Genomic DNA, 56,442 nt, shown 5'->3' with positions numbered 1-56,442 from the left:
GGTATCAACATATCTGGCGTTGACTTTTGGCACGCTGTTGAGTTCTCAAGGAACGGACGCTTCCTTTGAAACCGTATCACCGGTTTCTCCGGGCTCTTCCCTCCGACCTTTCAGCCTTTCGGCTTTCCGGCCTTTCGTGTTTCCAACCTTACCAGATCCGTTTTCCGTTCCGTTTCCGGTCCGAATTCCGCTTCCGGTGGCCGTTGGAGGGCCTTCCCTTTCGGTGTCTCCGACTTTATCAGAATTCTCTGAGCCGGATTCCCACCCCCGCCTTCGGGCTCCTCCGAAGCGGTATGAGTGCTCCGGGTTCCCCTCTGGCGGAGCCGTAAACGTACTGGAGCGGGGCTCCTCGATGCAAATCGAGGAGCCCCGCCCGGGGTTCAGTGCTCTCCTGGGAGCTGAGGTCGCGTCAGACCTCGACCACCACGGGGAGGATCATCGGGCGCCGGCGGTAGCTGTCGGACACCCACTTGCCCACGGCGCGGCGCACGAGCTGCTGGATCTGGTGCGAGTCCGCGACGCCGTCGGAGGCCGCCTTGGCCAGGGAGTCCTCGATCTTCGGAAGGACCGCGGCGAAAGCACCGTCCTCGATGCCGGAGCCTCGTGCCTGGATGTGCGGACCACCCACGATCTTGCCGGTCGTGCTGTCGACGACGACGAAGACCGAGATGATGCCCTCCTCGCCCAGGATGCGGCGATCCTTGAGCGAGCTTTCGGTGACATCGCCGACCGAGAGGCCGTCCACGTACACGTAGCCCGCCTGCACCTTGCCGGTGATCTTCGCGATGCCGTCGACGAGGTCGACCACCACTCCGTCCTCGGCGATGACGCAGCGGTTCTTCGGGACCCCCGTGAGGGCGCCCAGTTCGGCGTTGGCGCGCAGATGGCGCCATTCGCCGTGGACCGGCATCAGGTTCCTGGGCTTGCAGATGTTGTAGAAGTACAGCAACTCACCGGCCGAGGCGTGGCCGGAGACGTGCACCTTGGCGTTGCCCTTGTGGACGACGTTCGCGCCCCAGCGGGTGAGCCCGTTGATGACCCGGTAGACCGCGTTCTCGTTGCCCGGGATGAGCGACGACGCCAGGATCACCGTGTCGCCCGGGACGATGCGGATCTGGTGATCGCGGTTGGCCATCCGGGACAGCGCGGCCATCGGCTCGCCCTGGGAGCCGGTGCAGACGAGCACCACCTCGTCGTCCGGGAGGTCGTCGAGGGTCTTCACGTCCACCACGAGGCCCGCCGGGACCCGCAGATAGCCCAGGTCACGGGCGATCCCCATGTTGCGGACCATCGAGCGGCCGACGAAGGCCACCCGGCGCCCGTACTCATGGGCCGCGTCCAGGATCTGCTGGATGCGGTGCACATGGCTGGCGAAACTCGCCACGATGATGCGCTTCTGGGCGCTCGCGAAGACCTGGCCCAGGACGCCGGAGATGTCGCGTTCCGGCGGGACGAAACCGGGGACCTCGGAGTTGGTGGAGTCCACCAGCAGCAGGTCGATGCCCTCCTCGCCGAGCTTGGCGAAGGCGGGCAGGTCGGTGAGGCGGCCGTCCAGCGGCAGCTGGTCCATCTTGAAGTCGCCGGTGTGCACGGCCAGGCCGGCCGGGGTGCGGATGGCGACCGCGAGGGCGTCCGGGATGGAGTGGTTGACCGCCACGAACTCGCACTCGAAGGGGCCGATCCGCTCCAGGTTCCCCTCCTCCACCTCCAGCGTGTAGGGGCGGATCCGGTGCTCCTGAAGCTTCGCCTCGATCAGGGCGAGCGTCAGTTTGGAGCCGATCAGCGGGATGTCCGGCTTCTCGCGGAGCAGGAACGGGACGCCGCCGATGTGGTCCTCGTGGCCGTGCGTGAGCACGATGCCGTCGATGTCGTCGAGGCGGTCCCGGATGGACGTGAAGTCCGGCAGGATCAAGTCGACTCCGGGCTGCTCCTCCTCGGGGAAGAGCACCCCGCAGTCGACGATCAGCAGCCGGCCACCGTATTCGAAGACCGTCATGTTGCGGCCGATCTCGCCGAGGCCACCCAGAGGGGTGACACGCAGGCCACCCTCCGGGAGCTTCGGCGGCGGGCCGAGCTCGGGATGCGGATGACTCAAAAGACTCTCCTCACCACGCGCGCCACATGCCCCCTGGGGCACATGGCGCGCGTGACATTCGTGCACTTGCTGATGTGTCTGTATGCAGTTGTGAAGTATGAAGGTGCGATCATCACGTCTTTGACTAGAGCTGTACCCCGCCGGCGGCAAGATCGCGCTTGAGCTGTTCCGTTTCCTCGGGGGTCAGCTCGACGAGCGGCAGGCGCAGCGGCCCCGCCGGCAGGCCCTGGAGGGCGAGCGCGGCCTTGGACGTGATGACGCCCTGGGTGCGGAACATCCCGGTGAAGACCGGGAGCAGCTGCTGATGGATCTCCGTTGCCTTCGCGACGTCGCCCTGGAGGTGGGCCTCGAGCATCGCGCGCAGTTCGGGGCTGACGAGGTGGCCCACCACGGAGACGAAGCCGACGGCGCCGACCGACAGCAGCGGCAGGTTCAGCATGTCGTCGCCGGAGTACCAGGCGAGGCGGCTGCGGGCGATGGCCCAGCTGGCACGCCCGAGGTCGCCCTTGGCGTCCTTGTTGGCGACGATGCGCGGGTGCTCGGCGAGCCGGACCATGGTCTCGGTGCCGATCGGGACGCCGCTGCGGCCGGGGATGTCATAGAGCATGACCGGCAGGCCGGTGGCGTTCGCGATGGCGGTGAAGTGGCGGAGGATGCCCTCCTGCGGGGGCTTGCTGTAGTACGGCGTGACCGCGAGCAGGCCATGGGCACCCGCCTGCTCCGCCCCGCGGGCCAGCTCGACGCTGTGCCGGGTGTCGTTGGTGCCGGCGCCGGCTACGACGTGGGCGCGGTCGCCGACCGCCTCCACCACGGCTCGTACGAGCTCGGCTTTCTCCACATCGCTGGTGGTCGGGGACTCGCCGGTGGTGCCGTTGACGATCAGGCCGTCATTGCCGGCGTCCACCAGGTGAGTGGCGAGCCGCTGGGCGCCGTCGAGGTCGAGCGCGCCGTCAGCGGTGAATGGCGTGACCATGGCGGTCAGCACCCGCCCGAAAGGGGTCTGCGATGTGGATGTCGGTGCCATGGGCACCACGCTACTCGTAGCGCGCCCCGCGGCGCTCGCTCGGGGCGGCGGAACAGCGCCATCGGAGAGGACCCGGCACTGCCTGCTCGGGGGTTCAAGCAGTGCCGGGCCCCTTTGTTCAGCCTAGATGAACTTCTCGAAACGCCGCAATACGGACACTTCGCTCGCGCTACGGAGCGACCCGGCCATTGGCGTTGAACGCGGCGTGGGTGAGCGGCATCAGCCCGGCCCACGCCTCCTCCATCTTCTCGCCCACCATCTCGATCTCCCGCTGCGGGAAGGACGGCACGGCGGCCTGCTCGTGCTGGGTGCGCAGGCCCAGGAAGTGCATCAGCGAGCGCGCGTTGCACGTCGCGTACATCGAGGAGTACAGGCCGACCGGGAGCACCGCGCGGGCCACCTCGCGGGCGACCCCGGCGGCCAGCATCTCCTGGTACGCCTCGTACGCGTGGCGGTAGGCGTCCTCCATCGCGCGGCCGGTCAGCGCGTGCTGCTCGGGGGTGCCCTCGACGAACTCGTACTTCCCCGGGCGGCCCTGCTGGACCAGCTTGCGGTCCTCGCCGGGCACGTAGAAGACCGGCTCCAGGCGGCGGTAGCGGCCGGACTCCTCGTTGTACGACCAGCCCACGCGGTGCCGCATGAACTCGCGGAAGACGAAGATCGGGGCGCTGATGAAGAAGGTCATCGAGTTGTGCTCGAACGGGCTGCCGTGCCGGTCGCGCATCAGGAAGTTGATCAACCCCTTGGAGCGCTCCGGGTCCTTCGTCAGCTCCTCGAGGGACTGCTCACCCGCGGTGGACACCCTCGCGGCCCACAGGACGTCGGAGTCGGCGGCGCTGTGCTTCACCAGCTCGACGGTCACATCGCTGCGGAAACTGGCCTTCTCTGTCTCGGCCGGGCTCTCGGCGGGGGTCTCGCTCACCGACGGGTCCTTCCATGTCGCATCGCTCGGGGCGGGCCCAGCTTACGGGCCGCCACCGACAGCTCCGCTCCCCCGGACCCCCGCACGGACCCTCGTGTGAACACGTGCGCGGGCCCCCGCAGAAAATTTTGACTGAAGTTCTTGAAACAGGGCACCAGGACGGTCGTTCACACGTCCTACACACTGAAGTACCCGCGCTCGAGGTTCCAAGGAGAGCCCGCTCATGTTCCGCCGGCGAGAGCCCGTACCGTTCGCCTTCGTCGCCGAAGCCGACCGTTTCCGCAGCAATGTCACCCCGCCACCCCGCCCCCGGGCGTCCCGGTCCGAGATAACCGGCCGGACGCTGATGGGGCTGACCATCGTCGCCGGTTTCGTCGGCGCCCTGATGTTCGGCATGCCCGCGCTCGACAGTCAGTCGCACCCCACCCACCAGGCGCAGGAGGCCTCGAACGGGCGCTGAGCTGTGCTGAGATAGCCTCGCTCAGCACAGACCACCGGACGTGTGTGTGAGTGAGGACGATCCGTGCCACTGCCCTTCCTGACAGCCGACCGCGCACATGACGACGACCGAGCGGGGCCCGAAGCGGCCCCGCTCGCGCATGTCGACGTCACGCATGCCGATGTCGCCTACGAGGACCCCGAGCGCTGGCGCCGCCCGTACCGGCCGGGGCCCTGGAAGGTGGGCGGGGCGGCGGTGCTGCTGCTGCTCGCCTCGTACCTCCTCTTCTCGGCGCTGATCATCGCCCTGGCGGGCTCGGGATCGGCCGCGGGCGTGTGCGTCGCCGCGGCGGCGCTGGTGATGGGCTTCGCGGTCCGGATGGTGCAGGCGGGCGTCCGGGCGAACGAGCGGGGGCTGCGGCGGACCGGGCTGTTCTCGTCCACCACGGTCGCCTGGCAGGACGTCGCGTCGATACGTACCGTTCAGCAGCCGGTGCGGCGGCTGGGCCTTCCCCTCACGGTGCAGGGGCAGGCGGTGCTCGCCGAGCGGACGTCGGGCGGTGCCCCGCTGCCCCTGATCACCAGCCATGACACCGATTTCCTGGGGCGCCCCGACGCCTTCCGGGCGGCCGCCGACGCGCTCGACGAGCAAGCGGCCCGGCGCGGCCGCTGAGCCCGTCAGCGCCGTCAGCCGGAGCCGTCCGCGGCCCGGACCGGCTTGCCGTCGTGGAGGGCAATGGCGCGCTGCATGGCCTTGCGGGCGCGGGCGGTGTCGCGGGCGTCGTGGTACGCGATGGCGAGCCGGAACCAGGAGCGCCAGTCCTCCGGCGACGCTTCCGTCTCGGCCCGCCGCTTGGCGAAGACCGCGTCCGCCGAGTCCCGGTCGATGCGCCCGCCGGGCGTCCGTACCAGCTCGTCGACCGGCAGGCCGCCCTCGGCGTCCAGTTCGCGCGCGAGCCGGTCGGCGTTGCGCGCGAACTGGGTGGTCTGCCACAGGAACCAGCCGCCGATGAGCGGCAGCACCAGCACGGCCGCGCCATAGGCGATGGTCACCGGGGTGCCTTCCCGGATGAGGAGCACCCCGCGGTCGCCGACCAGCACGAAGTAGACGACCAGGACGGCCGCGAGGACGAAATAGGTGATCTTTGCGCGCACCGGTGTGCCCTCAGTCCAGATCGAGGAAGTGTTCCAGGCCGAAGGTCAGGCCGGGGGTGGTCACCACGCGCCGCGCGCCGAGCAGGATGCCCGGCATGAAGCTGCTGTGGTGGATCGAGTCGTGCCGGATGGTGAGGGTCTCGCCCTCGCCGCCGAGCAGGACCTCCTGGTGGGCGAGGAGCCCGCGCAGCCGTACCGAGTGCACCGGCACGCCGTCCACCTCGGCGCCCCGCGCGCCCTCCAGCGCCGTGGCCGTCGCGTCCGGCTGCGGGGCGCAGCCCGCCTCGCGGCGGGCCTCGCCGATCAGCTGGGCGGTACGGGCCGCGGTGCCCGAGGGGGCGTCCACCTTGTTGGGGTGGTGCAGCTCGATGACCTCGACCGATTCGAAGAAGCGGGCGGCCTGGCGGGCGAAGCGCATGGTCAGCACGGCGCCGATGGAGAAGTTCGGGGCGATGAGCACGCCGGTGCGGGGCGAGCCGTCGAGCCAGCCGCGCAGCCGGGCGAGGCGCTCGTCGGTCCAGCCGGTGGTGCCGACGACGCCGTGGATGCCGTGCCGTACGCAGAAGTCGAGATTGCCCATCACCGAGCCCGGGTCGGTCAGCTCGACCGCGACCTCGGCGCCCGCCTCGACCATGGTCTCCAGCTTGTCGCCCCGGCCCAGCGCGGCGACCAGTTCCATGTCCTCGGCGGCCTCGACGGCCCGTACGGCCTCGGAGCCGATCCGGCCCTTGGCACCGAGGACGGCCACGCGCAGCTTGCTCATCGTTCCTCTTCCTTCGCTTTCTCCGGTCGGACGGCTTCTCCGGCCGGGCGGCTCTTCTCCGGCTAGGCGACGGCCTCGTCCAGCCGGGCCGCCTGCTTGTCCTTCAGCGGGCCGATGACCGACAGCGAAGGACGCTGCCCCAGTACATCGCGGGCCACCTCGCGCACCTCGTCCGGGGTGACCGACTGGATCCGGGTGAGCATGTCGTCCACCGACATCTGGTCGGCCCAGCACAGCTCGCTCTTGCCGATGCGGTTCATCAGCGCGCCGGTGTCCTCCAGGCCGAGCACCGTGGAGCCGGAGAGCTGGCCGATGGCGCGCCGCAGCTCCTCGTCGGTGAGGCCGTCGCGCGCGACCTGGTCCAGCTCGTCGCGGCAGATCTTGAGGACGTCGTGCACCTGGCTCGGGCGGCAGCCCGCGTAGACGCCGAAGAGGCCGCAGTCGGCGAAGCCGGAGTTGTAGGAGTAGACGCTGTAGGCGAGGCCGCGCTTCTCCCGGACCTCCTGGAAGAGCCGGGAGCTCATGCCGCCGCCGAGCGCCGTGTTGAGCACGCCGAGCGCCCAGCGCCGGTCGTCGGTGCGCGGGATGCCGGGCATGCCGAGGATGACGTGCGCCTGCTCGGTCTTGCGGTTCAGCAGCTCGACCCGGCCGGCGGTGCGGATCGCCCGGGATCCGGCGCGCGGAGCGACCGGGACCGCGTCGGCGCGGGTGAGGGCGCCCGCCTGCTCGAAGGCGTCGCTGACCTGCGCCACGACCGTGTCGTGGTCGACGTTGCCCGCGGCGGCGACGACCAGGTGGGTCGGGTCGTAGTGCTTCTTGTAGAAGCGGGCGATCTGGTCGCGACCGAGCCCGTTGACGGTGTCGACGGTGCCCAGGACCGGGCGGCCGAGCGGGGTGTCGCCGAGCATGGTGTGCGCGAACAGATCGTGGACGCAGTCGCCCGGGTCGTCCTCGGTCATCGCGATCTCTTCGAGGACGACGCCGCGCTCGGCGTCCACGTCCGCCGCGTCGATCACCGAGCCGGTCAGCATGTCGCAGACGACGTCGATGGCCAGCGGCAGATTGGTGTCGAGCACCCGCGCGTAGTAGCAGGTGTACTCCTTGGCGGTGAACGCGTTCATCTCGCCGCCGACGGCGTCGATGGCCGCGGAGATGTCGAGCGCGCTGCGCCGCCGGGTGCCCTTGAAGAGCAGGTGCTCCAGGTAGTGGGTGGCGCCGTTCAGCGTGGGGGTCTCGTCGCGGGAGCCCACGTGCGCCCAGATGCCGAAGGTGGCGGAGCGCACGGACGGCAGGGTTTCGGTGAGGATGCGCAGGCCGCTGGGGAGCGTGGTCCTGCGGACCGTCCCGATGCCGTTCTCGCCTGGGAGAAGCGTTTGGGTACGGGCGACGGCCCGCCCCTCCGAGGAGGGGCGGGCCGTCGTCACGTCGTCGCGGGACGTCACTTGGCGGCTTCGTCCTTCGCCTCGTCGTCCTTGTCGGCCTTGTCGTCTTCACCCTCGATGACCGGGTGCAGCGAGAGCTTGCCGCGCTGGTCGATCTCGGCGATCTCGACCTGCACCTTGGAGCCCACCGCGAGCACGTCCTCGACGTTCTCCACGCGCTTGCCACCGGCGAGCTTGCGGATCTGCGAGATGTGCAGCAGCCCGTCCTTGCCCGGGAGCAGGGAGACGAAGGCGCCGAAGGTGGTGGTCTTCACGACCGTGCCCAGGTAGCGCTCGCCGACCTCGGGCATCGTCGGGTTGGCGATGCCGTTGATGGTCGCGCGGGCGGCCTCGGCGGCCGGGCCGTCGGCGGCACCGATGTAGATCGTGCCGTCGTCCTCGATGGTGATCTCGGCGCCGGTGTCCTCCTGGATCTGGTTGATCATCTTGCCCTTGGGGCCGATGACCTCACCGATCTTGTCCACCGGGATCTTGACGGTGATGATCCGCGGGGCGTTCGGGGACATCTCGTCCGGCGTGTCGATGGCCTCCATCATCACGTCGAGGATGTGCAGCCGGGCGTCGCGGGCCTGCTTGAGGGCCGCGGCCAGGACGGACGCCGGGATGCCGTCCAGCTTGGTGTCCAGCTGGAGGGCGGTCACGAACTGCTTGGTGCCGGCGACCTTGAAGTCCATGTCACCGAACGCGTCCTCCGCACCGAGGATGTCGGTGAGGGTGACGTAGTGGGTCTCGCCGTCGATCTCCTGGGAGATCAGGCCCATCGCGATGCCCGCGACCGGGGCCTTCAGCGGCACACCGGCGTTCAGCAGCGACATCGTGGAGGCGCAGACCGAGCCCATGGAGGTCGAGCCGTTGGAGCCGAGCGCCTCGGAGACCTGGCGGATGGCGTACGGGAACTCCTCGCGGGTCGGCAGCACCGGCAGCAGCGCCCGCTCGGCCAGCGCGCCGTGGCCGATCTCGCGGCGCTTGGGGGAGCCGACGCGGCCGGTCTCACCGGTGGAGTACGGCGGGAAGTTGTAGTTGTGCATGTAGCGGCGGCGCGTCTCGGGCGAGAGCGTGTCGAGCTGCTGCTCCATGCGGAGCATGTTCAGCGTGGTGACGCCCAGGATCTGGGTCTCGCCGCGCTCGAACAGCGCCGAGCCGTGGACCCGCGGGATCGCCTCGACCTCGGCGGCGAGCGTACGGATGTCCGTGACGCCGCGGCCGTCGATGCGCTTCTTCTCCTTGATGACGCGCTCGCGCACCAGGGACTTGGTCAGCGAGCGGTACGCGGCGGAGATCTCCTTCTCGCGTCCCTCGAACTGCGGCAGCAGCTTCTCGGCGGCCAGACCCTTGACGCGGTCCAGCTCGGCCTCGCGCTCCTGCTTGCCCGCGATCGTCAGCGCCTGGGACAGCTCGTCGCGCACGGCGGCGGTGAGCGCCTCCAGCACGTCGTCCTGGTAGTCCAGGAAGATCGGGAACTCACCGGTGGGCTTGGCGGCCTTGGCGGCGAGGTCCGACTGGGCCTTGCACAGGACCTTGATGAACGGCTTGGCGGCCTCGAGGCCGGCCGCGACGATCTCCTCGGTCGGCGCCTCGGCGCCATCCTTGACCAGCTGGATGGTCTGCTGGGTGGCCTCGGCCTCGACCATCATGATCGCCACGTCGCCGTCCTCCAGGACGCGACCGGCGACGACCATGTCGAAGACGGCGTCCTCCAGCTCGCTGTGGGTCGGGAAGGCGACCCACTGGCCCTTGATCAGGGCGACGCGGGTGCCGCCGATCGGGCCGGAGAAGGGCAGGCCCGCCAGCTGGGTGGAGCAGGAGGCGGCGTTGATCGCGACCACGTCGTAGAGGTGGTCGGGGTTGAGCGCCATGATCGTCTCGACGACCTGGATCTCGTTGCGCAGGCCCTTCTTGAAGGACGGGCGCAGCGGACGGTCGATGAGGCGGCAGGTGAGGATCGCGTCCTCGGACGGGCGGCCCTCACGGCGGAAGAACGAGCCGGGGATGCGCCCGGCGGCGTACATCCGCTCCTCGACGTCGACCGTCAGCGGGAAGAAGTCGAGCTGGTCCTTGGGGTTCTTCGAAGCGGTGGTGGCCGACAGCACCATGGTGTCGTCGTCCAGGTAGGCCACGGCCGAGCCGGCGGCCTGACGGGCCAGGCGGCCCGTCTCGAAACGGATGGTGCGGGTGCCGAAGGTGCCGTTGTCGATGACGGCCTCGGCGTAGTGGGTCTCGTTCTCCACCAGGGAAATCTCCTCGTCTGCGTCCCCGTCCGTATGACGGTGGACGGTGGTGGAGCAGCGCCTCCGGGCCTTGCTGTCCGGCTGCCGGGCCGGTCTTCGATCGAAGCCACCGGAATTGCCAGTTCCGGGAGCCACTACCGAGGACCGGCTCCTATGGCGCCGGTGCGGCGGGAATGAGGCGCTCCTCCTCGTGCGTTATGGCGTTGTTGGGACCAGACTACAAAGCTTCGGCCATCATCACGATGGGTGTGTGGTCTGGCGCGTACGGGACGTAGCGGACAAAATACGCTCCGTGCCGAGGGGGTGACGCGGCGCAAGAGGCCGCGTACGGCAAAGGGAGCGGCCCCCTGACCCGGGAACCGCTCCCTTCACGACGACTTACTTGGCGCCCGCCGCACCGCGACGGATGCCGAGGCGCTCGACCAGCGCGCGGAAGCGCGTGATGTCCTTCTTCGCCAGGTACTGCAGCAGCCGGCGGCGCTGGCCGACCAGCAGCAGCAGACCACGGCGGGAGTGGTGGTCGTGCTTGTGGGTCTTGAGGTGCTCGGTCAGGTCCGAGATGCGGCGCGAGAGCAGCGCGACCTGGACCTCCGGGGAGCCGGTGTCGCCTTCCTTCGTGGCGAACTCGGTCATGATCTGCTTCTTCGTAGCGGCGTCGAGCGACACACGTACTCCTAGGTTTCTCAGTTTCAGCCGCCGAGTGCCCCTGGTCGGTGTCTCAGGGGATCTTCCGTGACTCGGAAGGCGGGGTCCGCTGGGCGCTGTCTCCAGGACCTTCGCAGAAGGCTCCGGGGGCGCGTACGCAAACGGCCAGCACACAGAGTACCAGTGTCCAGGGCGGGGTCCTTCAGGCCGCCGCGGCCGCGGCGCTACGCGCTGGCGGCCGCGGCCTCCACGGCGTCCAGCAGCGGGCGGACGACCCGCTTGACGGGCTCCAGGGCCGGATCCACCGGGCGCCGCTCGTGCCAGTCGGTGACCGCCTGATAGGCGGCGACCACCTCCAGCAGGCGGTCCTCCTCGTACGGCGCCCCGCCGAGGATCGCCCCGGTCGGCACGCCGGCCGTGAAGCCGATGGGGAAGCCGATCTCCGGAAGGCCCAGGATGTCGAACGGTACCGGGCTGGTCTGCAGCAGCACGTCGCAGTGGTCGAACGGACCGTCGAGCACCGCGCGCAACAAGTGGTGCTTGGCGCGCTGCGCGGTGATCCACTCGTCGCCGGAGATCATCAGCCCCTGCAGCCAGCCCAGCACCGAGACGCCGAACTTCGTCAGGTCCTGGCGCAGCCAGTGCCGGAAGGGCTCGGTACGCTCGCTCAGGCGCGCGGCGTTGAACGCGCTACCGGTCAGCAGCGACCAGTCGGCGGGGTAGCGGACCTCCACGAGGGTGACGCCGGGCAGATCCGCCAGGGTGTCCAGGAGCGCCTGGCGCCGGGCGATGCCGTCGGTGAACCCCGGCGGCACCCCGATCCGGGTGGGCCGGCGCATCCGTACCTTCCCCTTGGGCGAGACCACGGGGATGGCCGCGCGCACCAGGTCGGGCAGGCGCGGCAGGCCCTGGGTCCGCGGATCCTCGGCGTCCGGACCGGCCATGACGGTCAGCATGATCGCCGCGTCCATCGCGTCGCGGGCGATCGGACCGCAGTGGTCGCGGGTGTACGAGAGCGGGATGACGCCGTTCAGGGAGACCCGGCCCATGGTGGGCTTCAGGCCGGTGAGGTTCTGCCGGTTGGCCGGGTTGACGATGGAGCCACCGGTCTGGGTGCCGATGGAGGACGACGCCATCCGCCCGGCGACCGCGCAGGCCGGTCCCGTGGACGAACCGCCGGGGTCGATGAGCGGGTTGTCGGGCGTCCAGGCGTTGACGGTGGTGATCAGGCCGTTGGGCGTGGTGGCACGGGTGGTGGCCAGCGGTCCCATCTGCCCCTTGCCGAGCAGGATGCCGCCCGCCGCCTTGAGCCGGGCGACGGCGGTGGCGTCGGTGACCGGCACGAAGTCTTCGAAGATGAAGGAGTTGGCGCGGGTGGGCACGCCCTTGGTGAAGTAGTTGTCCTTGACGCACAGCGGAACCCCGGCCAGCGGCGCGCGTTTTCGGTCCTCGCCGCGGTCCGCCCGGTCCGCCGCGTGGGCCGCGAGCAGCGCCTGCTTCCGGGTCACCTCGGCGTACGCCTGATAGGTCTTGTCGTACTTCTCGATCCGGTCCAGATACGCCTGGACGAGGTCCGCGGAGGTGAGGCGGCCGGTGCGGATCAGGACGACGGCCTCGGCGAGCGTGGCCTCCGTGGGGTCGTGCCGCGCCGCCTCGCGCACGGGCAGATCGGGCACGGCGACGGCGGGGGCGCCGGTTGCGGTGGGGGCGGCGGGCGCGGTGGGGGTTCGGGCCGGGGCCGCGGCGGCCGGTGCGGCGGACGCGGCGAGGGCGCCACCGGCCCCGGCGGCGGCCGAGGCGGCCAGGAACGTACGGCGGTTGAGGTCGCGGCCCATCAGCGGTCCGCCTCCCCGGTCCAGCCGGTGGTGATCGACGGGTACGCGAGCGGCGCGGCCTCCTGCTGCGCGTACGCCGCCCCCAGCGCGCCGCCCACGCCGCCGGTCGGCGGCGTCCAGTCGGCGAGCGCGCCGGGCGTCGTGGCGACGAACTCGCGCAGCGCCAGCATGATCACGGCGCGGGTGGGCGTCCCGGTCTCGGGGTCGGCCACGTCCGGGAGCTGGTCGAGGTCGACCCCGGCAAGTGCCAGTCGGGCCCGTATGTACGCGTCCAGCGTGTCGCTGTCCAAGGGTGTCTCCGGGGGAATCGTGTGGTGTGGCGGGGGATCAAACAGGTGGTGGTCCGGGGCGGCTGTCTAGAACACCGGCATCGCCGTCAGCTTCTCGTTGTGCAGCAGGAAGACCCGGTTTCCGGCTCCGGTCAGCCGCCAGCTACCGCCGGTCCCCGCGGTGTATGGCCAAGCCGCTTTCCCTTCCCGGGAGTCCACGACCTGTACCCCTCCCGTGCCTCCCGCGTCGGCCACCACCCACACGCTGTTCTCCACGACCACAGGAGCGTCCAGGGGACGGTCCTGGGAAGCGAAGGGCATCGTCCACATATCCGACCCGCCGTCAGCCCTGCGAGCGGAAAGGTCGGTCCCGTCCACGGCGTACACCACGCCCTTCCACACGGCCGGGGCACTCCATCCGCTTTCGTCGGCAGCGCTACGCGCCCACTTCTCCTTGCCGTTCGACAGCGTCAGAGCGGCCAGGGTCCGCCCGCCCAGGTAGACCGTGCCCTCGACGACGACCGGGGGGAGGGACGTAGAGCCGCGCTTGTCGGGCCCCCAGGCGATCCTGCCGTTCTTCGTGTCGAGGGCCACCACCTCGCCGGAGGTGTCGTACACCACTAGACGGCCATCGGCCACCGCGGCTGCTGCCGGGCCGTCGTCCGAAGACCGTACCGGTCCCGGGGCGGTCCACAGAGGGCGGTGCGAGTCGAGCCCTACGGCACGCACCCGGCCTGTCCGCGTGACCAGGTAGACCGCGCTGTCGTCCACAGCCAGCAGCGCCGCCGCGTCGGCGCTTTCGGCCTTCCACTGCTGTGCGCCGTCTTCGACGCTCAGCATGCGCACCGCGCCCTTGGCGTCAGTCGCGAGGATGCCCTCGTCGCGGAGTGCCAGCAGCCGTCCCCTCAGCCCGGTGATCGATGTCGTCCATCGCGGTTTCCCCTCGGTCACGCCGTAGCCGCGCAGCCGGCCGTCCGTCACCGCGACGACGACCAGATCGTGGACCAGAAGCGGAGCCGATACCGCCGTGCCACCGGATTTCGGGGGGCCGAGGTCAACAGGCCCCCACAGGGGCGAGGGCGCGGTGCCCTCGTCGTAGTGCGCCAGCGGCTCGGCGTCCCAGGGCCGCGCCCCGCCCGCCGCGTCCTCGTCGCCGCTCAGCAGCCACCACGCCCCGGCGCCGCCGCCCGCCGCGAGCACCGCGCCGCCCGCGGCGAGGGTGGTGAGCAGCCCGCGGCGGGTGGGGCGGGACGGTTCGTCGCCGGGCATGGTGGCCATCCGGCGGGCGTCCGCCTCGCGGCGTGCGATGTCCTCCGCGAGCGGCCCGGTCCGCCAGATCCGCCCGGCGCCGCGGGGCGGCGTCAGCTGCCCGGCGAGGGCGTCGAGGGCGGGCCGGTCCGCGGGCTCCTTGGCGAGGCAGGGTGCGACCAGGGCCCGTATGTCCTGCGGCACCGCGCCCAGTTCCGGCTCGCCGTGCACCACCTGGTACTGCACGGCGGCCACGTGACCGCCCTCGTGGACCGGCCGCCCGCCCGCCGCGTACGCCAGGACCACGCCGAGGGAGAACACGTCCCCTGCGGGTCCGGTCCGCCGCCCGAGGACCTGTTCGGGCGCGGCGTAACCGGGGGTGGCGACCGTCTGTCCGGTGGTGGTGAGGGTGAGTCCGTGCTCGGGGCGGGCGATACCGAAATCGATGATCCTGGGGCCGCGCGAGGTCAGCACGATGTTCGACGGCTTGAGGTCGCGGTGCACCAGCCCGGCCCCGTGGATCTCCCGCAGCGTCGTCACCAGTACCGCGCCCAATGCCTGGACGGCGGGTTCGCCAAGGGCCCCGTACCGCTCGACGGCCTGGTCGAGCGTGGGCCCCACCAGGAACTCCGTGGCGATCCACGGCCGTCCGCCCTCGGTCTGCGCCGCCAGCACCCGCGCCACCCCACCGCTGCGCACGGACTGCGCCGCGTACGCCTCGCGAAGGAAGCGCCGGGCCATCTCCGGATCGTGCGCCAGCTCCGGCCGCAGCACCTTGACCGCCGCCGTCCGGCCCTGTGCGTCCCGCCCGAGGTACACCTGGCCCATCCCGCCGGCCCCGAGCACGCCGGTGAGGCGGTACGGGCCGAGGCGGAGGGGATCGCCGGTGCCGAGGGGGTTCATGGGATGGGTCTCCTGGTCGGTGGGAGCTACGGGGAAAGAGGGTCTCGCCGGCGAGGCAGGTCATTCGAGCGGGACGGCGCATACGGCCGCGCCACGCACGACAACGACCCTTCGGGCCTCGGGAAGCGCCGTGATCGCCGGGGACAGACCGCCGACATCGCCCCAGGGGCTCGAGAAGGTCCAGGCCACCCGGTGCTTTCGCAGATCGATCGCGGCGATCCACTGGCTGTCGTTGTCCGGTGAGGCGTAGAAGTACCGGTCGCCAACGGCGGGGGTGGCCGAGAAGTCGTACGCCGGCACCTCCCCCTTCTCCTCCCAGAGGAGGCGACCGCTCCGGGCGTCCACCGCGACGAGACCGTTCGCACGCTCCATCGCGTACACCACCCCCTCCCGGACAACCGGAGGACCGTAGTGCTGAGCACCTGGTTCGTAGCTCGCCCCGAACTTCCGGCCCGTGCCGAAGCTCCACTCGAGCGCGCCGTCGGAAAGTCTCAGTGCCAGGAGTTCCCAGGTTCCGATGAACAGATGGTCTGCCGAGAAGGAGTGACGTGCCCCTGGGCGAAGTCCTCCCGACATCTTCTTCGGGATCTTCGTCGACCATCGTGTCGTGCCGTCGCGGGCATCGATCAACGAGACACGTTCGCCTTCCGTCCGTATCAGCGAGGAGCCCTTGGGAGTGGCAATGACGTCGTCGTCCGGAGCGGGCATGGGACGACGCCACAACTCCCTGCCGGTCCGGGAATCGACGGCGATGCGCAGCCAGTCCTCGCGTGCCTCGCCTTCCAGGACCAGCGAACCGCCCACCGCGCCCAAGAACCTCATGTTTTCCGTCGCGAGATCGCGGATCTCGGCGAGCGGGGTCCCGAAGGCGCCCGTGGTGAGGTTCACGGGGACGATCCTGGCTTTGCTGATATCGCTGTTCAGGGCGAACAGCCTCCGACCGTCGGACGCGACGGCACCGGCGGTGGTGACCTGTTCGTTCACACCTCGTCGGGTGCCCGTGCTCGCGTCGAGACAGCGCAGTCCGGCTTCCGAGACCGTGGTGACGACGCCCCCCACCGTGTGCAGCTCGGCTTCCTGGCCGAAATCACCCACAGACGCCTTCCACGACATGCGAGGCGCGCCTCCCGGGGAGCGCCCCGCCTCGGCCGCTCGGCCATCGTCTCCCGGCCCGGATTCGCCGGCATTCCACAGAGCAGATCCGGCACCGGCCACACCGCCGGCGGCGAGCACGGCTCCGGTGACGATCAGCTTCCGCCGGGTGACACGCGGCCGCCCCGGTTCGGCTGCCGAGGTCGTGAGGCCGGCATCCGGTGCGGGCAGCCGGGGAGGCGGTGCCTGCCACACCGCCGCCGCACGCCGCGCGATCTCCGCGAGTACGGTGTCCGGAAGGTACTCCGCGAAATCACCGTCGCCACCGTGGAGCCAAGTTCTGAACTCCGTCGTGTTCGGACGCTGCTCCGGGTCCTTGGCCAGACCTCGCGCCAGCACGGGGCGCAGTCCATCCGGCACACCGGACAGGTCGGGCTCCGCGTACCGAACCCGGTAGAGCAGATCCGCCGGCTGTCCGCTGCCGAAGGGCGGGCTGCCGCTCGCCGAGAAGGCGAGCACCGCGGACAGGGCGAACACATCGCCCACCGCGGTGTGTTCACCGCCGACCGCCTGCTCCGGTGACATGTAGGCGGGCGTTCCGGCCGTCGCACCCGTGCGGGTCAGCCGGTCGTCTCCGGCTGCCCGGGCGATGCCGAAATCGATGACCTTGGGGCCGAGCGCGGTCAGCAGGATGTTGGAGGGTTTGAGGTCACGGTGCACGACGCCGGAGCGGTGAAGCTGGGCGAGTGCGTCGCACAGCGCCGCGCCCAGGACGCGTGCGGCGGACTCGGGCAGAGCACCACAAAGCGCTACCGCCTCGTCGAGCGACGGGCCGAGGACGTATTCGGTCGCCAGCCACGGCGTCGGGGCGAGCGAGTCCGCGTCGATGACCTGAGCACCGTACTGCCCACCGATGATCCGGGCGGCGTCGGCTTCCAGGCGGAAGCGGCTGCGGAACTCGGTCCGCGCGGCGAAGTGCTCATGCACGGTTTTCAACGCGACCGTGCGCCCTTGGGCGGAGCGGCCGAGATAGACCGTGCCCATTCCTCCGCTACCGAGCCGGGCGATGAGGCTGTAGGGGCCTATGGCCCGCGGATCGTCGTGTGCGAGAGGGGAGACCATCAGCATCAATCCACGGGAAGTGCGTAGAGAACGCTGTCACTCAGAACGAAAGCCATACCGGGGGCGGTGCCCGTGACGCGGCCGGGAAGAGTGCTCTGCCCCCCGCTCCCAGCGGGGGCGAACCGCCACCGCAGCGCACCGTCCGTTGCGTCGAACGCCTCGATTTCGGACTGGGTCGACTGGAATACGGTGGTCCCCGCATGGCTCACCGCGGTCTCGCCCGGGGCCCAGGAGAAGTTGAGAGGCACCGCACTTCGACGCCGCCACCGCGCTCTTCCGCTGCGTATGTCGACGGCGTGGGTGGTGGCGTGCGAATCGGTGACGTAGACCGAATGCCCGTGAGTTACCGGCGCAGCGGACGGCGTTCCTCGGGTTCTGGCCCGCCAGCGCTCTTTGCCGCTGACGATGTCGTGGGCCTTCATGACCTCCCCGCCGCAGGTGATCAACAGATTTCCGGGGGCCACCAGCGGCGACTCATTCGATGCGTCCGTCCCCCGGTACGTCCGGATCCACAGCTTCCGGCCGTTGCGGCGGTCCAGTGCCAGATAGGACACGGGACCGTCGCCGGTGCCGGCACCACTGCTGGGAAGCAGGATCATGCTCTCGAGCAGGAGCGAGATGGTGTCGCTGCCATCGCCGTGGAACGCTTCAGGCAGCGGAGTACGCCATCGCTCCTTGCGCTTCCTGAGGTCATAGGCGACCACCGCGTATTCGTCGCGTTTCGCCCCTTCCTCGCTGTTCCCCTTGATCAGGAACCACAGCGTGTTGTTGCCGGCGGCGAGAAACGCGAAGACCGAAGGGGCATCGACACCGCTGTATCGCCTCTCCACCCACATGATCCGGCCTGTGCTCAAGGAGACCGCGGAGAAGGCGGAGGTGTCCGGGGAGAGGAACGTTCCGTCGCCGAGCAGCAGGAGGGAGGACATGGGATAGAGGTCGTCGCGCGACCAGAGCGCTCTGCCGGTCCGCAGCGTCAGAGCGGTTACGGATCTGGCCGTATTGACGAGCGCGACCCTTCCCTGCCAGAGAAGCGGATCCTGTCGCAGTTCACTTTCGACGTCATGCCGCCACAACGGAGCAGGCGCGGTCCCTCTGAGATTCGGCTCGGTTCGGAGCCCCGGCTCCTCTCCCGCCGCCCGCCATCCGGCGACCCCACCTGCCCCAAGGCCGAGACCAACCGCACCGGAGAGGACACCGATCGTCACCGCCCGTCGGGAGGGACCGGGCCGCGCCGCCGTGCCCGGCTCGGCCACATGCTCGGCGTCGTATCCGGCCGGCTCCGCGGGATACGTCGCGTCCAGCTCGCCAAGGGTCGCCACAATGGGCCGCGGCAGTCCGCCCGAGGTGTCAGCGGTCCCCGCTTCACGCAACTTCCGGGCCACGGTGACCGGCCGCGGTCGCGCTTCGGGATCAGCCGCCAGACAGGCGGCGATGAGCCCGCCCATCCGCTCCGGCAGAGCCGCGCGTGACGCGTACGAGAGGTCCGCGCGTCCCGTCGCCGCGTAGCAGAGCACGGCGCCCAGCGCGTAGATGTCTCCGGCCGGGCGGGGCCGGCCACCCGTTCGCTGTTCCGGTGGCAAGCTGAAGAGGTCGATTCCGGGTGAGCCGGCATGCCCGGAACCGTCCAAAGCCGCCGCTCGCACCAGTCCGTAGCCGGTCAGCCGGGGACCGTCGGTCATGAGGAGGGTGGTCGCGGGCGAGATACCCGCGTGCACCAGTCCGCCGGCATGCCAGTCGGCGAGAGCCTGGGCCAGGACCGTGCCCAGCGCACGCACCGTCGACTCGGGTAGCGGCCCCTTGTACGCGGCGAGCGCCCCGGCGAGTGACAGAGCGGGGAAGCAGTCATAGGCGACCCACGGAAGGTCCTCGTGAGCCGGGGCGATATCGATGACCGGGGCGGCCCAGGACCCCGTGAGCCGTCGGGAGTTCTCGGCTTCCGCGCGAAATCGCACCCGGTATCCCGGGTCTTCGGCGAGCGTTTCATCCGGGAACATCAACACGGCCATGCGGCCGGTGCGATCGTCCCGGGCGAAGCGGCGACGCGCGCCACCGATGCGGCCGTGGGCATCCACCATGCCGACGAGACGGTACGGACCGAGCCGAGCCGGTTCGGCCGCCTGCACATTCATGCACTCCTCCAGAACATTCGCGGCTCAGCGCAGTGGCAGGCCATAGACGCTCTTCCCACTGACGACGACGGCCAGATCGTCCGTGAGGGCGACTCTGCGACGCGTCACGGTCCGGGTGGCTTCCGTCGCACCGCTGTCCGTGAAGCGCCAGCGCAGTGTGCCATCCTCGGCGTCGATGGCATCAACTTCCACGTCACTGCTCATCAGCACCGTGTGCCCGGAAGGACTCACCCTTGTATCGGGCGTGCGCGCTCCGGACAACGCCTTCATGACGAAGCCGTAGACGCGCTGCCACCGCACATCCCCGGTGTCCACCGAGAGCGCATGGACCGCATAGCCGCCATCGGTGGCGTACACCGTGTCCCCGTGGATGACCGGAGGGCCGAAGTCGGCGGGATGCCCGGAGGAGATGTGGCCCTTCGCCGGTACGGTCCACGAGGGCCCGCCCCCGCGTGCCAGGTCATAGCCGCACAGGTCGGAGTTGACCGAGGCGATGAGGGTACCGCCGCCGTCGGTGGTGACCGGCCGTCCGGCCGTCACCCCCTTGTAGGAACGCGTCCAGCGCCGCGCCCCATGGGTGCGGTCGAAAGCCATGAACCGCTCGCCCCGCACCACGAGGACGTCCTTCGTCAGGTATCCCAGGTCGAAGGCGCCGGGCAGTGGGCTGGTCCACAGCCCTTCGCGCCGGGTGACGTCGAAGGCGATCAGGACCCGGCTGTCGATCCCGCCCTTCCGTCGGCGTTCCGCGGCGATCCAGATGGTGCCGCCGTCCACCGCGAGAAGGGCGGCGTACGGGGTCCGGCCTCCGGAGCGGAATTCCGCCGGCTGCCACTCGGTGTCCCCGGTGCGGGGAGCGAGAGCGGCGATCCCAGTGCCCGGGATGAGCACCAGGTCCTTCCCGACGAGCCGGGGCCGCGCCCGTGCGCGGACGTCGTCCCTGGTCCACAGCCTCTTACCAGTACGCAGGTCGAGCCCGGTGACGCCCTCGTCGGTCGCGATGACCGTGGTCTGGTCCGCGCAGATGAGCGGGTCGTACGCGAGCGGGCCGCCCTCGGTGTCGAATCGCCACAGCGGGGTCGGCGGCGCGCCCGCGAGCCGACGGCGTGAACGGTGGGCCGCCATCAGGCGCTCGGCTGGGGTGCGCGGTGCCGGGGCGTCCCCGGCCGTCACCGCCCCTGCCACGGCCCCTCCTGCGGCGATGCCCGCCGCGCCGCAGGCCGTCCCGATGAGCAGGGACCGCCGGGAGGGACGGGCCGTGTCCCGTGCCCCGGTGTCTTCGGCGGTGTCCGAACGGCCGGGCACATGGCCCGGCGGATGCGCGGCGCCGCCCGTGCCACGCCGGCCGACGGTGGTGCGCTCGGGCATGGCCGCGTGGTTGGTACTGCCCGGTGCCGCCCCCTCCCGTGGGAACGCCGTCTCCGCCGCTTCGTTCTGCGTCGCCACCGCGTCGATCTCCGCCGCCAGCACCGACGCGGACTGCTCCGCCAGCGCGACGACCAGCCGCGCCGGGAGCCAGCCCGGGCCCAGCACGCTCACGGCCCGGCTGATCCCGGCGTCCAGAGCGGTCGCCCCCGGCCCGCCGCCCGGGGTGCGCGGAGAGCCGGAGGCGCCGTCGACGACCGGCAGCGCCCGCGCCGCGCTCGGGGCGGGCAGCGGGGCGCCTGCGCCGCGCAGCAGGTCGTCCAGCAGTGTCCGCGCCGTCGGCCGGTCCGCCGGGTCCGGGGCGAGGCACGCGCGCAGCGTGTCCCTCAAGTCCTGCGGCAGCGCGTCCGCTTCGGGCCGCGTCCGCCCCGTCGCCGCGTACGCCAGCACCGCGCCCAGCGCGAAGACGTCCCCCAGGGGGCGCGGCCGTCCGCCCGCGAGCTGTTCGGGGGGCAGGGCGTCGGCGTCCAGCCCCGGCAGCCCGGCCCGCGCCGTGCCGTCCGGCCCGGCGGCCCGTACCGCGCCGAACCCGGTCAGCCGGGGACCGTCGCCCGCCAGGAACACCGTGGCCGGCGCGATCCCGGCATGCGTGAACCCCGCCGCGTGCGTCTGGTGCAGCGCCTCGGCCAGCGCCGCGCCGACCGCCCGTACGGTACGCACCGGCAGCGGCCCTCCGTACGCCTCCAGCGCGGCGGGCAGCGGCAGCGTCGGGAGATACGGGGACGCGCTCCACGGGAGATCCGTACCGTCGCCCGAGACCTCCACGACAGGCGCGATCCACGGGCACCGCGAAGCGCCACTCAGCAGCCGCGCGTTCTCCGCCTCCGCCCGGAACCGCGCCGGGTATCCCGCGTCGTCGGACGACGCCACCGGCGGCGCGCTGATGAGGACCGTACGATCGCCACCGCCGCTGCGCGCGATGAAGCACCGTGCCACCGCCGCGACGTCCCCCGCCTCCGGATCCAGCCGCGCGATGAGGTGATAGGGACCGATCCGCCGCGGGTCGTCCCGGCTCAGCGGTTCCACGAGCGCCTCGTCGTGGCGAACGTACTCACGTGCAAGGCCCCCTCGTCGTACCGCTTTCCGCCCGTGACATGCGCGCGGCAGTCACCCTACCCGGCAGCTCAGGGACGCCCCCTTCCGGTCCGCCCGGTCCTTCCGGTGTGGACTGGCGGTGTTCGATTGCCGCCGTGCGCACTGGTGGATGAGACTGTCCGTCAAGGGCCGTGCGGGTTTGTTCCCGCGGTATCGCGAAGGGATTCTCCACCGATGGCTGACGCCAAAGAGAAGGCTGAGCTGTACGCCCTCGACATCTCCGGTGTCGAGTGGCTCAGTGCGCCGGGCAGCACCACCGAAGAACGCGTGGAGATCGCCTATCTGCCGAACGGGGCCGTGGCCATGCGCAATTCGGCCGACCCCGAGACGGTGCTGCGCTACACGGAAGCGGAGTGGCGCGCCTTTGTGCTCGGCGCGCGGGACGGGGAGTTCGACGTGCGCTGAGCAGGGGTTCGCGCGATGCGCGCGGAGGGGGCGTACACCGGTCGGTGTACGCCCCCTCCGCGCGTGCGCCGGCTTTCCCCTGGAGTCCCGGGGGCGACTCCACCGTGACGGCGCGTAGCGGTAGGCTCACAGGGTTCGGGGGACGACGTCACCGGGGCACCGGCGTGACGTGTACCGGATCTCGCTCCGCACAGGGAAGCTGAAACGAGGGGGACTGACCGCCCGGTGAGCCAGATTGTCGTCAAGCGTCCGCCCCGGGCGCTGCCGCCCGATGTGCCCACGGACGAAGTCCAGCTCACAGCGCCCCCGGAGCTGTCGCGCCCGGAGCAGGGCGGTCTGCTGACGCAGTTTCTGCCCCTGCTCGGCATGGGCGGCTCGATGGTCTGCTTCTTCAACTCCGGCGCGGGGCCCTTCATGCGCGTCATGGGCTGGATGATGCTCGTGTCGGCCCTGGCCACCATCGCCGCCCAGGTCGTGCGCTTCCGGCGCGGCACGGAGGGCCGGACGGCCGGGGCGCGCCGGGACTACCTGAGGTACCTCGCGCACATCCGGCGCGGTGTGCGCCGTACCGCCCGGAGCCAGCTCGAAGTGCTGCTGTATCTGCACCCGGCGCCCGACCAGCTGTGGGCGATGGTCGCCGAGGGCAGCAGGGTGTGGGAACGCAGGCTGGGGGACGAGGACTTCGGCCAGGTCCGGGTCGGCGTCGGCCCGCAGCAGCTGTCGACCCCGCTGGTGGCCCCGACCACGGCGCCGGTCGACGAGCTGGAGCCGCTCGCGGCGGGCGCGATGCAGAAGTTCCTGATGCTGCACGGCGCGGTGGACGGACTGCCGGTGGCGGTGTCGCTGCGCCGCTTCTACCACCTCACGGTCGCCGGGGACGCGGACACCGCCCGGGGCACGGCGCGCGCCGTGGTGGGCCAGCTCGTCACGTTCCACTCGCCGGAGGACCTGGCCGTGGCCGTCCTGGCGGGCGGCCCGGACGCCGTCGCGCGCTGGGACTGGACGAAGTGGCTGCCGCACACCCAGGTCCCCGGCGCCCTGGACGGAGCGGGCACACGGCGGCTGTTCTGCCAGGACGCGGACCAGCTGGAGGCGCTTCTGGCCGGGGGCGGCCCGGACGGGTCGGGGGGTCCGCTCGCCGGGCGCCCCCGCTTCAATCCCGACGGGCCACCGGTCCTCGACGCGCGCCATGTGGTCGTCATCCTCGACGGCGGCACGGTCTCGTCCGACGCGCTGCTGGCTCACGCGGACGGCATCCAGGGCGTCACCGTCATCGAGGTGGTGCCGGGCGAGCTGGACGAGCCGCGCGGCAGCCTGTCGGTGGACGTACGCCCCGGACGGCTCGTCCTGCGGTCGGCCGCCGGTCTGGTCTACGAAGGCGAGCCGGACACGCTCCCGCTGGAGGCGGCCGAGGCGCTGGCCCGCCAGCTCGCGCCCCTGCGCGTCGGGGTCGGTGACCAGGGCGAACCGCTGCTGGCCGAACTGGACTTCACCGACCTGCTGGACCTCGGCGACGCGGCATCGGTGGACGCCACCCGCACCTGGCGGCCCCGTACGACGGCCGAGCGGCTGCGGGTCCCCATCGGGGCCGGTGAGGACGGCGAACCGGTGATGCTCGACCTCAAGGAGGCCGCGCAGGGGGGCATGGGCCCGCACGGGCTGTGCGTGGGCGCCACCGGTTCGGGCAAGTCGGAGCTGCTGCGCACGCTGGTCCTGGCGCTCGCGGTCACCCACTCTTCCGAACACCTCAACCTCGTCCTGGCGGACTTCAAGGGCGGCGCGACCTTCACCGGCATGGCGGAGCTGCCGCACGTCTCCGCGGTCATCACCAACCTCGCGGACGATCTGACCCTCGTGGACCGCATGGAGGATTCCATCCGGGGCGAACTGCAACGCCGTCAGGAGATGCTCCGCGGCGCGGGCAACTACGCCAACGTCCACGACTACGAGCGCGCGCGGGCCGCGGGCGCCCCGCTGGAGCCGCTGCCCACTCTCCTGCTGATCATCGACGAGTTCAGCGAGCTGCTCAGCGCCAAACCGGACTTCATCGAGATGTTCATCCAGATCGGGCGCATCGGCCGCTCGCTCGGGGTGCACCTGCTGCTGTCCTCCCAGCGCCTGGAGGAAGGACGGCTGCGCGGGCTGGACACCTACCTGTCGTACCGCATCGGCCTGCGCACCTTCTCCGCCACCGAGTCACGGGCCGCCATCGGGGTGGCCGACGCGTACCACCTGCCCACGCTGCCCGGCTCCGGCTACCTGAAGTTCGGCACGGACGAGATGGTGCGCTTCAAGGCGGCGTACGTCTCGGGCGCGTACCGCACCCACGACCCGGCGGTCGACGGCGGTGACGGGGCGTCCCCGCTCGACCGGCGGCCCGCGCTGTTCACCGCCGAGCCGGTCCCGGCCTCGTACGCCTCCCCCGCCCCCGCTCGGGGCGCGGCCCCGCCGGACGACGCCCCGTCGGACGACACCCTGTCGGACACGGTGCTCGACGTCATCGTCCGGCGGCTGGAGGGGCAGGGTCCGGCGGCGCACGAGGTGTGGCAGCCACCCCTCGACGCCTCCCCCGCGCTCGACGAGTTGCTTCCCCCGCTGGCCACCTCCCCGGCCCGCGGCCTGCATGCGCCGGACTACGCGCGTCCGGGCGACCTGGTCGTCCCCGTCGGGCTGGTCGACAAGCCCTTCGAACAACGGCGCGAAGTCCTCTACCGCGACTTCTCCGATGCGGCGGGCAACCTCCTGGTGGTGGGCGGCCCGCAGTCCGGCAAGTCCACCCTCCTGCGCACGCTCATCGCGTCCTTCGCCCTCACCCACACCCCGCGCGAGGCCCAGTTCTACGGCCTGGACTTCGGCGGCGGCGGACTGTCCGCGATCGCCGGCCTGCCGCACGTGGGCACGGTCGCCTCGCGGCTGGACCCGGAGCGGGTGCGCCGCACGGTCGCCGAGGTCATCGGCGTACTGACCGACCACGAGGAGCTGTTCCGCGCGCGCGGCATCGACTCGATCGCCACATACCGGAAGCGGCGGGCGGTGGGCGAGCTTCCCGACGAGTCCTGGGGCGACGTCTTCCTCGTCATCGACGGCTGGGGCGCCTTCAAGCAGGAACACGAGGCGCTCGAGGGCCCGGTCATGGACCTCGCGACCCGCGGGCTCGGCTACGGCGTCCACCTGGTCCTGACCGCCACCCGCTCCATGGAGGTGCGAGCGGCGCTCAAGGACCAGTTCATGAACCGCCTCGAGCTGCGCCTGGGCGACCCCCTGGACTCCGACTTCAACCGCAGGACGGCCGCCAACGTCCCGGTCGGCGTTCCCGGCCGCGGCCAGACCGCCGAAGGTCTCCACTTCCTGGCCGCGCAGCCCCGCCTCGGCGCCACCGCCGCGGACACCGACTCGACTTCCGACGCCGGGCCGACCGCCCCGACCGACCCGACCGACCCGGCTGTCGGCACCCACCCGGTTGTCGGCACCGACGCGCCCGCCGGCACCGACCCAACCGCCGGGACGGACGCGACCGCTGGGGCCAACGTCACCACCGCAGCCGAACCGACCACCGGAACCGGTCCGGCTGCCTCGCTGGGCCCGACCGCAAGCACCAACCTGACCTCCGCGGCCGGTCCTGCCTTCACCACGGAACCGGCCGCCGCGACCTCCGCCCTCGTCCGCGCGGTCAGCGCCCACTGGCCCGGCCCCGGCGCCCCCGAGGTCCGCGTCCTCCCCCGTGAACTCCCCGCCGACCAGCTCCCGAAGCCCCTCGACCACCCGCACCTCGGTCTGCCGATCGGCATCGACGAGGACAGCCTCGCCCCGGTCTTCATCGACTTCGACGCCGCCCCGTTCTTCCTGATCTTCGGCGAAAGCGAGTCGGGCAAGACCTCCCTGTTGCGCCTCCTGGCCCGGCAGATCAGCGAGCGCTACACCCCTGACGAGGCGAGGATCGTCGTCGGCGACTACCGCCGCACCCTCCTGGAGGCCGTCCCGGAATCCCACCTCCTGGAGTACGCGCCGGCCGCCCCCGCCCTCGAGATGCACATGGACGCGCTGAGCGCCCTGATGCGACACCGGGCCCCGGGCCCCGACGTCACTCCACGGCAGCTCCGCGCACGCGACTGGTGGAGCGGGCCCCGGTTCTTCGTCATCGTCGACGACTACGAGCTGGTCGCCACGAGCGCCGGAAACCCCCTGGACCACCTGCTGAGCGCCCTGCCCTTCGCCCGCGACGTCGGCGTCCACCTCATCATCGCCCGCAGCACGGCCGGCGCCTCGCGCACCTCGTACGAGCCCTTTCTGCAGCGCGTCAAGGAGCTGGGCGCCCAGGGCGTCATCCTCTCGGGCGACCCCGGCGAAGGCGACCTTCTCGGTGGCACCCGCCCCCGCCGCCTTCCCCCGGGCCGCGCCACCCTGATCACCCGCAAGAGCGGCACGCCGCTCATCCAACTCGGTTGGTTGCCAGACCAGTTGGGGAGTGAATAGGCGTGTCGACGTGTGTCATGCCATGTCGGTGCGCAAGCCTGAACCAGCCGACGGCAGTGGCAGCGCAGAGGGGTGGCACACCATTGGCGCCCGCACAGCTCAACTCACCGCATGAGAGGGAGCCTCATCTAGGCCGAGCCTCACGGTATCTGAGTAGGCGTACTCATGCCCAAACAAGGCGCTATGCCCATACGATTGACGACCAATCTTACACCAATTCCATAGCCAAAATGGGGGGAAATCAACCAATGGCCACTTTCGACGAAGAGTGGGCACAATTCAAACGCCAAGCATCCGCCGATTCAGGCATGAACCTGGCCAGTGCTGATGGACCCCCAGACTGGAAGAGCGGGCAAGGGCGCCTCAAATCCAAGAAGCCCGCCTGGAAAACGGCAGGGAATTCCGTCGGCTCACTTCAGAGCGACATCAAGAAAGCACTGGCCAAGCTGGAACTTGAGCAAAAGGACTTGGGAGCGGGTACGGACACCGGCAGTGGAGTGCACAGTGCAGCAGTTGAGCGAGAACTGTACCGCTCCTGGAACCGCTACCTCAGTGACCTGAGCGGGCGATGCGCCAAGCTTCAGGATCTACTCGAAAAGGCGGGTGACTCCTTCTACAAAAATGACGAGGCCATCCGAGGCGCTTTTAGCGGGTTGACCGATCGTTACAAGGACACGCGCCGCGTCGGCGGCGACGCTCGAGGCCGGTGATTCGACGTGGACTACACAACCCTCAAATCTCTCAAGCCTTCCAGGTTCGAGGACGCAGCGGCCGGATATCAGACGGTCAGCGATATGGCCAGCCAAGCCAAGGATAACCTTGAGAACCGTATAGCCATCAAGATGCAGGGTGCACTTGAGGGCGATGCCGCACAAGAGGCCGTGAAACAGCTTCGGATGCTGGCCAAAAACTTCCACTACACCCAGATTGAGTGCGGCGTGGTGAGTACGGCCCTCAACGCCCTCGCATCCGAGCTCCGGACCGCCAAGAACAAGCTCGACAACGCCATCGAGGATGCGCAGTCCGAGAATTTCACGGTGGAGTCCGATGGGTCCGTGACCTACCCAGCGGCTGGAGACAAGGTAGACGGCAAAACCCCAGAAGGCGGCACAGTCACCGGCAGTGCCCACGGGAAGGCGTCCAACAAGGCAATCGATCCAGCCGGCCAGGCGACAGATACAGCTGACGCGTTGGAACGCCAGGCGGAAAACACCCATCCCAACCCGAACTACGGTAGGGCAGTAGCCTACGCAGACCGCATTGCCGAGGCGGTCTACGAGGCGACAGAGGCCGACAACGAGTGGGCCCCGAAACTGCGGAGATTGAAGGCTGACGACGACCTCGTCGTATCCAAATATGATTGGGCCGACGCCCAGAAAGACACAAGGAGCGTCCGCGATAGCGCAAAAGACTACCTGGGCAACATCAAGAGCCCACCCAAGGATGGCAGCCCTCAAGAAAACGCCAAGTGGTGGAAGAGCCTCTCAGAGCAAGAGAAGGCCGACTACGCCGCCATACATCCTGCCAGACTTGGGAACATTGACGGCATTCCATCCGATATCCGCGACGAGGCCAACCGTACAGTACTCGCAGAGAAGCGATCCGAATACCAGATCCGACTTTCACAAATCCCCGATGAGCCCACTAAATTCAAAAACCTCGGCCCCAACACAACAGTCTATACACAAGAATGGCTTGATTGGCGCCACAAGTATGAAGCAGACAAGAAGTACCTGCAAACTTCCTTGCACGGGATGAATAAAATCCAGGAGCGCATCGATAAAACAGGCCAAGAGGACCTTCCCAGAGCTTACATCCTAGGATTTAGCGCGAAGGACGACGGGCGCGCAATCATCGCGAACGGAAATCCGGATACAGCCGATCACACTGCAGTCTATGTGCCGGGAACCACAGCTAGCCTCGGTAAGATCGATGGCGACATAAATCGAATGACTGAGCTTTGGCGAGCGGCAGAGCCGATGGCAGACGGTGAAGTCTCTACCATCACCTGGCTCGGCTACGACGCGCCCGATGGTATCGCAAAAGACGCCCCATTCAGTCATTACGCAAACGACGGGGCTCCAGCTTTCAACAAATTCATCGACGGCCTCAATACTACGCATTCGGGGCCAGGAAGCCATATCACCGCGATTGGTCATTCTTACGGCACTACACTCATCGGCTCCGCAGCCCGCCAGGGCGACGTGGATATGGGCGATGTAATATTCGCGGGCAGTCCGGGCGTCCAGGTCGGCCACGCCGATCAACTGGACGCCCCCAAGGGGCATGTATGGAACGAGGGAGCCGACGATGACTTCGTCCCGGCAATCGGGCGACTCGGGCACGGCCACCGCGAGTTCCACGCCGATACAGGCTTCGACTGGACCGTCCCGAATGACAGAAACTTCGGAGCCAACCAGATGAGCGTCGACACATCAGGTCACAGCGGCTACTGGGACAAGGATTCCCAAAGTTTGAAGAATCAAGCAAAGGTGGTGACCGAAAATTACGATGGTGTACAGCGTGAAAAATACTAACCGCACGACGCGGCCAGTAAGTCCAAAACATTTTACAGTGGCCCTGATCACTACAGCTGCCACACTGACGGGATGCTCCAGTATGAACAACGAAGACGAATTGGGGTACACCCCAAAAACGCGCAGCGTCTCTCAAGCGCGAGAACAGGCTCGAAGCCTTTCAAGTGAGATTTTCGATGTCATTGGCCTCAACGGGGAAACGAGCAAGCCTGGGCCGGGAGTCTCTCAGTGTGCCGACAAGGACTCGGATAAATTTTACAAGATCCACCATCCCTGGTCTTTGTCAGGTGTACCGATCGAAGACCTCAAAAAGGGTATGACTCGCCTCAAGGAAGACCTCCCCAAGAAAGGATGGAAGATCGTAAATTACGGGCCCAACAACAGCCCAGCCAAGAATATTGAGATGACCGCAGATTCCACGAAGCAACCTTTCTCTGTCAATATTGAACTCTTTGACAATAGTAAGAAGCCTGCGGGGGAAAAACGGAAGTCGCTGATCTACGTAGACCTGGTCTCCGCCTGTTTCCAGGTCCCGAGTGGAGAGAAAGTTAACGAGTACTGATGCCTCACGCGTAAGCGCATCTTAAGCGCACTCCGTCGCCCGCCGGTTCCCCAGGCTGGCTACCACGCCGTACGCGAACAGGAAGTTCCAGTCAGTGGCGAGAGAGTCGACTAAGCCGCAAGACTACTAAGGGCGGAGTCACGACTCGTTGATGCTCCAAGCCAACGATTACCGATGAATAATAAAGCTGCACGGGGCTCTCGTCTCATCGGAAGATGGCGAGGAATTGGTCATCCAGCTTCAGTGGCTCTGCTCAATGCATTTTGGTATTCCCAAGTCCACTCCGCGTCGCGCTGGTCTTCCGGAAGGCCACCCAGACCGGAGTGCAAGAAATCAACAGCATCAGCGCTCTCACCCAGGGCAAAGTGCACCACACCCATGGCCATTTGAAAGAAGGGCGGGCGGTACCAGTACAGCGAGCGAGGCGGTTCCGTGAGCTTCTGCATCAGCGTGGTTGCATCATCAAGAAGCCGAAGAGCCTCCTCGCGCTCCCCCATGGACGCATAACCCTGAGCCGCCTGGAGCCCGTCGAAACAGCGTTGCGACGGATTGGCCCCAGGAGTGTGCAGAGCGGCCATGGCATTGCGCACAACTCTCGTGCTTCGTCCCTGTTGACGGGCTACGTAGCCTTTGAAGCTCACAGCGATAGCCGCAATAGTGGGATCACCTGCTTCATCAGCAAGCTCCTCGGCCCGCGAGAGCAGATCAATGGCGCGTTCGTCTTTTCGAACTGCCGCATGCAGCCATCCAGTGTATTGAACCCACTCGGCGGCAACGGCCACAAAAGCATCGCGGTGCTCTCCGCGTACATTGCGGGCCAGAGTTTTAATGATGCCTAGTTGCCCACGCATCGCAGGAAGAACTGATCCTGGCCCGATAGCGTCTTCCAACTGTCTCTGCGCCCAAAGGGCATCAGCGAATACCTCGACTGTCCTCCCATCCATGCGGGACGGATTTCCCACCGACCTCGCCACACGTTCAATGTCCTCCCCGTTGGTGGTTGCAGCGAGCGCGGCGAGTTTACCCTCAGCGCCGAGCAACTCGTCCAGAGATCGCGCCAGTTGAGGCGATGGGAGCTGCTTGCCAGACAGCGCGCGCGACAGATAGGCGGGGTCGTAGTTCATGGCACGAGCCGCGGCCCGCAGGCTCATGTGCCGTTCGCGTAACGCTTCCTTGGCCGCTTCGGTGAACGTCCCATCCGGCATCGCTGTGCCCCACTGATCCGTCTGCCTGTTGACTACCAATCCTAGTCAACGCTCTGAGCAGCCCATCTGACCAGAGTTGCAGCAAGGATGGGGAGACCCCGGCGACGTGTCAGCGTCCCGGGGCGTGGCCAGCAGCTATCAAGGAGCTGATGACATGCTCGACCCTATCCGGCGTGCACTCGAATAGGTGAGATCGGTTCGCGCCGCCTTACGGCCACGCGGCCGTCACCGGGCCCGATCTGCAGTTTTCACGCCACCCACCGCCAATGCGGCGTTTCCACCCCCACCCGGCAGCGGCGTGCTGTCCCCGGCCGCCGCCGTATAGCTTCCGGTACCGCAGCCGCTGCGATGTTTGCTCCGGCGTGAGGAACCGGTCGACAGCCGTCGTGGAGTCGTCTGGCCGTACATCCTCGTCCACGAGGGATGCCAGCAGCGCCTGCCAGATGAGCAACACCAAGGGCTGGAGCTGAAGCGGGAGCGGCCGCGGGTCCTGTGGCTGGCCTCCGACGGCTTCTGCATGGAACCGGCATGGATTCACGGCGTGCTCGTGGAGGCCGGCCGGTGATGGCGACGAACGGACTGCGGCTGCTGCCATGGACGACGCCGGATGGTCTCCCGTGCTACCTATCACCGGCCGACACCAACAGCCGGTTGAGCCGACGGGCGGACGAGATCGAAGCCCTCCAACTGTCCATGGCGGCCGAACTCCTCGGTCACGCCCGCATGTTGCTCGATGAGCGCAAAGTGGATATTAGAGAGATCCGTTTTCTCGCGGAACGACTGTGTGAGGCGCTTCGCGATGTGCTTCGAGTCGCCGAGAGCAGGGGAGCACGACTGCGTGCGGCCGATGATGAGAACGGTTACGCAGAGCCGAACGTCAGCATGGTCAGCGACAGCGCGTCCGACAGCGACCGGGAGCCCTCATGAACTACCGGACCATCAGCGGCCTCAGCGGCGGCTAAACCGCGCCCACGGCTGACGGCGCCCCGCCCGGAGCGCCGACCCGCACTTGACCTCGTAGCCCCGGAAGCGCCAGGTCTTCCCGCTTCCGGGGCTGTCCAGAATGAAAGGCCAGCCATAGCGACTGTCTGCGAGGTCATCCCACAGGCTCCGGCCGAACTGTGACTATGCCCGCCGCCGCTGGCGCGCGAGTGCGTAGCCTCCGCCTCCGAGAGCCAGGGCTGCTGCGACACCGACTCCGGCATAGATGAGAGTGTTGTCGCTGCCGTCATCTCCGCTTGTCGCGGAGGCGGCAGGGGTCTTGCCCTGGGCCTTCGGGGAGCCCGGAGGGGTACCGGTCTTCGAGGACGAAGACGGCGATGCAGAGGAGTCCTCGCCTGGATGGTACTTCGGGAACAGCGGATTGACGTCGGCCGGCCCCGGGTCGCCCTTGCCGTCGAGCAAGACCTGGGCGGGGCGGATGATGCCGTAGCCGATGTACTCGCTGGGGACCTTGCCCTTGGGCTTGCTGGCCGTTTGCATCATCACGCGCAGGACCTGGTTCGCGGTCCACTTGGGGTGGGCGGACCAGATGAGGGCGGCCGAGGCGGAAGTGAGGGCTGTGGCGTGGCTGGTGCCCGACTCCGTACACGAAACGCCCTCGCCATTGCAGTGAGCAGGAATTCCTTCACCGGGGGCAGCAAGAGCCACTTGTGGACCGTGGGTCGAAAACTTGGATACGGTACCACTCTGGTTGACCGAAGCCACCCCGACCACGCCAGGAAGAATTGATGGATATCCGGGGGTGTTTGATGACTCACCATCGTTTCCGGCGCCTGCGATAATCAATGCACCGCTGGAGTTGATCTCATCGACGCCTTTACGCAAGCGCTCCTTGGCACTCTTGGTCAGGTAACCGGTGATGGTTTCCGAGAGATTAATAATGCGAGCCCCCCGCTGTATAGCGTACCGGATCCCCTTGAGCAAAGCTGGGGTCCCATCGCCAAGAACAGCTTTCCCCGGGTTGACCCTCACAGGGAGTACCTTGGCGCCCGGGGCAAGGCCCTGGAGCCCACCGGAACCGCCTTTGCCGGCGATGAGGGCAGCCATCTCGGTTCCATGACCATCGGTGTCAACGTCCGCGCGCTTTGAATCGTAGGAGAAGTCCTTCCCCTCCAATACTTGCCCGCGCAATTCGGAGAGCGAATCGTCAACACCGGTGTCAAGCACAGCAATTGTCATTCCCTTCCCCGTGCTGTGCTGCCAGAGTTGGTCTGCCTTCATGGCGGTGAGGTACCACTGCCGCGAATGCACGCTCTCAGCAGTCGCCGGAGACGTGAAACTGCCCATGCAAACCGCAACGGCGGCGAGCAGTGTCAAACCGCGCCGCCAACGCCTCCTGCTTTCACCGGACAAGCGTGACATGCCTGAGAAATCCCCTAAGAATGCAAGTACCAGTGACTATTCAACGACGGGAGGCAGCGTATCCCGACGCCCGAGCTCCCAGGCTTCCTGATCGTCCAATGCACCCCCTGACGCAGCGTCGGACCGGCGACGACCAGTGGCAGACGCCCCAGGCCGGGAAGGTGGGTCTCCATCGCCCTGTTCGGATCGAACGAGGCCGGTACCACCGCGGGTAAATGCGACACCTCTTCTGGAAGACGAGCGAGGGGACGCAGTGGAACCTCCCGGCTCCGACGCGGCTCTGCGTCCCTTGGTCGTTTCACTCGATGAGGTGTTCACCCCGGCGGGGGCACTAGGGCCAGCCGCGCCTGAAACGGGGCGCCGGGTGGCAGCCGCGTCCTCATCGCCGATCACCGTGCCGCGCTGACGTGTGTCGCTGACGCCAGGGGTCGAGGTGCGTGGGCCACTCACCTGCCCTCCAGGCTCCGCGGCCAACCGCCGCCCGTAGGGGGCTGCTTCAGTCCCCGGCACCCGCCCCGGGGAGGCACCTCCCCCCGGAAGGCCCCGCGACATGGGCATGTCTTCCCCGACAACCATCCCACGCGGAAGGCGGGCCGACGGGCCGGGGCGACGCTGCTGGCCTCCCGTGACGTCATCGTTCACCGGCCCCCGAAGAACGGGCGAACGCAATGGGGGCTTGCTTCCACCTCCCATTGCGGGGAGGCGGGGCACGCTCCGCCCTGCTTCGGGCATGACCGTTCGCGGCGGACTTGTGACCGGGCCAGTCGGTACTGGCGGGATGGTGACAGGGTTTGGCTGCCGAGACGGATCTACAGGTGACGTAGGCCGGTCGACCGGGAGAGTGACTTCTGGCTTGGGCGGTGTGGCCGTTGAATCGATGTGAGTACCCGTGGCCTGGCGATGACTCGGCTCCGTCTCCACGTGCTGATCCGCCGATGGCGCGGCTACTCGATCCTGGGGCCCGCCTATCCTCGGGGCGCTCGCCGCTTCTCCCTCGGAAGCGGGTGCGCGCCTCTGCCCCTCAACCGGATCTTGTGTGAGAGGCAGCATCTTGAACTCCGGCTCCCGCTCCGCCTCCATCGTCTGCTGCGCCGCCCGGTAGGCCGAGGAGAGGCGCTCCAGTTGGTGGCGGGCCTCTTCGGCCTCGGCGCTGGCGGCCTGTTGGGCGGCCGCGTCCTCGTGGGCTGCTCGGGGGTCCCTCGAGGCGGGCAGGGCGGATTTGGTTTCGGAGAGGGTCTGGCCCGCCTGGGCGACGTGTTTGCCGACGGTGGTGGTGAACTGGCCGAAGCGCATGACTTCGAGGGCGAAGTCATGGGCCCATTCGCGGAAGGCGGAGCCGCCCTCGCCGGTCCATTCGACGCGGGAGACGTGGTGGCGCAGGTCGGAGCCGATGTCGAGGATCTTGGGGCCCGCGTCGCCCAGAGCCGTGCCGGCGGCGGTCAGTTTGTCGGCGTCGGCGTTGGCCAGCATTGCCCGTAGGTTGTCCACGGACAGGCCGTCGAACTCTCCGTTCGGCATGTGTTTCCCCCTAGCTGAAGTCCGAGTCGGCGGTGCCGGACTTGCCCTTGCCGGTCTCCGGTGCGTCCTTGCGGTCGTCGCCGGGCCGGTCGTCCGCGTTCGGGCCGTAGTACTCGGCGGTGCGCTTCTGGATGGCGCGGAGGCGGGCGGCCTGTTCGGCGTCGATGCTGTCGTAGCCGCGGTCCGAGATCTGGACGGCGATGCCCAGGGCCTCGAGCTGGTCGCCCAGGGTCCTGGAGAACTTCTCCAAGCGGGCGTGCAGCTTCTCGTAGGCGCCGGCCAGGTCGGCGGCCGCGGTGAATTCCGCGCCGAAGGCGGCGTGGGCGACCGTCTGGTCGCTGATCTTGCCGCGGGCCGCCGGGGAGTCTTCGAGGTCCAGCAGGATCTTGTCGATCCTGCTCTTGAAGCTCGCCAGCGTCTCGGCCTCGACCTTGAGGTCCGAGCGGCCGCCGCTTCCGCCGCCTCCGCTGCGGTCCCGGCTCGCGCTCGCGTCGTATGCGGACGCCTGCCGCCCCTCGCTCATCGTCAGCCCCCCTACGGCGTATACGGCGATCGGCATCACTGTAGTCGCGGAGCGTGCAGCTCCCAACTACGTTGTGGTGAGCACGCGTCCGGCGATTTCCGGGCATAGGGCGGCATCTGGGACGCCGCTGCTCCGGATTGTTATGGCCATGCTCAAGCGTCTCTGTGGGACCCGCGGTGGAGGGCCAGGAGGGCGGCGGCCACGCGCGGATCGAACCAGTGCGTCGCTATGTGCAGCCATGGGGCGAAGCGGCTCGAATGCTCCACGGTCTGGTGCTCGCGGCCGACGTTGCGCCACTCCAGCACGGCCTTGCCCCTGTCGCGGACCCGCCATGTGGTCCGGCTCGCCGTGCAGGGGGACGCGTTCGGGGTGGGCCAGGGACCGGCGGGGCAGGTGCTGTCGCCGGGGCGGCTGGGGATACGCGGGACGGCGCTGCCGTCCCGCGGCCGCTCCCCATGCCCGGCGAGGCGAGCCGGGGCGTGCTCCCGGGGGCGTTACTTGCTGACCAGGCCCCGCGCCGTGGCGTAGACGTCCAGAACGGCCAGTGCGAGCGGCGTGATCGCCAGCAGCATGGCGCCTTCGACCAGGTCGCCGAAGCGTCCCCAGAAGGGCGTCACGCTCTTCTTCGGCACGATCAGCGCGATGGCGATGAGCAGCAGGGAGCCGAAGGCGACGGAGGCGGTCAGCCAGACGGTGCGGATGTCGAGCGGGCCCCTGTCGCCGCTGAGCAGGTCGATCACGGCGCTCGCGGGCGGGTTGAGGGCGAGGCCGAGGACGAGCAGGGCGAGCGACACGATGCCGGACACCAGGACGCAGGCGACCTGCCAGGTGTAGCGGAAGAGGCGGGCGCGCAGCAGCATGGCGACGCCGGCGGCGAGGGCGAGGACCTGGGCCCAGGCGTTGTCGGAGAAGCCGAGCACCGCGGCGGAGCCGACGACGACCGCCGCGCAGCCGCCGACGAGGCCGAGCAGCAGTTCGTGGCCCCGCCGCACCTGGGTCGCGATGCGCTCGCTGTCGATCGGCGCGGGGGCGGCCGTGGCGCTGTCCGCGTCGTTGCCGGCGCCGCCGAAGTCGTTGCGCGAGGAGTCGCGGGGGGCGACGTAGCCAATGGGCAGCCGGGCGGCGCGTGCGGACAGGCCGGGCAGGAAGGCGATGGCGGCGATGGCGAGGGCCGCGCAGACGGCCGCGGTGCCCGCGGCGTCGATGTCGGCGAGGATCTGGCAGAAGGTGGCCACCGTGCCGAAGGCCGAGAGGACGACGGCGGCGACGAAGGGGGCGTCACCGGACGGCATCGCGGCGACCAGGGCGACCGATACGACGAGTACGGCGACGCAGCCGAGCAGGAATTGCAGCCGCCCGATGCCCTCGCCGCGGTCGAGGGCGAGCACCCCGGATCCGCCGATCATGACGTGGGGAAGGGCGGCGAGGCCGAGGGCGATGGCGGAGCCCCGGTCGTCGTACACCCGGGCCCGTACGCCCGCGAAGACGGCGAGCAGCAGGCCGACGGCGCCGGCGATGATGCCGGGCAGGCTGTGCATGTCGTGCCGCACCGGGTCAGCGAACCAGAGCACGAAGCCCATGAAGATCAGCAGCAGTGCCCCGCCGAAGAGGCCGCTGACGCGCAGGTAGTCGGCGTTCCACAGGGTGCGGTCGCCGGAGACCGTTGAGGCGATGGCGTCGGAGACGTCGTCGCGTACGACGGGCGGGAGGGACTGGGCGAAGGGGCGCATGGACAGCACGTCGCCGTCGAGTACGCGCTGGGCCGCGAGGGAGCGGGCGCCGTCCAGGACGGTGCCGTCGCGGCGGACGAAGTGATAGCCGACCGGTGCGCCGGCGGGTTGCGTCTGGCCGGTCAGTCGGAGTATTTCCGGATACAGGTCGGCAAGGGCAATGTCGTCAGGCAGAGCGACATCTATGCGGCTGTCGGGTGCGACGACCGTCACTCGGCAGAAACCGGTCGCTGTGGTCGAACTCACCTGCGGAACCCTCTCATTCCCCGTGTCTCCGCTCTTTTCGCGGACGCGATGCGGACGCGATGCGGACGCGATTGCGGCTGCGCGTGCGGAACGTCACCCTACCCGGCGCCGTTTGTCGTCCGTACACGTAGGATCAGCACATTGCCGGGCAGGCGCCGCCATGACGCGCCCTGAAGCGTGGGCGCCGGCCTCGACCGGTCGTCAATCGTTCAGCCCGCACCGGGGGATAGATAGGCCGATGAGCCACATCATCGTGAAACGCCCGCCTCGGGTGACTCCGCCCGAGATGTCCGCGGATGAGCTCCGGCTCGAATCCCCTCCTGAATTGCCTCGCGGCGAACAGGAGGGCATGGCGATGCAATTGCTGCCGATGCTGGGCATGGGCTCGTCGGTGGTCTTCTTCTTCATGCCGAATTCGGCACCGTTCATGAAGATCATGGGCGTGATGATGCTGCTGTCGACGGTCGCGATGGCGATCGCACAGCTGATCCGGTACCGCAAGGGGGCGCAGGGCGAGGCCGTGGAAGGCCGCCGCGACTACCTCAAGTACCTCTCCAAGACGCGGCGCCAGGTGCAGCGCACCGCGCGCAAGCAGCGGGACGCGCAGTTCTATCTGCATCCCTCCCCCGAGCAGCTGTGGTCGCTGGTGGCCGAGGGCAGCCGGCTGTGGGAGCGGCGCATCACCGACGACGACTTCGTCCAGGTGCGGATCGGGCTCGGCCCGCAGGAGCTGTGGACGCCGCTGGTGGCGCCGGAAACGGCGCCGGTGGAGGAGCTGGAACCGCTGTCGGCGGGCGCGATGCAGCAGTTCCTGGCGGCCCACGGGACGCTGGAGGGCATGCCGATGGCGGTCAGCCTGCGCGCCTTCTACCACATGACGGTCTCCGGGGAGCCCGAGACGACGCTGGGCACCGCCCGGGCACTGGTGGCGAGCCTGGTCGCGCTGCACTCGCCGGAGGAGCTGGTGATCGCGGTGGTGGCCGCGCCGGGCACCACGGATGAGTGGGACTGGGTCAAGTGGCTGCCGCACACCCAGGTGCCGGGGACGGTGGACGGAGCCGGCACCAAGCGGCTGTTCGGCGACAACCTGGCCGAGGTCGAGGAGCTACTGAAGGGCCATCTGCAGGGCCGCTCGCGGTTCAACCGGGACGGGCAGCCGCTGCTGGACCAGCCGCATGTGGTGGTCATCCTGGACGGCGGTTTCGTGCCGCCCGACTCGCTGCTGGCCGCCCAGGAGGGCCTGCAGGGCGTGACGGTGCTGGAGGTCATCCGGGGCGAGCTGGACGAGCTGCGCGGCGGCCTGTCGCTGATCGTACGGCCGGGGCTGCTGCAGGTGGAGTCGGCGTCGGCGGTGTACGAGGGCGTGCCGGACGCGCTGGCGCTGCCCGCGGCCGAGGCGCTGAGCCGCCAGCTGTCCCCGCTGAGGATGTCCAGCGGCGGTGGGGACGACGAACCGCTGCTGACCAATCTGGAGTTCACCGACCTGCTCGGCCTCGGGGACGCGGCGTCCGTGGACCCCGCGAACACGTGGCGGCCCCGTTCGACGGCGGAGCGGCTGCGGGTGCCGATCGGGGTCGGCGAGAGCGGCGCTCCGGTGATGCTCGACCTCAAGGAGGCGGCTCAGGAGGGCATGGGCCCGCACGGGCTGTGCGTGGGCGCCACCGGTTCCGGCAAGTCGGAGCTGCTGCGGACACTGGTGCTGGGCCTGGCGGTCACGCATTCGTCCGAGACGCTGAACTTCGTGCTCGCCGACTTCAAGGGCGGCGCGACCTTCTCCGGTATGGCGGAACTGCCGCATGTCGCGGCGGTCATCACCAACCTCGCGGACGACCTGACCCTGGTCGACCGCATGCGCGACTCGATCAGCGGTGAGCTGCAGCGCCGCCAGGAGCTGCTGCGCTCGGCGGGCAACTACGCCAACATGCACGACTACGAGAAGGCGCGCGCCGCGGGCAGTCCGCTGGAGCCGCTGGCCTCCCTCGTGCTGGTCATCGACGAGTTCAGTGAGCTGCTGACGGCCAAGCCCGACTTCATCGACATGTTCATCCAGATCGGCCGCATCGGCCGGTCGCTCGGTGTGCACCTGCTGCTGGCCTCGCAGCGCCTGGAGGAGGGGCGGCTGCGCGGTCTGGACACCTATCTGTCGTACCGCGTCGGTCTGCGGACGTTCTCCGCGGCGGAGTCCCGTACGGCCCTGGGCGTGCCGGACGCGTACCACCTGCCGTCCGTGCCCGGCTCCGGCTACCTCAAGTTCGGCACCGACGAGATGGTCCGCTTCAAGGCGGCGTACGTGTCCGGGGCCTACCGGTCCACGACGACGACCATCGCGGGCAGCGGACCGCTGCCGACCGACCGCCGGCCGGTGCTGTTCACCGCCTCCCCGGTGCCGGTCCGGTTCGCCGAGCCGGACCCGGACTACTCGTACACCCCGGAGAGCAACCGCAGCGACGACGCCCTCGCGGACACGGTGCTGGATGTCATCGTGCGCGGGCTCGAGGGACGCGGTCCGGCGGCGCACCAGGTGTGGCTGCCGCCGCTGACCGAGGCGTCGCCGCTGGACCAGCTGATGCCGCAGCTGGCGGTCTCCACCGAACGCGGGCTGCACGCGAGCGGCTACGCCCGCAGCGGCGGCCTGTGCGTGCCGCTCGGCATGGTCGACAAGCCGATCGAGCAGCGCCGGGAGATCCTTTACCACGACTTCTCGGGCGCGCAGGGCCACATGCTGATCGTCGGCGGTCCGCGCTCCGGCAAGTCGACGCTGCTGCGCACCCTGATGGGCGCCTTCGCACTCACCCACACCCCGCACGAGGTGCAGCTCTACGGTCTGGACTTCGGTGGCGGCGGCATGGTCGCGGTGCAGGGGCTGCCGCACGTCGGCGGGGTCGCGTCCCGGCTGGACCCGGAAAAGATCCGCCGCACGATCGCCGAGGTGACCGGCGTACTGAACCGGCGCGAGGAGTTCTTCCGGGACAACAGCATCGACTCGATCGGCACCTACCGGCAGATGCGCGCGGCCGGACAGCTGCCGGGCGAGGCCTGGGGTGACGTCTTCCTGGTCATCGACGGCTGGCAGTCCTTCAAGACGGACTACGAGATGCTCGAGCCGGTCGTCGCCGACATCGCCACCCGCGGCCTCGGGCTCGGGGTGCACCTGGTCGTCACCGTCACCCGCTACATGGAGATGCGAGCGGCCCTCAAGGACCAGCTGCTCGCCCGGCTGGAGCTGCGGCTCGGTGACCCGATGGACTCCGAGCTGAACCGTAAGATCGCCGCGAACGTGCCGGTGGGCAACCCCGGGCGCGGTCTCACCCCCGACAAGCTGCACTTCCTCAGCAGCCTGCCGCGCATCGACGGCGTCACCGGCAACGCCGACGATCTGGCCGACGCGACCTCGGAGTTCGTCAAGGCGTCGGTCGACAACTGGCCGGGCCCGCACGCACCCCAGGTACGCATGCTGCCGCGGCAGCTGTCGGTACGGGAGATCCCGGGCGGCCACGAGCAGCCGCAGCGGGGCGTCGCGATCGGCATCGACGAGATGAACCTCGAACCGGTCTTCGTCGACTTCGACAGCGACCCCTTCTTCGCCATCTACGGCGAGACGGAGTCCGGGAAGACGGCGCTGCTGCGCCTGCTCATCAAGCAGATCACCGAGCGCTACACCCCGGAAGAGGGGCTCATCGTCGTCGGCGACTACCGGCGCAGCCTGCTGGAGGTCGCGCCGCAGTCCCATCTGGTCGGCTACGGCACGACGCAGGACGCGTTCGAGAAGTACATCGCCGACATGAACACCCTCATCAGCCAGCGCATCCCGGGGACGGACGTCACCCCGCAGCAGCTGCGCAACCGCAGCTGGTGGTCGGGGCCGCGGGCGTTCATCGTGGTGGACGACTACGACCTGGTCGCCACGTCGTCCGGGAACCCGATGTCGGAGCTGGTGGACAACCTTCCCTACGCGCGGGACGCGGGCGTCAACATCATCGTCGCGCGGACGACGGCCGGTGCCGGGCGCTCCTCGTACGAGCCGTTCATGCAGCGGTTCAAGGAGTTGGGCGCGCAGGGCGTCGTGCTGTCGGGCTCGCCCGGCGAAGGCGAACTGCTCGGTCAGGTCAAGGCGCGTCCGCTGCCGCCGGGGCGGGGCGTGTTCGTCTCGCGGCGCGGTGGGGCGTCGCTGATCCAGACGGCGTGGCTGCCTGAGGAGTGAGGCGGCCGTAAACAGTGTCAGCGCACAGCGGCAGGGGCTCGTCGATGATGCGACGAGCCCCTGCCGCTGTGCGGTTGTGGTCAGCGGCGGTTGTGCCGCTGCTGCCGTTTCGTGAACACCTCACCGATCGCCGGACACGCCACGACCAGCACGCAGAGCACCACGCCCACGGGCTTGGACGGTACGACCGCCCAGTCGGTGAGGACGGGCATCATCAGCCACAGCAACGCCAGGACTGCGATGCTCACTCCGGCGATACGAGGTCCGTACACAGGTTCACCCCAAAAGTGGTACCGGTCAGGCGGTGCCGATCGGCCAGTGGCCGTTCGGGAACGCGCTGTTGTCGCCCGCCTGGCCCTTCAGCTCGGCGAGGGTCTTCGCCTGGTCACCGAGCACGGTCACCAGAGCGAGGGAAGCGGTGGTGAGCAGCACCCATCCGGCGGTGCCTTCCCCGATGGCGGCGATCGCGGCGGGGATGAGACCGACACCGGTCGCACCGGCGGCCGCCGCGGTGCCCAGGGCGGGGATGAACTGAACCAGGAAGAGACCGATGGCTCCGTAGAAGGCGAGCCCCGCTCCGGCGGCGACCAGAAGACTGCCGGCGATCGAGTCGGCGCCGCTGCTGACCTGGCCGGCGGCGGAGGACTGGGTCCAGATGGCGCCCGTATAGGCGTCGGCCCCGTCGCCCTTCCACTCCTTCGGGGCCTGGAGGTTCCCCTTCGCCGTGGTGGAGGACGCGGTGCTCGCCTTGCCGCGGACCTTCTCGTCCTGCCAGTCGAGGGAGTCCAGGAAGAGCATCACCGGGGCGATGACGCCCTTGAGGAATTCACCGATCTTCTCAAGAACCCAGTTGACGAATTCGACGAGCTTGTTCACCGCGGCGATGACCGGTTTCGCCACGGCGTCAGGTATATACCATTTGCCCGCGAAGTCGTTGGCCCGATCGACGATCTTGTCCATCAGCTCGCCGGCCTTCTTCAACTTCTCGTTGATCTTTTCGATGAGATCTTCGAACGCCGATTGACTGAATGCCATTACTCTCCCCGTTCCCCGAGCGCCGTTCGGGACTAGTAGGCCTCTTCCACCGACTTCTTGGTGTCGGCTTCGTGGTTGTCGTATGCCTTCGCGTTCTTGACCAAGGCGTCGGCGATGTCCGTCATCCGCGCCTCCCCCTCGGCGCACCGAGCCGAGAAGTGATCGATGACGTCCTGGTAGGCGCCGACGAATATCTGGTACATGCCGTACTCGAGCCGGCTGGGCCGCATGCCCTTGATCGTGGTGCCGACCTCGCCGATGGCCTTGGCCTGCTTGTCCCACATGCCGGCCTCGGACCGAATGGCGTCCGTGATGACCTTGAGATGGTCCTTCCCCATGGGGCCTCAGTTCCTTTCCGAGCCAGTGAGCACGTCAGCGCAGCTGCTGCGGGTCGTTGAGCATGGCCAGGAACTCGTTCATGAGGCCCTGTGGGTTCAGTTCCGCGATCTGGGCGGCGGCGGGGCTCCGGACGTCACCGAGCCTGCTCCGGGCGTTGTTCAGCGCCTCGTTGAGGGCCTGGCTCAACCGGATGGACGACTGCTGGGCGGCCCACTGCGGATCCACGTCGCAGGACACCAGGCCGTGTGCGCCGAGGCCGATGGTGACCCGGCGCGCGGCCGCCTCTCCCGTGACCTCCGGGACCTGGAAGGAGTTTTCGTCCAGCCCGTCGAGCGCATCAAGACTGGAGAGGGTGTCCTCGACCACGTCCTCCATGGGCCTCGGACGGACCTGGCGCAGGTCCTGCCGGGGAACCTCCGGAGGCGTGACGGACCCGCTTCGGCTGCCCGGGCCGGGGATTTCGAGCATGCCGTCGAGTTCCGCGGCCCGCTCCTCCCAGCCCGTCTGCTCGAGACTGCGCGACCAGCCCTCCATCTGCTCGCTCATGGCGGAGCCGTACGCGTCGACGACGGCCGGGCCGAGGTTCTCGGGGGGCTGCCGACGCTGCCAGTCGGACGCGACCTTGATGGACTCGGGCAGCCGGTCCGGGCCCAGAGTGACACTGACAGCGCCTTGGGCGTCCTCGCCCGTGGCGTGCTGCGGAACCTGATCCTGCATATCCGTCATGAGCTGCTGGAGCTTTTCCGCATATTGCTGGAACTCCCGCATTCCTCGAAAGATCTCGTCAGTCACGCTTCCCCCTATCTGACCGTTTACGAGGCGTTTGCAGAGCGCGTGGCTCAAACGTGTCGTGCACGCTAGCACGCCAAGAGTTCGGGGCATACCGCGAAGAATTCAGTACGTCACGGCGAACTTTTTGAGGAACAGTCAGAATCGCTGGGCGTTACGGCGGCGGAGGAAGACGAAGGCCCCACCGCCGACCACGACCACGGCACCCGCCGCACCCAGGATCCAGGGCATCGCGCTGCCACCGCCGCCTTCGGTGCCCTCGGCGGCGTTATCGGCCCCGGCGCCACCGCCCTTGGGGGAAGTGGACGGGGTGCCCTTGTCGTCGTCCTTGGAGGGGGAATCGGGCTTTTTGGCGGCCACGAGGGGATTGACGTCGGCCGGGCCCGGATCGCCCTTGTTCTCCAGGACGTTGTAGCGGGGGCGGATCGTGCCGTAGCCGAGGTAGCGGCTGGGAATCTTGCCGTCGGCGGGCTTGCCGGCGGTTTCCATCATGACCCGGAGCACCTGGTTTCCGGTCCACTTGGGGTGCTTGGCCCAGATGAGGGCGGCAGCGCCGGAGGTGATGCCGGTGGCCTGGCTGGTGCCCCAGGTTTTGCAGTACCCGGATTTCCCGATACAGCTGGTCGGGATGTCCTCACCCGGTGCCGCGAGAGCCACGAAGGAGCCGTGGTTCGAGAACTTGGTCGCCGCCAAAGACTTGTCGATGGCACTGACTCCGGCCACGCCGTCACTGGCCGCGGGGTAGGTGACGTCGTTCGACGTGTTTCCGTCGTTGCCCGAACCGGCCAGCAACAGTTTGCCGCGTCCGATCGCGTAGTCGACCGCCTTCTGGAGCTGTCCCCTCTCGCCCTTTTCGAGCGAGTAGTCCTGGAAGGCCAGAGACATGTTGATGATCTGCGCATCGCTGTCTGCCGCGTATCGAATGGCCTTGGTGAGGACTGGAACAGTGGTGTTCCCGGATTCCTTCGTCGACCCGGTCACCGTGAGCGGCAGAATGCGCGCATCGGGGGCGAGGCCCTTGACGCCCTGGCCACCGGCTCCATTTCCGGCGATGAGCAGCGAGATGGCCGTGCCGTGCCCCTTCGGATCAGTACGAGCGTCAGTACCGGGCTCGACGAAGTTCTTCCCCGGCAGAACCTTCCCTCGAAGCTCCGGCACAGAGGCATCGACACCGCTGTCGAGCATGGCAACGGTTACACCTTTGCCGGAGCTGACCTTCCACATGCTGTCCGCCTGCATGGCGTCCAGGTACCACTGGCGTTCCCGCATGTTCTCCGCCAGCGCTGAGGGCGCGACGAGCCCCATGATGACGAGCAAGGACGCCAGCAGCGCGAGTACTGCCGATGCCCGGCTCCGGACCAGAGTGAGCGTTTCTTTCATGGTGCCTATTCGTCCTGTGCTCGTCATCTGAGACTTGTACGGGCGGGTCTTACTCGATCACGGGAGGCACGTTTCGGCGCTCTCCCCCGGTCCAGGTCTCCTCGTCCTCGGTCAGGTAGTCGGGGACCTGTCCGCCATCCCGTTCCTTGGACCGACGCGGATCATTCTTCGACGGCACACCGGACACTCCAGCGGAGCCCCTGACGAGACCGCTTCCTCCCTGGGTGAACTCCCCCTTGACTCTGAGTTCGCTCGCGGAACGCGCAACCCTGCCCGGACGGGCCGAGGACGCCGACCCGCGAGACGGGGCACCCGTGACGGGTCGTCCGCCCACGACGCCCTGGCCGGTGGTCGTCGGGAGTCCGGTGCGGCCGGTGGTACGGGCCTGCTCGCCGCCGATGACCGGGCCGCGGGCGATCCGGGCATCGCCGCTCGTCGGCGTCTGACGGGGAGGCATACCACCGACGATGTCCCTGTTGGCACGCACGGGGTTTGTGGTGGGGCGGGCGTTGATGGACTCGAGCCCCTTGCCGCCTCCCAGCCTGGGGCCACCCGACCGCCCGACGGGGTTCACGGGCGGACCGGACCTGCCCGGCCCCGGGGAAGGGGATACGGGTGGAGTGACCGGCATGCTCGTGATGTCACGTCCGGGCCCCTGCTGCCCGGTGGGTGAGGGCGCGGTGGGGGTCGGTGACGGATCCGTACGCGGCAGTTCCTTCACACCGTCGATGTTGGTGTGGGTCGCGTCCGGAACGGTGACATGGCCACCAGCACTCGGAGCGGATGGGTTGCCGGCATGCCCCGGAGAGAACGTCGCGTCCTGGACGGCATGCTGGGCACTCGGCGCCCCGCCACCTGCCGAGGAGACGGTTCCTGCGGAGCCGCCGGAGGAGCCGTACGACTCCTGCCCGCCTTCAATGAACCTGTCAGGTATGGCCGCATTCGGCAGCGGCTTGAAGACCGGCGCGTCCTTGCCGGAGAGTTCTATGGCCCCCGCCTGCGTCCCGTAGCTGCCCGCAAGCCTCAGCAGCTGGTCGCGCGTTTCGGGCTCCAGCTCCTTCAGAGTCTTGAGGCGTTCCTTCTCCTTGTCCGCGTCCGCATAGCACACGCCCGTGCCATCCGGCCGCTTCGGCATCGCCTTCTTGACCTCGCTCAGCGCGTTGCCCGCCTCGTACATGGCCTTGCCGACGTCACCGACGTATTGCGCCAGCTTCAGCGTCTGCTTGGCGAAGTCGTCGCCCCACTCACGGAAGGCGTCACCGCCCTCGCCGTCCCAGGTAACGCGGCCCACACGCCTCTTGAGCTCATCGCCGATCTTGTCGAGCTCACCCTTCGCGCTCTTCAGCGCTTCGCCCTTACGGATGACCTCTTCTTCATCCGTGCCGGCGACCAAGAGGAGCATCTGATCGTAGGACATTCCATCGAAAGCCGTGCTGCGATAGCACATGTTCGGCTCACTCATGCCCTGATCCCCCGTTCTCGATCATATGCCGCCGCGTTCTGCCTTCTTACCGTCGCCGGTCTCAACACCGTCACCGGGCTTCTTGCCGCCCTTGTGGCCGTGCTCTTCTTGATACTTCTCGTAGTACTTGTGGGTGCGCGCCTGGATCGCCTTCAGACGGCGCGCGTGCTCCTGGTCCATCTCCTGGTAGTCGCCGTCGGCGGCGCCCACCGTGATGCCCATCGCCTCCAGCTGCTCACCCAGGGTGCGGGAGAGCAGTTGCAGCTGGCTGTGCGCCTTGTCGTACGCCTTGGCCAGATCCTTCGCCTGCTCGATCGAGCCGTAGGCAGTGGCGGCGATCTTTTGTTCGCCCAGCGTTCCGTGCGCGGCGGTTGACTTGTCCAGTTCTGTCAGAAGTCTGTCGACGCGCTTCTTGAACTCCTGCAAGGACTCACTGGGCGCGTCGAGTTTCGGCGACGAAGGAGACTTAGCAGAGCTCCCCCCGTCTGGTGCCGACTCAGCCATGAAACACCTCCTCCGGGTACCGGCATGCGGCAGTCGTGGGTGCGGGACACGCGGCCGTGGCCGCCATGTCCCGCACCCACGACACGACCGCAGGTTGTGCGCTGCGTCTCTTACCCCTGCGCGAAGCGCTGGCCCTGACGGTGGTCATTGGCCTTGTAGCCCTCCGTGGCCTCCATCAGCCTCTTCGAGATTTCGAGAAGGGTCGTGTGCAGGTGGTTGACGCGCTGGTTCCACTCGTGCTGACGCTCGTTGAACGCCAGCTGCGCCTCACCGGTCCACGACTCGGAAACGCTCTTGCACTTCCTCATGATCGTGTCGAGGTCGGTCTTGAGCTGGTCGGCCTCACTCTTGATCGTGGTCGAGGCGCTGACGACACCTTCGTATGTGATTTCCATCGAGCTCTAACTCCTGGTGCGAAGCGGACGGGTCAAGAAGGATCAAGAGGCGTGGAAGGAGCCCAGGATGCCGCTCTCGCCGCCCCCGACGCTCTTGATCTTCCTGAGCTGTTCGAGTTCCTCTGCGTCGAAGCCGTCCCGGCTCGCCTTCACCAGCTCCTTGGTGAAGCTCAGCAGCTGGTTGACCCGGCGGACGTCGTTGTTGACCTCCGTCTGGAGGTTGTTGTACGCACCGGCCGCGATGCCCTTCCAGTGCCCCTCGATCTCGTCGATCACACCGTTGAGCTTGCCGACTCGCTGGGTCAGCTGACCTTCCATCCAGTCGATGGCGCTTTCCAGGCTCTTGAAGTCATGGCCTTCTACGCGGAGCTTTTCCGCCATGGCACACCTTCCCCCATGAATCGGATGCCGCAGGGCGGCCTCTCGGCTGCCACCCCGTGTACATCGGATCGAAGTTGTCAAGGCACCACTCTAGTCATCGTCCCCGTGTCCATGACCAGCAGCTGCCGGGTTGTTACACGGATGGGACGAGTGAGACGGAACGTGAGACTCACGCGCTCCGTCGGCGGCGCCAGTCGCGGAGGACGATCGCGCCGCCCGCCGTGATGGCCACGACGACCGCGCCCGCGCCCAGGGCGTAGGTGGCCAGGCGCACGCTGCGCTCGTGGGGAGTCTCGCCCAGGACGAGCTTGCCCGGCTCGGGTTTCGGGACGTTCTTGGCCGAGCCGTTGTCGACGGTGGGTCGTTCGATCTTCTGCTCGTCGTCGGTGAGGGCCTTGACCGGGTCGATCACGCCCCAGCCGATGTAGCGATCGCGGCCGTTGACCCCGCGCTCGGCGGTCTGCTCGATCTGGGCGACGACCTCCCGCTGCGTCCAGTCCGGGTGCTTGGCGCGGATGAGGGCCGCGACACCGGCCACGTACGGGGCGGCGAAGCTGGTGCCGTTGTCGACGCACTGGCCGCCCTTGGGCACGGTGGAGACCATTTCCACGCCCGGCGCCGCGACCCCGACGAAGTCGCCGCTCTGAGAGAAGTACGCGCGTTCGTTGTTGCGGTCGGAGGCGGCGACGGCGAGGACCCCCGGGTAGGAGGCCGGATAGGTGCGCTTCGACTTGCCGTCCGCGCCGTCGTTCCCGGCGGAGGCGACCACGACCACGTCCCTCCTGATCGCCTCGGCGATCGCCAGTTCCAGGTCGCTCTGCGAGCGGGCGCCCTTGGTGTCCTGGGAGATGTTGATGACGCGCGCGCCCTCGTCCAGCGCCTTCCGGATGGCTCGCGCCATCATCTGCGGGGTGCCCTTGCCCTCGGCGTTGTTCTGCTTGAGGGGGATGATCTTCGCGTCCGGGGCCAGGCCGACGAAACCGGTGCCGGGGCGGGGCCGGGCCGCGATGATGCCCGCGACCTTGGTGCCGTGCCCGACCTCGTCGTACGTGGGACTCTGCGCCCGCTTGCGGTCGGCGCCGGTGACGTCCTTCGGCACGGGCAGGTAGTTCGCGCCGCTCGACGCGTCGACCGCGGTCTTCAGCTGGATGTTGGTGTTGTCCACACCGGTGTCGATGACGGCGACCTTGACCGGTGTGCCGTCCTTCTCCTTGCCCTTGGTCTCCTCCCACATGCGGTCCAGCACCAGCCGCTGCAGTGACCAGGGTGTTCCCTTGATCTGCTCTTTCATCGGGAACGTGCACTGGCCGTTGCCGTCGAGGGAGGTGGCCGCGGCGGCGACGGGCTCCGTCGCGCCCGTCGCCCCTGTGAGGCACGCCAGTACGGTCGCGGCCGAGAGCGCGGCCGCCCGCCTCAGGTGTCGGTTGTCCATCGTCACGAACCCTGCGGCTGTCGGGCGCTGTTGAGGTCGAGCCGTGGCCCGATCGGAAGGAACTGCGACCAGTTCTGCGGCACCGGCACCGGCTTCACATCGCCGTAGCCCAGCCGGGTCTGCGCCTCGTTGGCCGACGTCTGTCCGTCGGTCGCGGCCTTCTGCCGGCCGGCGGAGCCGCCGATCTTGGACCTGCCCGCGCTGCTGTCGCTGTTGGACTGCACCTGGTAGCGCAGACCGGTGTCGGTGACGAGGAAGGTCTGACCGGTGTTCGTGGCCCGCCCCTGGTACTGCCGGTAGAACAGGCCGGTGCCGGGGGTGACGTACGCGCTGGTGCCGCCGTCGACGACGGGCGCGGGGTAGTCCGTGCCCGCCCAGGTCTCCAGGGTGGGCGTGCCGTTGCCGCCGACCTTGGTGAGGACGTTGCAGACGGTGTCCCTGGCCGCGGAGCCGGACGTGCCCGCCACGGAGTTGACCTGGCGCGGGGCCTCGGCGGGCCAGGCGGTGGTGCCCTCGAAGGTCTCGGAGTCGGAGACGAAGTCCTGCGCGTTGACCTTCATCGGCTTGCCGAGCTGGTTGAGGCCGGACAACTGCTCGCTGTTGAGCAGCAGCTTGGCGACGAAGCCGGAGACCGGCTGCACCTTGCCCCGCAGCACGACGTAGTGCTGGGTGCCGCCGCCCGTCGGGGCCTGCAGCACCATGCCCACGCGGTCGGCCTCGTCGGGCAGGGAGCCGACCCCGGCCGACGCGCCCGGCTGTCCCGGCACGGTGGGGAACTCCACCGGCGCGCCGTCCTTCAGCGTGTCCAGCCAGTCGTCCGTCACCTTCTGCGGTTCGGCGGACTGTTCGAAGAGGGTCCGCAGCAGCAGGTCGTACTGGCGCGCGGACATGCTCTTCTCCCCCTGGGGACCGCCCAAGAGGTACTTCGTGCCGGACGGGTCCACCAGGTAACGGCCCTTGCTGCCCTCGACGTACATCACCTGGCTGCCGCGCAGCCGCTGCGCACCCTGGACCTTCGACGCCTCCCGGTCGGCGAAGACGAAGACGGCCTTCTGCGTGGCCTTGTCCTTCCCGCCGCCGGGCTGCTCGCAGACCACCCAGCGCTTCTGCTTGACGGCCTCATCGGACGCCGGCATGCGGTCCGGCGCGTACGGAATTCCGATGGTCGGGCCGCGCGGTATGTCGCCGTTGTCGAGCTGCGAGTCCTTCACCCGAACGATGCCGGACTTGCCGGATTCGAGGACGAGTTTCGCGGAGGCCAGGTTGAGGACGGGGTGCAGCTGCTTCTTTCCGCCCGTCGACAGAATGACGTAACGCGATGTGGATTCGTTGCCGACGATGATGTGGGCCGCGGTGTCGTCCCAGCCCTTCGGGGCGGTCGGCTTGATCATCCCCCAGGCCCCGAATCCCGCCAGTATCAGCGCCCCCACGATGACGCCGGGAAGAATGGCGCGCAGCGGGCGCGGAGCGCCGTCGTCCATGACGGTGGGCGATGGCTGCACAAACGAGGCAACCATTCGTTTCTTCGCAAAGGTGTAGGCGCTGAGCTCATCCCGCCGCGATGCCATGTCTTAGCCCGCTTCTCCCCGTGTTGTTCTTGCGCACGTGTCTGCGCTTGGTCGCCACAGGGGAGATTACTCACCCACTCGGCCCAGCTGATACCCGCGCCACCCTCACGCGGCCTTTCCGATACCGTAATCACACAATCGACCAGGACGAGACCAGGACAAGGGGCGGCCTCCCTGATGAGCTCTGCCACCCACGCGCGCACCGCCGCACCGCGCCAGCCCTCACGCACTGGGAGCTTCGGCCCCGTACGGCTGCACCAACTCGTGCTGGTGGAGGTCGCCGCCGCGATCCTCGTCGTCGCCTGGACCGTCGATTCGCTGCTGCTCGTGCCCGCCGGGGTGGTCGCTCTGGTGCTCGTGCTGCTCGCGGTGTTGCGCCGCCGGCAGCAGCCGTTCACCGACTGGCTCGTCTCCATCAGCGCGCTGCGGGCCCGCCAGCGGCTCGCCAAGGAGCCCGTCCCGGCCGGCATCGACCCCTCGCTCGCCCCCGCCATCGAATGCGATCCCGCACTGCGGACGTACGCCTACCTCTCCCGGGACCGGCGCGAGATCGGCATGGTCGGCGACGGCACGTTCCTCACGGCGGTCCTCCAGGTCCAGTCGCACGACGCCCCGTTGCGGCCGATGCGGGACAAGCGGCCGCTTCCGCTCGCGCTGCTGCACGACGCGCTGGAGGTGGACGGCATCCGGCTGGAGTCCGTCCAGGTCGTCCAGCACGCGCAGCCCGCGCCCGCGCCGCATCTGCCCGAGCAGGCGGCAGCGGCGCGCAGTTACGCCCCACTCCAGGAGCACGCCGGGGCGCCCGCCGTCCGGCTGACCTGGGTGGCGCTCAAGCTCCATCCCGAGCTGTGCCCGGAGGCCATACGGGCCCGCGGCGGCGGCCTGGAGGGGGCTCAGCGCTGTCTGCTGCGCTCGGTCGACCAGCTCGCCAGCCGACTCACCGGGGCGGGTTTCACGGCCAGGCCGCTGGCCGAGGGCGAACTGGCCACGGCCATCGCCACCTCGGCATGCGTCAACCCGAACGCGACGACCCAGGCGGGGCGCACGAGCACTCCGGCGCGCCGGACCGCGGAGACCTCGCGCGCCTGGCGCTGCGACGACCGCTGGCACACCACCTACTGGGTGGGCCGGTGGCCGCAGGTGGGCACGGGAGCCACGCCGCTGCCCCAGCTGGTGGCGCTGCTGACCTCCATGCCCGCCCTGGCGAGCACCTTCAGCCTGACGCTCGCCCAGGGCGAGGGCGGCCGGAACACCTCCACGATCAACGGACACATCCGCGTCACCGGCCGCAATGACACCGATCTGGTCACCGCGCGCAAGGCGCTGGAGCGCGCCGCGCGCGGCGTGCGGGTCGGCCTCGTACGTCTCGATCGCGAGCAGTTGCCCGGCGTGCTCGCCACGCTTCCGCTGGGAGGTACTCGCTGATGGCCATGGCCACTTCCACTCCGTCCGCCCCGTCCCCCGACGCCCCCGCCGCGCCGGGCGCACCGCGCAGGACGCGCCCCGGCTTCGGGCTCATCGGGCCCCGCCGCGGACGCCAGTCGCTCACCGCCGACCAGCTCGACGCGCTCGCCCTGCCGGTCGGCGACGACGGCGTCATCATCGGCGTGGACGGCCACAACCAGCCCGCCGTGCTCGGCTTCAACCGGCCCGAACCGTTCGACGTGGTGCTCGTCGGGGGGCTGTGGACCGCTCAGGTGCTGGCCTTCCGGGCGGCGGCCACCGGCGCCCGGGTCGCCATCGAGACCGGACGGCCGCATCTGTGGGCCAACCTGGTGCAGGTCGCGGGCGGCGGGCAGCAGTGCATGACCATTTTCGACGTGGGCCGGGTCCCGCCCCAGGGCCCCTCGGTGGGCAGCCCGGTGCTGGTCATTCGGGACTGTGGCATGCGCCCGCCGCGCGGCCGGGTCTCCGCCCTGCCGTGGCAGTCGGTGCTGACCCTGCTGCCGTATCTGAGCCCGGTCGCGCCCCGGCTCCTGGAACACGCGGGGCTGGTCGGGATCCAGCGCGTCTCGCCCGACGAGGCGGAGGAGATCGGCAGGATCATGGCCCTCCCCCGCCCCGACGTCGCGGCGCTGTCAACCCTTCAGGACTGGGTCACCCTGTGGTGTACCCGTGAGGCACGGCAGGCCGTGACGCTGCAGGCGACCGACGCCGAGACGGGGTTGCTGGGATCGCCGCGCCGAGTGGACTAGCCCCTCCTTGGGGTGATTCGAGTGGATTCCGTACTGATCATCTTTCGGTACGGCGAAGACACGTGACCTATCGGACGCTTACCGGCGCCGGGACGGGCCTGCCGCCCGCGGGGTTCTCGTGATTAGGCTTGGTGTGCGCACGGTGATGAACCTGATCAGGTGTCCCCGGCGCCACAAAAGGGGAAAGCCGAACGGTCGGACGACAGTAGCGATCGGCAACAGATCGGCCTCGCCATGAATTTCAAGGGTGTTCGACCACACCAGGAGGCATTGTGAGCAGCGATCGGGACGAGATCCGCACGGGCGGAACCACACCCGGCGATGATCGGTCCGACGCCGAGACCGAGCACACGGGCGAGTTCACCATCGACTACACCCCACCTGCCTGGTACACGCAGAACGCCGCGCCGTCGGCGCCCGCCGCCGGGGCCGGGGCGGACACGGGCGCCGGGGCGACGCCGCCTCCGCCGCCTCCGCCGGTCGGCACCCCGGTGGTCGTGCCCGGGCCGCCGGAGCCGAACGACCCCCCGGGGGCGTGGACGCCTCCGCCCCCGGCGCCCTCCCCCGAGCCCGCGCCGGTCGAGCCTTCCGTGCACCAGGCCGCGCCGGACGCGTCCGCCGAGGACGCGGGCGACGCGGAGGCGGAGGTCGGGCCGCGGGACGACGAGGCCGGCGGAACACCCCCTTTGTCAGGTTCTCCGGCCGCTCCGGCCCCGGTTGACGCCGGGACGGATGACGGCGGCGACCGCGTCGAGCAGCATGCGTCCGACCTCCCCGACGCCGCGGCCGAGGACGACGACTACGCGCTGGCGCCCGCCGCGCCGCAGCCGGCCGCCTCCTCCGAAACGCCCGAAACGAGCGGTGACGGCGACGATTCCGACAGCGGTGCCGTGGCGGGCAACTCCACGGTGCGGTTCTCCACCGCCTCGCTGCGGCGCGAGATCGCCGAGCGCAAGCAGGCCGCCGACGCGGGATCCGGCGCCTCCGGGGCGGACGACGACGGCGACGCCGGGAGCGGCGAGGTGCGCAGCGAGGGCACCATGCGCTTCTCCGCGGCATCGCTGCGCCGGGAGGCCGAGGAGCGCGCCAAGGCGGCGGGCGCCGAGGCCGGGCCGCAGGACGCCGCGCCGGAGGCCACGGCGCCGCCGGAGACCGGCAACGGCTGGGCGCCGCCCGCCGCCCCGCAGTCCGGGCTGCCGCCGCTGCCGCCGGACTTCCAGCCCGCCGCGCCGGAGTCGGGCGGCCCGGGCGGTGGCCCGCCCCCGGTGCCGGAGCAGCGTACGAGCGGGCCCGGCGCCGCCGGTGGTCCGCTGCCGCCGCAGGCCGGTCCCTGGGCACCGCCAACGACGGGGGCGCAGGGGCAGCCCGCTCCCGGCCCGGCCGCCGGGGCGCCGGGGCCGCAGCCCGCGGCGGAGCCGAATCCGGCCCAGGCGCAGGGTGGTTACCCGCAGGGCGGCCCTGCCGCGCCCGGTCCCGCGGCTCCTGGCCCTGCCGTACCCGGCCCTGCCGTGCCGGGCCCTGCCGTGCCGGGCCCCGCCGTACCCGGCCCTGCCATGCCGGGTCCCGCCGCGCCCGGGCCTGCCGCGCCCGGGCCGCAGGGGCCGCAGAGTGCGCACCACCCACAGGCTCCGCAGGGGCCCCAGGCGCCCCCGTACGGCTATCCGCAGGCCGGACAGCCCCCGGCGCCCACTCCGGACGGTTACGGCTACCCGCGCCCCGACGCGCCCGCGCCCGGCCCTCAGCAGCCGTACCCGCAGCAGCATCAGCAGCCGCAGTACCAGCAGCCGCCCCAGCCGCAGGACGGCTACGGCTACCCGCGCCCCGACGCCGCCTCCCCGGCCGATCCCCGTACCGGCGGCTGGCCCGTGGTCACGCCCGACCAGCGGCAGCGTCCGGGCCCCGGGCAGGGCAACGCGGGCGCCCCGCTCGGGTACACGGCGGCGGTCGAGCTGTCCTCGGACCGGCTCATCCGCGGCAAGCAGAAGCCCAAGAAGAACAACACCGGCGGTTCGCGGTTCAAGCTCGGCGGCAAGAAGGAGGAGGCGGAGCGGCAGCGCAAGCTGGAGCTGATCCGTACCCCGGTGCTCTCGTGCTACCGCATCGCGGTGATCAGCCTCAAGGGCGGCGTCGGCAAGACCACGACGACCACCGCGCTCGGCTCGACGCTGGCCACCGAGCGCCAGGACAAGGTCATCGCGATCGACGCCAACCCCGACGCGGGCACGCTCGGCCGCCGGGTGCGGCGGGAGACCGGCGCGACCATCCGCGACCTGGTCACCGCGATCCCGTACCTCAACAGCTACATGGACATCCGGCGGTTCACCTCGCAGGCGCCCTCCGGGCTGGAGATCCTCGCCAACGACGTGGACCCGGCGGTCTCGACGACGTTCAACGACGACGACTACCGCCGCGTCATCGACATCCTGGGCAAGCAGTACCCGATCATCCTCACCGACTCGGGCACCGGTCTGCTCTACAGCGCGATGCGCGGGGTGCTCGACCTCGCCGACCAGCTGATCATCATCTCCACGCCCTCCGTGGACGGTGCGAGCAGCGCGAGCACCACGCTCGACTGGCTGTCCGCGCACGGTTACGCCGATCTCGTGTCGCGCTCCATCACGGTCATCTCGGGGGTCCGTGAGACCGGGAAGATGATCAAGGTCGAGGACATCGTGTCGCACTTCGAGACCCGCTGCCGCGGGGTGGTCGTCGTGCCGTTCGACGAGCACCTGTCGGCGGGCGCCGAGGTGGACCTCGACATGATGCGCCCCAAGACCCGGGAGGCGTACTTCAACCTCTCCGCCCTGGTCGCCGAGGACTTCTCCCGCGCGCAGCAGGCGCAGGGGCTGTGGACGGCCGACGGCGGCGCTCAGCCGCCGCAGATGGCCCCGCCGATGCCCGGGCAGGGCCAGCAGCCCTACCCGGGGGCGTACGCGCCGCAGCAGGGTCAGCAGCCGCCGCCGTACGGGTACGGCTATCCGCAGCAGGGGCCGCCCCCGCAGCAGCCCGGCTACCCCCAGCCGGGCCAGCCGGGTCAGCCGGGCTATCCCGGTCAGCCCGGACCGCAGCAGGGCTGGCAGCCGCCGCAGCAGCCGAACCAGGCGCAGCAGCAGCCGGGACAGCCGCCCCAGCCCGGCCAGCCCTGGCAGCAGGCACCGCAGCAGGGGCAGCCCGGGCAGGAGCCCCCGCGGCAGGGGCAGCCGTGGCAGCAGCCGCCGCCCCAGCAGTAGTCCCGTACCGAAGGCGATCGCCCCGCCGCACCGGTGGTTCCACCGGTGACCGGGGCGCGGGCCGGGGGTGGGGGGACGCCACCCCCGGGCGCCCCGCGCGAGACGGGGCGCCACCCCCCAGCCCGCCCCCGCACCCCCCTC

General features: G+C 69.4%; 43 protein-coding genes. 14 read left to right on the top strand and 29 right to left on the bottom strand.

Translation table 11 applies throughout. The features are described from left to right. Positions 1-409: 409 nt before the first annotated feature. The 3 genes from ABZ562_RS35455 to thyX all read right to left on the bottom strand — a co-directional run bounded on the left by ABZ562_RS35455 (position 410) and on the right by thyX (position 4,041). The gene (locus ABZ562_RS35455) at positions 410-2,095 is read right to left on the bottom strand and encodes a ribonuclease J (RefSeq protein WP_361487901.1); all 1,686 of its coding nucleotides are present in this window, start codon (positions 2,093-2,095) and stop codon (positions 410-412) included. A 124-nt stretch (positions 2,096-2,219) separates the two neighbouring features. Then, a complete protein-coding gene (dapA, locus tag ABZ562_RS35450) occupies positions 2,220-3,119 on the bottom strand; it encodes a 4-hydroxy-tetrahydrodipicolinate synthase (protein ID WP_361487898.1) in 900 nt (299 codons plus the stop codon). Positions 3,120-3,288: 169 nt separating this feature from the next. Continuing rightward, entirely contained in the window at positions 3,289-4,041 is a 753-nt protein-coding gene (gene thyX, locus ABZ562_RS35445) for an FAD-dependent thymidylate synthase (RefSeq protein ID WP_055556912.1), read from the bottom strand. A 223-nt stretch (positions 4,042-4,264) separates the two neighbouring features. On the opposite strand from thyX, the gene ABZ562_RS35440 reads away from it, so the two are divergent. Beyond that, on the top strand, positions 4,265-4,501 hold the full coding sequence (locus ABZ562_RS35440; protein ID WP_055556910.1) for a hypothetical protein: 237 nt from the start codon (positions 4,265-4,267) through the stop codon (positions 4,499-4,501). A 63-nt stretch (positions 4,502-4,564) separates the two neighbouring features. After that, entirely contained in the window at positions 4,565-5,152 is a 588-nt protein-coding gene (locus tag ABZ562_RS35435) for a hypothetical protein (RefSeq protein WP_361487894.1), read from the top strand. A 14-nt stretch (positions 5,153-5,166) separates the two neighbouring features. Here the strand turns inward: ABZ562_RS35435 and ABZ562_RS35430 are convergent, their stop codons facing one another. The 11 genes from ABZ562_RS35430 to ABZ562_RS35380 form a co-directional block, all read right to left on the bottom strand. Further along, positions 5,167-5,634 (bottom strand): tetratricopeptide repeat protein, encoded by a 468-nt coding sequence (locus tag ABZ562_RS35430; RefSeq protein WP_055556906.1) that lies wholly within the window; start codon positions 5,632-5,634, stop codon positions 5,167-5,169. Between the two features lie 10 nt (positions 5,635-5,644). Further along, positions 5,645-6,397, bottom strand: a complete 753-nt coding sequence (gene dapB, locus ABZ562_RS35425; RefSeq protein ID WP_361487892.1) for a 4-hydroxy-tetrahydrodipicolinate reductase — start codon at positions 6,395-6,397, stop codon at positions 5,645-5,647. 62 nt (positions 6,398-6,459) lie between these two features. Next, complete coding sequence (locus ABZ562_RS35420; RefSeq protein ID WP_361487889.1) at positions 6,460-7,839, bottom strand: pitrilysin family protein; 1,380 nt, start codon at positions 7,837-7,839, stop codon at positions 6,460-6,462. Further along, complete coding sequence (locus ABZ562_RS35415) at positions 7,836-10,067, bottom strand: polyribonucleotide nucleotidyltransferase (RefSeq protein ID WP_361487886.1); 2,232 nt, start codon at positions 10,065-10,067, stop codon at positions 7,836-7,838. The genes ABZ562_RS35420 and ABZ562_RS35415 overlap by 4 nt, the downstream gene beginning before the upstream one ends. A 378-nt stretch (positions 10,068-10,445) precedes the next feature. After that, positions 10,446-10,733, bottom strand: a complete 288-nt coding sequence (gene rpsO, locus ABZ562_RS35410) for a 30S ribosomal protein S15 (RefSeq protein ID WP_009714645.1) — start codon at positions 10,731-10,733, stop codon at positions 10,446-10,448. A 203-nt stretch (positions 10,734-10,936) separates the two neighbouring features. After that, complete coding sequence (locus ABZ562_RS35405; protein ID WP_361487883.1) at positions 10,937-12,547, bottom strand: amidase; 1,611 nt, start codon at positions 12,545-12,547, stop codon at positions 10,937-10,939. Then, the gene (locus tag ABZ562_RS35400; RefSeq protein ID WP_361487880.1) at positions 12,547-12,837 is read right to left on the bottom strand and encodes a hypothetical protein; all 291 of its coding nucleotides are present in this window, start codon (positions 12,835-12,837) and stop codon (positions 12,547-12,549) included. The genes ABZ562_RS35405 and ABZ562_RS35400 overlap by 1 nt, the downstream gene beginning before the upstream one ends. A gap of 66 nt (positions 12,838-12,903) precedes the next feature. Then, positions 12,904-14,967, bottom strand: coding sequence for a serine/threonine-protein kinase (locus ABZ562_RS35395; protein WP_361487877.1), 2,064 nt, complete (start codon positions 14,965-14,967; stop codon positions 12,904-12,906). A gap of 60 nt (positions 14,968-15,027) precedes the next feature. Next, entirely contained in the window at positions 15,028-17,187 is a 2,160-nt protein-coding gene (locus ABZ562_RS35390) for a PQQ-binding-like beta-propeller repeat protein (RefSeq protein WP_361487874.1), read from the bottom strand. Next, positions 17,187-19,310, bottom strand: coding sequence for a PQQ-binding-like beta-propeller repeat protein (locus ABZ562_RS35385; protein ID WP_361487872.1), 2,124 nt, complete (start codon positions 19,308-19,310; stop codon positions 17,187-17,189). The genes ABZ562_RS35390 and ABZ562_RS35385 overlap by 1 nt, the downstream gene beginning before the upstream one ends. Positions 19,311-19,334: 24 nt before the next feature. After that, positions 19,335-21,758: a PQQ-binding-like beta-propeller repeat protein gene (locus ABZ562_RS35380; RefSeq protein ID WP_361487869.1), complete on the bottom strand. Its 2,424-nt coding sequence runs from the start codon at positions 21,756-21,758 to the stop codon at positions 19,335-19,337. 243 nt (positions 21,759-22,001) lie between these two features. Between ABZ562_RS35380 and ABZ562_RS35375 the strand changes: the two genes are divergently transcribed. From ABZ562_RS35375 to ABZ562_RS35355, 5 genes are all read left to right on the top strand, one after another. Then, complete coding sequence (locus ABZ562_RS35375; RefSeq protein WP_055556888.1) at positions 22,002-22,232, top strand: DUF397 domain-containing protein; 231 nt, start codon at positions 22,002-22,004, stop codon at positions 22,230-22,232. A gap of 225 nt (positions 22,233-22,457) precedes the next feature. Beyond that, complete coding sequence (gene eccCa, locus ABZ562_RS35370) at positions 22,458-26,705, top strand: type VII secretion protein EccCa (RefSeq protein WP_361487867.1); 4,248 nt, start codon at positions 22,458-22,460, stop codon at positions 26,703-26,705. Positions 26,706-26,953: 248 nt separating this feature from the next. Next, positions 26,954-27,415 (top strand): hypothetical protein, encoded by a 462-nt coding sequence (locus ABZ562_RS35365; RefSeq protein WP_361487864.1) that lies wholly within the window; start codon positions 26,954-26,956, stop codon positions 27,413-27,415. A gap of 6 nt (positions 27,416-27,421) precedes the next feature. Next, a complete protein-coding gene (locus ABZ562_RS35360; RefSeq protein WP_361487861.1) occupies positions 27,422-29,242 on the top strand; it encodes an alpha/beta hydrolase in 1,821 nt (606 codons plus the stop codon). 82 nt (positions 29,243-29,324) lie between these two features. Continuing rightward, complete coding sequence (locus ABZ562_RS35355) at positions 29,325-29,804, top strand: hypothetical protein (RefSeq protein ID WP_361487858.1); 480 nt, start codon at positions 29,325-29,327, stop codon at positions 29,802-29,804. A gap of 230 nt (positions 29,805-30,034) precedes the next feature. Here ABZ562_RS35355 and ABZ562_RS35350 read toward each other — a convergent pair whose 3' ends face one another. Continuing rightward, entirely contained in the window at positions 30,035-31,009 is a 975-nt protein-coding gene (locus ABZ562_RS35350; RefSeq protein WP_361487856.1) for a helix-turn-helix transcriptional regulator, read from the bottom strand. Positions 31,010-31,361: 352 nt separating this feature from the next. On the opposite strand from ABZ562_RS35350, the gene ABZ562_RS35345 reads away from it, so the two are divergent. Both ABZ562_RS35345 and ABZ562_RS35340 read left to right on the top strand, forming a co-directional pair. After that, positions 31,362-31,574 carry a hypothetical protein gene (locus tag ABZ562_RS35345; protein WP_361487854.1) on the top strand — a complete coding sequence of 71 codons (213 nt, stop codon included), beginning with the start codon at positions 31,362-31,364 and terminating at the stop codon, positions 31,572-31,574. Next, on the top strand, positions 31,574-31,936 hold the full coding sequence (locus tag ABZ562_RS35340; protein WP_361487852.1) for a hypothetical protein: 363 nt from the start codon (positions 31,574-31,576) through the stop codon (positions 31,934-31,936). The genes ABZ562_RS35345 and ABZ562_RS35340 overlap by 1 nt, the downstream gene beginning before the upstream one ends. Positions 31,937-32,134: 198 nt before the next feature. Here the strand turns inward: ABZ562_RS35340 and ABZ562_RS35335 are convergent, their stop codons facing one another. After that, the gene (locus ABZ562_RS35335; protein ID WP_361487850.1) at positions 32,135-33,232 is read right to left on the bottom strand and encodes a S8 family serine peptidase; all 1,098 of its coding nucleotides are present in this window, start codon (positions 33,230-33,232) and stop codon (positions 32,135-32,137) included. A 1,266-nt stretch (positions 33,233-34,498) separates the two neighbouring features. Here ABZ562_RS35335 and ABZ562_RS35330 point away from each other — a divergent pair. Next, on the top strand, positions 34,499-34,852 hold the full coding sequence (locus ABZ562_RS35330; protein WP_361487848.1) for a hypothetical protein: 354 nt from the start codon (positions 34,499-34,501) through the stop codon (positions 34,850-34,852). A 49-nt stretch (positions 34,853-34,901) separates the two neighbouring features. Here the strand turns inward: ABZ562_RS35330 and ABZ562_RS35325 are convergent, their stop codons facing one another. Further along, positions 34,902-35,450 carry a hypothetical protein gene (locus ABZ562_RS35325; protein WP_361487845.1) on the bottom strand — a complete coding sequence of 183 codons (549 nt, stop codon included), beginning with the start codon at positions 35,448-35,450 and terminating at the stop codon, positions 34,902-34,904. Positions 35,451-35,908: 458 nt separating this feature from the next. Further along, positions 35,909-37,390, bottom strand: a complete 1,482-nt coding sequence (gene eccD / locus ABZ562_RS35320; RefSeq protein WP_361487843.1) for a type VII secretion integral membrane protein EccD — start codon at positions 37,388-37,390, stop codon at positions 35,909-35,911. Positions 37,391-37,628: 238 nt separating this feature from the next. Between eccD and eccCa (ABZ562_RS35315) the strand changes: the two genes are divergently transcribed. Beyond that, positions 37,629-41,591, top strand: a complete 3,963-nt coding sequence (gene eccCa / locus ABZ562_RS35315) for a type VII secretion protein EccCa (protein ID WP_361487841.1) — start codon at positions 37,629-37,631, stop codon at positions 41,589-41,591. Between the two features lie 80 nt (positions 41,592-41,671). Here eccCa (ABZ562_RS35315) and ABZ562_RS35310 read toward each other — a convergent pair whose 3' ends face one another. From ABZ562_RS35310 to eccB, 11 genes are all read right to left on the bottom strand, one after another. Then, positions 41,672-41,839: a hypothetical protein gene (locus tag ABZ562_RS35310; RefSeq protein WP_361487839.1), complete on the bottom strand. Its 168-nt coding sequence runs from the start codon at positions 41,837-41,839 to the stop codon at positions 41,672-41,674. A 49-nt stretch (positions 41,840-41,888) separates the two neighbouring features. After that, entirely contained in the window at positions 41,889-42,626 is a 738-nt protein-coding gene (locus tag ABZ562_RS35305; RefSeq protein WP_361487836.1) for a hypothetical protein, read from the bottom strand. Positions 42,627-42,658: 32 nt separating this feature from the next. Continuing rightward, positions 42,659-42,964 carry a hypothetical protein gene (locus tag ABZ562_RS35300; protein ID WP_361487835.1) on the bottom strand — a complete coding sequence of 102 codons (306 nt, stop codon included), beginning with the start codon at positions 42,962-42,964 and terminating at the stop codon, positions 42,659-42,661. Positions 42,965-42,998: 34 nt separating this feature from the next. Continuing rightward, positions 42,999-43,757: a hypothetical protein gene (locus tag ABZ562_RS35295; RefSeq protein WP_361487833.1), complete on the bottom strand. Its 759-nt coding sequence runs from the start codon at positions 43,755-43,757 to the stop codon at positions 42,999-43,001. 135 nt (positions 43,758-43,892) lie between these two features. After that, positions 43,893-45,134 carry a S8 family serine peptidase gene (locus ABZ562_RS35290; RefSeq protein WP_361487830.1) on the bottom strand — a complete coding sequence of 414 codons (1,242 nt, stop codon included), beginning with the start codon at positions 45,132-45,134 and terminating at the stop codon, positions 43,893-43,895. 49 nt (positions 45,135-45,183) lie between these two features. Continuing rightward, positions 45,184-46,596 (bottom strand): hypothetical protein, encoded by a 1,413-nt coding sequence (locus tag ABZ562_RS35285; protein WP_361487828.1) that lies wholly within the window; start codon positions 46,594-46,596, stop codon positions 45,184-45,186. A 21-nt stretch (positions 46,597-46,617) separates the two neighbouring features. Beyond that, the gene (locus tag ABZ562_RS35280; RefSeq protein ID WP_361487825.1) at positions 46,618-47,100 is read right to left on the bottom strand and encodes a hypothetical protein; all 483 of its coding nucleotides are present in this window, start codon (positions 47,098-47,100) and stop codon (positions 46,618-46,620) included. A gap of 110 nt (positions 47,101-47,210) precedes the next feature. Further along, a complete protein-coding gene (locus ABZ562_RS35275; protein WP_361487822.1) occupies positions 47,211-47,495 on the bottom strand; it encodes a WXG100 family type VII secretion target in 285 nt (94 codons plus the stop codon). A 42-nt stretch (positions 47,496-47,537) separates the two neighbouring features. After that, the gene (locus ABZ562_RS35270) at positions 47,538-47,876 is read right to left on the bottom strand and encodes a WXG100 family type VII secretion target (RefSeq protein ID WP_361487820.1); all 339 of its coding nucleotides are present in this window, start codon (positions 47,874-47,876) and stop codon (positions 47,538-47,540) included. Between the two features lie 169 nt (positions 47,877-48,045). Further along, positions 48,046-49,308 carry a type VII secretion-associated serine protease mycosin gene (gene mycP, locus ABZ562_RS35265; RefSeq protein ID WP_361487817.1) on the bottom strand — a complete coding sequence of 421 codons (1,263 nt, stop codon included), beginning with the start codon at positions 49,306-49,308 and terminating at the stop codon, positions 48,046-48,048. A 2-nt stretch (positions 49,309-49,310) separates the two neighbouring features. Further along, complete coding sequence (gene eccB / locus ABZ562_RS35260) at positions 49,311-50,876, bottom strand: type VII secretion protein EccB (RefSeq protein ID WP_361487815.1); 1,566 nt, start codon at positions 50,874-50,876, stop codon at positions 49,311-49,313. Positions 50,877-51,053: 177 nt separating this feature from the next. On the opposite strand from eccB, the gene eccE reads away from it, so the two are divergent. The 3 genes from eccE (at position 51,054) to ABZ562_RS35245 (ending at position 56,301) form a co-directional block, all read left to right on the top strand. Beyond that, a complete protein-coding gene (gene eccE / locus ABZ562_RS35255; protein WP_361487813.1) occupies positions 51,054-52,301 on the top strand; it encodes a type VII secretion protein EccE in 1,248 nt (415 codons plus the stop codon). Then, positions 52,301-53,071 (top strand): hypothetical protein, encoded by a 771-nt coding sequence (locus ABZ562_RS35250; protein ID WP_055556854.1) that lies wholly within the window; start codon positions 52,301-52,303, stop codon positions 53,069-53,071. The genes eccE and ABZ562_RS35250 overlap by 1 nt, the downstream gene beginning before the upstream one ends. A 272-nt stretch (positions 53,072-53,343) precedes the next feature. After that, positions 53,344-56,301: an SCO5717 family growth-regulating ATPase gene (locus tag ABZ562_RS35245; protein WP_361487810.1), complete on the top strand. Its 2,958-nt coding sequence runs from the start codon at positions 53,344-53,346 to the stop codon at positions 56,299-56,301. Positions 56,302-56,442: the final 141 nt, after the last annotated feature.

The organism is Streptomyces sp. NPDC019937, assembly GCF_040631655.1.
Taxonomy (GTDB): domain Bacteria; phylum Actinomycetota; class Actinomycetes; order Streptomycetales; family Streptomycetaceae; genus Streptomyces.
Note: the sequence above shows the minus strand (reverse complement) of the source record. Positions and strands in the feature narration are given on the sequence as shown.

What these genes read in the sequence shown, in the direction of transcription:
- dapA (WP_361487898.1), bottom strand. Translation starts at nt 3,119, where the DNA reads ATGGCACCGACATCCACATCGCAGACCCCTTTCGGGCGGGTGCTGACC.
- ABZ562_RS35440 (WP_055556910.1), top strand. Translation starts at nt 4,265, where the DNA reads ATGTTCCGCCGGCGAGAGCCCGTACCGTTCGCCTTCGTCGCCGAAGCC.
- dapB (WP_361487892.1), bottom strand. Translation starts at nt 6,397, where the DNA reads ATGAGCAAGCTGCGCGTGGCCGTCCTCGGTGCCAAGGGCCGGATCGGC.
- ABZ562_RS35405 (WP_361487883.1), bottom strand. Translation starts at nt 12,547, where the DNA reads ATGGGCCGCGACCTCAACCGCCGTACGTTCCTGGCCGCCTCGGCCGCC.
- ABZ562_RS35395 (WP_361487877.1), bottom strand. Translation starts at nt 14,967, where the DNA reads ATGAACCCCCTCGGCACCGGCGATCCCCTCCGCCTCGGCCCGTACCGC.
- ABZ562_RS35390 (WP_361487874.1), bottom strand. Translation starts at nt 17,187, where the DNA reads ATGCTGATGGTCTCCCCTCTCGCACACGACGATCCGCGGGCCATAGGC.
- ABZ562_RS35385 (WP_361487872.1), bottom strand. Translation starts at nt 19,310, where the DNA reads ATGAATGTGCAGGCGGCCGAACCGGCTCGGCTCGGTCCGTACCGTCTC.
- ABZ562_RS35375 (WP_055556888.1), top strand. Translation starts at nt 22,002, where the DNA reads ATGGCTGACGCCAAAGAGAAGGCTGAGCTGTACGCCCTCGACATCTCC.
- ABZ562_RS35365 (WP_361487864.1), top strand. Translation starts at nt 26,954, where the DNA reads ATGGCCACTTTCGACGAAGAGTGGGCACAATTCAAACGCCAAGCATCC.
- ABZ562_RS35355 (WP_361487858.1), top strand. Translation starts at nt 29,325, where the DNA reads ATGAACAACGAAGACGAATTGGGGTACACCCCAAAAACGCGCAGCGTC.
- ABZ562_RS35350 (WP_361487856.1), bottom strand. Translation starts at nt 31,009, where the DNA reads ATGCCGGATGGGACGTTCACCGAAGCGGCCAAGGAAGCGTTACGCGAA.
- ABZ562_RS35340 (WP_361487852.1), top strand. Translation starts at nt 31,574, where the DNA reads ATGGCGACGAACGGACTGCGGCTGCTGCCATGGACGACGCCGGATGGT.
- ABZ562_RS35335 (WP_361487850.1), bottom strand. Translation starts at nt 33,232, where the DNA reads ATGAAGGCAGACCAACTCTGGCAGCACAGCACGGGGAAGGGAATGACA.
- ABZ562_RS35325 (WP_361487845.1), bottom strand. Translation starts at nt 35,450, where the DNA reads ATGCCGATCGCCGTATACGCCGTAGGGGGGCTGACGATGAGCGAGGGG.
- eccCa (WP_361487841.1), top strand. Translation starts at nt 37,629, where the DNA reads ATGAGCCACATCATCGTGAAACGCCCGCCTCGGGTGACTCCGCCCGAG.
- ABZ562_RS35305 (WP_361487836.1), bottom strand. Translation starts at nt 42,626, where the DNA reads ATGGCATTCAGTCAATCGGCGTTCGAAGATCTCATCGAAAAGATCAAC.
- ABZ562_RS35300 (WP_361487835.1), bottom strand. Translation starts at nt 42,964, where the DNA reads ATGGGGAAGGACCATCTCAAGGTCATCACGGACGCCATTCGGTCCGAG.
- ABZ562_RS35290 (WP_361487830.1), bottom strand. Translation starts at nt 45,134, where the DNA reads ATGAAAGAAACGCTCACTCTGGTCCGGAGCCGGGCATCGGCAGTACTC.
- ABZ562_RS35285 (WP_361487828.1), bottom strand. Translation starts at nt 46,596, where the DNA reads ATGAGTGAGCCGAACATGTGCTATCGCAGCACGGCTTTCGATGGAATG.
- ABZ562_RS35280 (WP_361487825.1), bottom strand. Translation starts at nt 47,100, where the DNA reads ATGGCTGAGTCGGCACCAGACGGGGGGAGCTCTGCTAAGTCTCCTTCG.
- ABZ562_RS35275 (WP_361487822.1), bottom strand. Translation starts at nt 47,495, where the DNA reads ATGGAAATCACATACGAAGGTGTCGTCAGCGCCTCGACCACGATCAAG.
- ABZ562_RS35270 (WP_361487820.1), bottom strand. Translation starts at nt 47,876, where the DNA reads ATGGCGGAAAAGCTCCGCGTAGAAGGCCATGACTTCAAGAGCCTGGAA.
- mycP (WP_361487817.1), bottom strand. Translation starts at nt 49,308, where the DNA reads ATGGACAACCGACACCTGAGGCGGGCGGCCGCGCTCTCGGCCGCGACC.
- eccB (WP_361487815.1), bottom strand. Translation starts at nt 50,876, where the DNA reads ATGGCATCGCGGCGGGATGAGCTCAGCGCCTACACCTTTGCGAAGAAA.
- eccE (WP_361487813.1), top strand. Translation starts at nt 51,054, where the DNA reads ATGAGCTCTGCCACCCACGCGCGCACCGCCGCACCGCGCCAGCCCTCA.
- ABZ562_RS35250 (WP_055556854.1), top strand. Translation starts at nt 52,301, where the DNA reads ATGGCCATGGCCACTTCCACTCCGTCCGCCCCGTCCCCCGACGCCCCC.